General features: G+C 60.0%; 46 protein-coding genes (2 of these 46 running past the window's edge). 18 read left to right on the plus strand and 28 right to left on the minus strand.

All coding sequences use genetic code 11. The annotated features are described in order from the left end of the window. Together CFII64_RS24495 and CFII64_RS24500 are read left to right on the plus strand one after the other, a co-directional pair. Positions 1-1,925, plus strand: partial view of a patatin-like phospholipase family protein gene (locus CFII64_RS24495; RefSeq protein ID WP_256208171.1) — the 3' portion only. It extends 97 nt beyond the left edge of the window; 1,925 of the gene's 2,022 nt are visible here — the last part of the coding sequence; its start codon lies off the left edge, out of view; it ends in the stop codon at positions 1,923-1,925. 100 nt (positions 1,926-2,025) lie between these two features. After that, entirely contained in the window at positions 2,026-2,430 is a 405-nt protein-coding gene (locus CFII64_RS24500; RefSeq protein WP_020293556.1) for an acyl-CoA thioesterase, read from the plus strand. Between the two features lie 118 nt (positions 2,431-2,548). Here CFII64_RS24500 and otnI read toward each other — a convergent pair whose 3' ends face one another. The 3 genes from otnI to CFII64_RS24515 form a co-directional block, all read right to left on the minus strand. After that, positions 2,549-3,337, minus strand: coding sequence for a 2-oxo-tetronate isomerase (otnI, locus tag CFII64_RS24505; RefSeq protein ID WP_020293557.1), 789 nt, complete (start codon positions 3,335-3,337; stop codon positions 2,549-2,551). 104 nt (positions 3,338-3,441) lie between these two features. Next, positions 3,442-3,795 carry a DUF2845 domain-containing protein gene (locus CFII64_RS24510; RefSeq protein WP_020293558.1) on the minus strand — a complete coding sequence of 118 codons (354 nt, stop codon included), beginning with the start codon at positions 3,793-3,795 and terminating at the stop codon, positions 3,442-3,444. 92 nt (positions 3,796-3,887) lie between these two features. Further along, a complete protein-coding gene (locus tag CFII64_RS24515; protein WP_020293559.1) occupies positions 3,888-5,147 on the minus strand; it encodes a sodium:proton antiporter in 1,260 nt (419 codons plus the stop codon). A 334-nt stretch (positions 5,148-5,481) separates the two neighbouring features. Here CFII64_RS24515 and CFII64_RS24520 point away from each other — a divergent pair, with 334 nt between their 5' ends. After that, on the plus strand, positions 5,482-6,237 hold the full coding sequence (locus tag CFII64_RS24520) for a response regulator (protein ID WP_020293560.1): 756 nt from the start codon (positions 5,482-5,484) through the stop codon (positions 6,235-6,237). 29 nt (positions 6,238-6,266) lie between these two features. After that, a complete protein-coding gene (locus CFII64_RS24525) occupies positions 6,267-7,613 on the plus strand; it encodes an ATP-binding protein (protein ID WP_020293561.1) in 1,347 nt (448 codons plus the stop codon). Between the two features lie 173 nt (positions 7,614-7,786). On the opposite strand, the gene CFII64_RS24530 is transcribed toward CFII64_RS24525, so the two are convergent. After that, entirely contained in the window at positions 7,787-9,757 is a 1,971-nt protein-coding gene (locus CFII64_RS24530; RefSeq protein WP_020293562.1) for a TonB-dependent receptor domain-containing protein, read from the minus strand. A 232-nt stretch (positions 9,758-9,989) separates the two neighbouring features. On the opposite strand from CFII64_RS24530, the gene CFII64_RS24535 reads away from it, so the two are divergent. Together CFII64_RS24535 and CFII64_RS24540 are read left to right on the plus strand one after the other, a co-directional pair. Next, complete coding sequence (locus CFII64_RS24535) at positions 9,990-10,391, plus strand: MAPEG family protein (RefSeq protein ID WP_020293563.1); 402 nt, start codon at positions 9,990-9,992, stop codon at positions 10,389-10,391. 89 nt (positions 10,392-10,480) lie between these two features. After that, positions 10,481-10,930 carry a cytochrome c gene (locus tag CFII64_RS24540; protein WP_044901675.1) on the plus strand — a complete coding sequence of 150 codons (450 nt, stop codon included), beginning with the start codon at positions 10,481-10,483 and terminating at the stop codon, positions 10,928-10,930. A 179-nt stretch (positions 10,931-11,109) separates the two neighbouring features. Here CFII64_RS24540 and CFII64_RS24545 read toward each other — a convergent pair whose 3' ends face one another. Both CFII64_RS24545 and ligB read right to left on the minus strand, forming a co-directional pair. Further along, entirely contained in the window at positions 11,110-11,520 is a 411-nt protein-coding gene (locus CFII64_RS24545; protein ID WP_020293565.1) for a DUF1090 domain-containing protein, read from the minus strand. A gap of 82 nt (positions 11,521-11,602) precedes the next feature. Then, positions 11,603-13,288 (minus strand): NAD-dependent DNA ligase LigB, encoded by a 1,686-nt coding sequence (gene ligB / locus CFII64_RS24550; RefSeq protein WP_020293566.1) that lies wholly within the window; start codon positions 13,286-13,288, stop codon positions 11,603-11,605. 188 nt (positions 13,289-13,476) lie between these two features. Between ligB and CFII64_RS24555 the strand changes: the two genes are divergently transcribed. Continuing rightward, on the plus strand, positions 13,477-14,097 hold the full coding sequence (locus tag CFII64_RS24555) for a LysE family translocator (protein ID WP_020293567.1): 621 nt from the start codon (positions 13,477-13,479) through the stop codon (positions 14,095-14,097). Between the two features lie 112 nt (positions 14,098-14,209). Here CFII64_RS24555 and metK read toward each other — a convergent pair whose 3' ends face one another. Both metK and CFII64_RS24565 read right to left on the minus strand, forming a co-directional pair. After that, positions 14,210-15,400 carry a methionine adenosyltransferase gene (gene metK, locus CFII64_RS24560; protein ID WP_020293568.1) on the minus strand — a complete coding sequence of 397 codons (1,191 nt, stop codon included), beginning with the start codon at positions 15,398-15,400 and terminating at the stop codon, positions 14,210-14,212. A gap of 20 nt (positions 15,401-15,420) precedes the next feature. Further along, positions 15,421-16,416 carry a metalloregulator ArsR/SmtB family transcription factor gene (locus tag CFII64_RS24565; protein ID WP_020293569.1) on the minus strand — a complete coding sequence of 332 codons (996 nt, stop codon included), beginning with the start codon at positions 16,414-16,416 and terminating at the stop codon, positions 15,421-15,423. Positions 16,417-16,676: 260 nt separating this feature from the next. Here CFII64_RS24565 and tkt point away from each other — a divergent pair, with 260 nt between their 5' ends. The 7 genes from tkt (at position 16,677) to fba (ending at position 23,166) form a co-directional block, all read left to right on the plus strand. After that, positions 16,677-18,674, plus strand: a complete 1,998-nt coding sequence (tkt, locus tag CFII64_RS24570; protein WP_020293571.1) for a transketolase — start codon at positions 16,677-16,679, stop codon at positions 18,672-18,674. 155 nt (positions 18,675-18,829) lie between these two features. After that, a complete protein-coding gene (epd, locus tag CFII64_RS24575; protein ID WP_020293572.1) occupies positions 18,830-19,879 on the plus strand; it encodes an erythrose-4-phosphate dehydrogenase in 1,050 nt (349 codons plus the stop codon). 17 nt (positions 19,880-19,896) lie between these two features. Then, positions 19,897-21,060 carry a phosphoglycerate kinase gene (locus CFII64_RS24580; protein WP_020293573.1) on the plus strand — a complete coding sequence of 388 codons (1,164 nt, stop codon included), beginning with the start codon at positions 19,897-19,899 and terminating at the stop codon, positions 21,058-21,060. A 28-nt stretch (positions 21,061-21,088) separates the two neighbouring features. Continuing rightward, positions 21,089-21,313, plus strand: a complete 225-nt coding sequence (locus CFII64_RS24585) for a hypothetical protein (protein ID WP_020293574.1) — start codon at positions 21,089-21,091, stop codon at positions 21,311-21,313. An 88-nt stretch (positions 21,314-21,401) separates the two neighbouring features. Continuing rightward, the gene (locus tag CFII64_RS24590; RefSeq protein WP_020293575.1) at positions 21,402-21,599 is read left to right on the plus strand and encodes a hypothetical protein; all 198 of its coding nucleotides are present in this window, start codon (positions 21,402-21,404) and stop codon (positions 21,597-21,599) included. A gap of 54 nt (positions 21,600-21,653) precedes the next feature. Next, positions 21,654-21,974, plus strand: a complete 321-nt coding sequence (locus tag CFII64_RS24595; RefSeq protein WP_020293576.1) for an MliC family protein — start codon at positions 21,654-21,656, stop codon at positions 21,972-21,974. Between the two features lie 127 nt (positions 21,975-22,101). Next, positions 22,102-23,166 carry a class II fructose-bisphosphate aldolase gene (fba, locus tag CFII64_RS24600; RefSeq protein WP_020293577.1) on the plus strand — a complete coding sequence of 355 codons (1,065 nt, stop codon included), beginning with the start codon at positions 22,102-22,104 and terminating at the stop codon, positions 23,164-23,166. A gap of 155 nt (positions 23,167-23,321) precedes the next feature. On the opposite strand, the gene CFII64_RS24605 is transcribed toward fba, so the two are convergent. From CFII64_RS24605 to CFII64_RS24615, 3 genes are all read right to left on the minus strand, one after another. Further along, positions 23,322-23,798 carry a thioesterase family protein gene (locus CFII64_RS24605; protein WP_020293578.1) on the minus strand — a complete coding sequence of 159 codons (477 nt, stop codon included), beginning with the start codon at positions 23,796-23,798 and terminating at the stop codon, positions 23,322-23,324. Between the two features lie 133 nt (positions 23,799-23,931). Continuing rightward, the gene (locus CFII64_RS24610; protein WP_020293579.1) at positions 23,932-24,897 is read right to left on the minus strand and encodes an L-carnitine dehydrogenase; all 966 of its coding nucleotides are present in this window, start codon (positions 24,895-24,897) and stop codon (positions 23,932-23,934) included. A gap of 123 nt (positions 24,898-25,020) precedes the next feature. Next, positions 25,021-25,908, minus strand: coding sequence for a 3-keto-5-aminohexanoate cleavage protein (locus tag CFII64_RS24615; protein WP_020293580.1), 888 nt, complete (start codon positions 25,906-25,908; stop codon positions 25,021-25,023). A 254-nt stretch (positions 25,909-26,162) separates the two neighbouring features. Between CFII64_RS24615 and CFII64_RS24620 the strand changes: the two genes are divergently transcribed. Beyond that, complete coding sequence (locus CFII64_RS24620) at positions 26,163-27,110, plus strand: GlxA family transcriptional regulator (protein ID WP_020293581.1); 948 nt, start codon at positions 26,163-26,165, stop codon at positions 27,108-27,110. A 13-nt stretch (positions 27,111-27,123) separates the two neighbouring features. On the opposite strand, the gene CFII64_RS24625 is transcribed toward CFII64_RS24620, so the two are convergent. The 12 genes from CFII64_RS24625 to CFII64_RS24680 form a co-directional block, all read right to left on the minus strand. Next, positions 27,124-28,302 (minus strand): NAD(P)/FAD-dependent oxidoreductase, encoded by a 1,179-nt coding sequence (locus tag CFII64_RS24625; protein WP_020293582.1) that lies wholly within the window; start codon positions 28,300-28,302, stop codon positions 27,124-27,126. Positions 28,303-28,409: 107 nt separating this feature from the next. Continuing rightward, positions 28,410-29,789 carry an ATP-dependent RNA helicase DbpA gene (gene dbpA, locus CFII64_RS24630; RefSeq protein WP_020293583.1) on the minus strand — a complete coding sequence of 460 codons (1,380 nt, stop codon included), beginning with the start codon at positions 29,787-29,789 and terminating at the stop codon, positions 28,410-28,412. Between the two features lie 181 nt (positions 29,790-29,970). Beyond that, the gene (mdtD, locus tag CFII64_RS24635; protein WP_020293584.1) at positions 29,971-31,380 is read right to left on the minus strand and encodes a multidrug transporter subunit MdtD; all 1,410 of its coding nucleotides are present in this window, start codon (positions 31,378-31,380) and stop codon (positions 29,971-29,973) included. Positions 31,381-31,526: 146 nt separating this feature from the next. After that, a complete protein-coding gene (locus tag CFII64_RS24640) occupies positions 31,527-32,852 on the minus strand; it encodes a TldD/PmbA family protein (RefSeq protein WP_020293585.1) in 1,326 nt (441 codons plus the stop codon). Next, positions 32,852-34,294: a TldD/PmbA family protein gene (locus CFII64_RS24645; RefSeq protein WP_020293586.1), complete on the minus strand. Its 1,443-nt coding sequence runs from the start codon at positions 34,292-34,294 to the stop codon at positions 32,852-32,854. The genes CFII64_RS24640 and CFII64_RS24645 overlap by 1 nt, the downstream gene beginning before the upstream one ends. A 355-nt stretch (positions 34,295-34,649) precedes the next feature. Further along, the gene (betA, locus tag CFII64_RS24650) at positions 34,650-36,353 is read right to left on the minus strand and encodes a choline dehydrogenase (protein WP_020293587.1); all 1,704 of its coding nucleotides are present in this window, start codon (positions 36,351-36,353) and stop codon (positions 34,650-34,652) included. 173 nt (positions 36,354-36,526) lie between these two features. Beyond that, a complete protein-coding gene (gene betB, locus CFII64_RS24655) occupies positions 36,527-37,999 on the minus strand; it encodes a betaine-aldehyde dehydrogenase (protein WP_020293588.1) in 1,473 nt (490 codons plus the stop codon). A 69-nt stretch (positions 38,000-38,068) separates the two neighbouring features. Further along, positions 38,069-38,662 (minus strand): transcriptional regulator BetI, encoded by a 594-nt coding sequence (gene betI, locus CFII64_RS24660; RefSeq protein WP_020293589.1) that lies wholly within the window; start codon positions 38,660-38,662, stop codon positions 38,069-38,071. Between the two features lie 301 nt (positions 38,663-38,963). Continuing rightward, positions 38,964-40,142 carry a choline ABC transporter ATP-binding protein gene (choV, locus tag CFII64_RS24665; RefSeq protein ID WP_020293590.1) on the minus strand — a complete coding sequence of 393 codons (1,179 nt, stop codon included), beginning with the start codon at positions 40,140-40,142 and terminating at the stop codon, positions 38,964-38,966. Continuing rightward, on the minus strand, positions 40,139-40,984 hold the full coding sequence (gene choW, locus CFII64_RS24670; RefSeq protein ID WP_020293591.1) for a choline ABC transporter permease subunit: 846 nt from the start codon (positions 40,982-40,984) through the stop codon (positions 40,139-40,141). Before choW ends, choV begins: the two co-directional genes overlap by 4 nt. Positions 40,985-41,051: 67 nt before the next feature. Next, on the minus strand, positions 41,052-41,999 hold the full coding sequence (locus CFII64_RS24675; protein WP_020293592.1) for a choline ABC transporter substrate-binding protein: 948 nt from the start codon (positions 41,997-41,999) through the stop codon (positions 41,052-41,054). Between the two features lie 215 nt (positions 42,000-42,214). Further along, on the minus strand, positions 42,215-42,679 hold the full coding sequence (locus CFII64_RS24680) for a hypothetical protein (RefSeq protein ID WP_020293593.1): 465 nt from the start codon (positions 42,677-42,679) through the stop codon (positions 42,215-42,217). A 271-nt stretch (positions 42,680-42,950) separates the two neighbouring features. Here CFII64_RS24680 and CFII64_RS24685 point away from each other — a divergent pair, with 271 nt between their 5' ends. Next, complete coding sequence (locus tag CFII64_RS24685) at positions 42,951-44,054, plus strand: GlxA family transcriptional regulator (RefSeq protein WP_020293594.1); 1,104 nt, start codon at positions 42,951-42,953, stop codon at positions 44,052-44,054. 250 nt (positions 44,055-44,304) lie between these two features. On the opposite strand, the gene CFII64_RS24690 is transcribed toward CFII64_RS24685, so the two are convergent. Beyond that, positions 44,305-44,565: a hypothetical protein gene (locus CFII64_RS24690; protein WP_044901650.1), complete on the minus strand. Its 261-nt coding sequence runs from the start codon at positions 44,563-44,565 to the stop codon at positions 44,305-44,307. Positions 44,566-44,897: 332 nt separating this feature from the next. Here CFII64_RS24690 and CFII64_RS24695 point away from each other — a divergent pair, with 332 nt between their 5' ends. Further along, positions 44,898-45,734, plus strand: coding sequence for a 23S rRNA (adenine(2030)-N(6))-methyltransferase RlmJ (locus tag CFII64_RS24695; protein WP_020293595.1), 837 nt, complete (start codon positions 44,898-44,900; stop codon positions 45,732-45,734). A gap of 286 nt (positions 45,735-46,020) precedes the next feature. Here the strand turns inward: CFII64_RS24695 and msrA are convergent, their stop codons facing one another. From msrA to aceE, 4 genes are all read right to left on the minus strand, one after another. Continuing rightward, positions 46,021-46,686, minus strand: coding sequence for a peptide-methionine (S)-S-oxide reductase MsrA (msrA, locus tag CFII64_RS24700; RefSeq protein ID WP_020293596.1), 666 nt, complete (start codon positions 46,684-46,686; stop codon positions 46,021-46,023). Between the two features lie 214 nt (positions 46,687-46,900). Beyond that, the gene (locus CFII64_RS24705) at positions 46,901-49,594 is read right to left on the minus strand and encodes a bifunctional diguanylate cyclase/phosphodiesterase (protein WP_020293597.1); all 2,694 of its coding nucleotides are present in this window, start codon (positions 49,592-49,594) and stop codon (positions 46,901-46,903) included. A gap of 459 nt (positions 49,595-50,053) precedes the next feature. Continuing rightward, a complete protein-coding gene (aceF, locus tag CFII64_RS24710; protein WP_020293598.1) occupies positions 50,054-51,691 on the minus strand; it encodes a dihydrolipoyllysine-residue acetyltransferase in 1,638 nt (545 codons plus the stop codon). A 153-nt stretch (positions 51,692-51,844) separates the two neighbouring features. After that, positions 51,845-54,490, minus strand: coding sequence for a pyruvate dehydrogenase (acetyl-transferring), homodimeric type (gene aceE / locus CFII64_RS24715; RefSeq protein WP_020293599.1), 2,646 nt, complete (start codon positions 54,488-54,490; stop codon positions 51,845-51,847). Between the two features lie 382 nt (positions 54,491-54,872). Here aceE and glnE point away from each other — a divergent pair, with 382 nt between their 5' ends. After that, positions 54,873-57,671, plus strand: the 5' portion of a protein-coding gene (gene glnE / locus CFII64_RS24720; RefSeq protein WP_020293600.1) for a bifunctional [glutamate--ammonia ligase]-adenylyl-L-tyrosine phosphorylase/[glutamate--ammonia-ligase] adenylyltransferase. Its footprint extends 159 nt past the window's final position; the window shows 2,799 of its 2,958 coding nt (coding positions 1-2,799); the start codon lies at positions 54,873-54,875; the stop codon falls past the right edge of the window.

The raw sequence follows: 57,671 nt of genomic DNA on the forward strand, positions 1-57,671 counted from the left end.
GCGTCCGGCCCGCCTCGATAAGCGGGCTTGAAGAATGGAGTCACGCAATGAGTAACCCATCGAATGGATTCGATCGCCCGACCCTGCAACCACAAGGTCACAGCCAAACCCTTGTCGAGCGTGCGGGAGCCCGCCAGATAACACTCAAGCAATACCAGAACGGCATCGTCGAGCTTGAGCTTGCCTTGCCGCCTGTCCGACGAATGATCCTCAGCGGTGGCGGCGCGAAAGGCGTTGCTTACTCCGGGGCGGTAGCCGCACTGGAAAACGAGGGCGCTTTGGCGGGTATCGAGATGCTGTACGGATCGTCTGTTGGCGCGATCATGGCCGCGATGATTGCATCCGGCATGAACGCCACTGAATTCGACAGGCTGTGCGACGAAACCAACCTGCTCGCGCTTCTGCAAAGTCCGAACGACAGCGTCAACTGGTTGCAACAGCTGTTTTCCCGCGTGGGAGAAATGGCGCCCGAGGTACTGCCCGGCAAAGCTGGCAGCTACACCCAACTGCTGTTGAGCGTATTGCCGCTTGTTCAGTCGGGTGCGGTGCCGCTACTGAATCTGGTCCGTGAGCAAGCCCGTGCAGCGGTGCTGGCCCGGATCGAGTCCGCGCGCGCTGATTCGCTATCCCCGCAAGCGCTTGCGATCAAACACAAGCTGGATGCCGGTGGTGTTGTTACTTTTGCAGACCTTGCCTTGCTCGGCACCTTGATCCCCCACATCAAAAGACTCAGCGTGACCGGCACCGCCATGTTCGAAGGCCGACCGCAACTGGTGGTGTTCAACGCGGATCTCTGCCCGGATATGGACATCGCGGTTGCGACCCATGTCTCTGCGGCTTTGCCGGTGGTTTTCCAGCAGCCCGGCAGTCAAGGGCTCAGCTTTCAGGAAGATTCCGAACTGACCTTTTTCCAGGACGGCGGCGTGCTGCTCAATACGCCGGTGCCGCAGCTGATCGATCCGGGTTCGCCTGTGGATCTGCTGTCCGGATCGGACATGCTGATCTTCAAGTTTGAAAAGTCAGATACGTCTGACAAACGCGGCAGCTGGACTCAGGTCATTACCGACTGGGCCGTTGGGGCACCGGTTTCCGCCAGTCGTGAATATCAGAAGAGGCTCCTCGAAGCCTTCGCCGACCAGTTCGTCATCGTCCCGCTTAAGACTGAAAAAGGTGATTTCACGACGGCGCTGAATGGCACGCTGAACTTCGTCATGACAGTGGAGATTAAAAACCACCTGCAGGCACGCTTGAAGCAGACGGTTGAAGCACATTTGGCGGCGCGGGCGAAAAAACGGCAGTGCTTTTATTTTGCATCCATTGATGACGCGCTGCTGAATCTGACTGACGTCATGCTTGCAGAGGTGCTGACGCAAGGCACGGCGTTGCCAGTCCGGGATATTCAGGCGTGGCGCATGCAGGCGAGCGAGCTGCTGCGGGCGCTGGAGGAGGGGATTACCCTTGCCAATTCCCGGTCGGGTCTCACATTCGACGCGTTGCGTGCGCTCATTGCGCGTCTGAGCGAACTTGCCTTCGATGACGCCCGTATCAGTTGGTTGGCGCAGGCGCTCAATCAGCCAGAAAAAGCCAATTTTCAGCAGCTTCTTCAGATCGCCGGGCGCGAGGAGTCGGGCTCCGTCGTTCTCAGCGCTGCGGTTGCGGAAATGCGCAGGCGCGACAGCCGTGTGATCGCTGGCAATATCCGGCGAACAGTGATCTATCCATCCCTGCACTTGTTGGGGCAGACCTCGAAAAATATCGAACTTCTGTTGCGTGCCGATCAAGTTCTGGTGCGGGCCGAGACCGCTGAGCAGATTAATCAGGCGCTGGATCTCGTCATCGACGGCTATGGATCACGTAACCCGATTCTCAGCAAACCTTGGAGATCTACAACCATTGCCGACGCCAAAGCCTGGCGAGTCAGATAAGGCAGATAAGCCAGGTAACCACCCGCAGCGCACATACCTTGCTTGCCCCGATATGTCTGCCATTATGGGCGGCATCAATCGCAGACGGTCAGGAGTGAACATGAATTTCCACACCCGCAAGTGGGTTAAACCCGAAGACCTGAATCCAAACGGCACCTTGTTCGGCGGCAGCCTGCTGCGCTGGATCGATGAAGAAGCGGCGATCTACGCCATCGTGCAGCTGGGCAATCAGCGTGTGGTGACCAAGTACATTTCCGAGATCAACTTCGTCAGCGCCTCGCGACAGGGCGACATTATTGAGCTGGGCATCACCGCCACCGAGTTCGGCCGTACCTCCATCACCCTGACCTGCGAAGTGCGCAACAAAATCACCCGCAAGAGCATTCTGACCGTGGAGAAGATGGTGTTCGTCAACCTGGGCGAAGACGGCTTACCCGCGCCCCACGGCCGCACCGAGATTCTGTACGTGAAGGATCAGTTCAAGGACGAAGCGGTTAACGGGTAGCCAAAACCGATAAACGTCGTTGGAGCGAGGCTTGCCCGCGAAGAAGTCAGTACATCCAACATAGCTTTGGAGGTCTGAAAATAGCCTTCGCGGGCAAGCCTCGCTCCAACTATTCCATTTACGCCTTGGCCGCCCGCCAATCCCGCAACCACTGCAAACCTTCGCTGGTATCGCCCTTGGGCCGGTATTCGCAGCCGATCCAGCCGGTGTAGCCCAGCCGATCGATTTCCTCGAACAGCCACGCATAATTGAGCTCGCCCAGGTCCGGTTCATGGCGATCCGGCACGCCTGCGATCTGGATATGACCGACCTCGGCGAAGTCCCGGCGTAGTTTGGAGATCACGTCACCTTCGACAATCTGGCAGTGATAGAAGTCGAATTGCACCTTGAGGTTGGCCGCGCCGACTTGCTTGCGGATGGCTTGCGCCTGATCCTGACGATTGAGGAAGAAGCCCGGCATGTCCCGAGTGTTGATCGGCTCGATCAACACCGTGATTCCGGCCTTGGCCGCCTGTTCTGCGGCGTAACCGAGATTTTCCAGATACACCGCCTGATGCCGTTCACGCAGCGCTTCGCTTGGCAGCAGGCCGGCCATGACGTGAATCCGGTCGTTGCCCAGCACGCTGGCATAGTCCAGAGCGCGCTCGAAGCCGCTGCGGAATTCGCTCTCCCGACCCGGCAATGAAGCAGTGCCGCGTTCGCCCGCCGCCCAGTCACCCGGCGGCGCATTGAACAGCGCCTGGACCAGGCCGTTGTCGCTCAGTTGTTGCTTGAGTTCCTGCGGGCTGAAGTCATAAGGAAACGAATACTCGACCGCTTCGAAACCATCGGCGGCAGCCGCAGCGAAACGTGCGAGAAAATCGTGTTGCGGGTAAAGCATGCTGAGGTTGGCAGCGAAACGAGGCATGTGAACTCCAGTCTTTTCAGAGAGCGGTTGAGAGTACTGACACTTTGCGAACAAGTACGCTGCAACACACTGCGCCGAGCCGCGTCTGATCTAGCGGACCAGCGTTATTTCTTGCTTCTGATCTCGACGAGCTTGCCGTCGATGAAGCGTAGCTGTCGGTACATGCCGTTGTCTGGGCCGTAGGTCCAATGCTCGACAGTGACTGCGCCGCGTATGACGCGCCCGCTCTGGTCCAGCTCAGGGCTGACGATTTGGCGTTCGGCTGGCGGGCCACACTTGCGGAGTACCTCCAGTGTCAAATCCCCCTCGTCAATGAGTGCTCCGCTGCAGCGCATCGATGCGTGGGCGCTGCCAACCACAAGCGCGAGCAGCGCTGAGCAGCAGCGTAGATAACGACTCATTTTCACTGCTCGACTCCAACCGTCGCGGACAAAAGCGATCATGTCTTCGCGGGACATGGGAGCTCCTGAAAATCAAAAAAAACCGCCAGCGCGGGCTGGCGGTCGTGGCATCTTAGCCAATCGCGCAGGTCATGACAGCAATCGCAGAATCAGTGCCCGACATTCTGCTCTTGCGGCTGATCGCGGGTCACGGCCTTGACCAGTTTGCCAATCGTCAAACCCTGTAACAGGATCGACGACAGCACCACGATATACGTGATGCTCAGCAGCAGGTCGCGCTCCGGGCCCAGCGGCAAGGCCAGGGCCAGCGCCACGGAAACCCCGCCGCGCAGGCCGCCCCAGGTCAGGATGCGGATGGTGCCTTTGGGCACGCTTTTCCAGTGGCGCAACAACAGGATCGCGGGCGCCACGGTGACGAAGCGCGACAGCAGAATCGCCACCGCCAGCAGCCCGGCCGCCAGCAAGTGCGACCAGGAGAACGGCAATAGCAGCAGCTCCATGCCGATCAGGGCGAACAGCAGGGCGTTGAGCATGTCATCGAGCAATTCCCAGAAGCCGTCCATGTAGCGGCGGGTCATGTCGTTCATCGCCAGATTGCGGCCGAGGTTGCCGATGATCAACCCGGCGACCACCATCGCGATGGGGCCGGATACATGCAGCTCAGTGGACATTGCCGAACCGCCGATCACCAGCGCCAGGGTCAGCATGACTTCGATCTGGTACTGCTCGATGCTCTTGATCATCAAGTACACGGCGTAACCGATCAGGCCGCCGAACAGCACGCCGCCCACCGCTTCGTGAACGAACAGCATCGCGGTTTCGCCGACGGTCGGGGTTTCGCCCAGTTGTGCGATGCCCAGCAAAACCGTGAACACCACCACAGCGGTGCCGTCATTGAACAGCGATTCGCCGACGATGGTGGTTTTCAGCGGCTTGGACGCATTGGCGGTACGCAGCACGCCGAGCACCGCGATAGGGTCAGTCGGGGAAATCAGTGCGCCGAACAACAGGCAATACAGGAAGCTGACGTGCCAGCCGAACCAGCCAAAAATCCAGTACGCCAGCGTGCCGATCACAGTGGTGGCAATCAAGACGCCGAAGGTCGCCAGCAGGCCGATGGGCCAGCGGTAGTGTTTCAAGTCGCCAAGATTGACGTGCAGCGCGCCTGCGAACAGCAGGAACGACAGCATCCAGTTCATCAGCAGATCGCCAAAATCAATCTGGCCGATCAGCTGTTGCACGCGATCTTCCAGGCCCGGATAGCCCATGAAACTCAGGCCTTGCAGGATCAGCGAGAAGAGTAGCGCGGTGACCATGACGCCAATGGTGGGCGGCAGGCCGATAAATCGAAAGTTCACGTAGGTGAGCAGCGAGGTGAGGCAGATAAAGCCAGCAGCGAGTTCAAGCATTGGTATTCCCGTCATTACGATTCAAAGCGTGCCCGGCTGACGTTGCAAGTCAGCAGGCAAAGGTTTGATGGCCCTGCGGCGGATGCAGGCACATTGCTTTCCCGGTAAAACCCGTCAGGCATTGACCGCGTCAGGGCCGGGACGTTGCAAAAGGTGCCTTGTGCGGGAGCATCGGCTATGATCGCCGCTGTTAATGGGAATCATCCGCAGATGTGATCCGGCCTGACTCTGTGGGAGCGAGCTTGCCCGCGAAGGCAATGGTCGGGTTGTGGAATGTGGCGGATGCAATGACCTCTTCGCGAGCAAGCTCGCTCCCACAAGTCGCTGAATATCAATGTCCGATCCCACCGCAAATCCCGCGCCGCGCATCCTCATCGTCGACGACCATCGCAAGATCCGTGATCCGCTGGCGGTGTATCTGCGGCGCCACGGGTTTGATGTGCGTACGGCCGAGGATGCGGCGGGGATGTGGCAGGTGCTCAAGCAGCAGACGTTCGATGTGGTGGTGCTTGACGTGATGCTGCCCGACGGCGACGGTTTCGACCTGTGCGGCATGTTGCATCGGCGGGCCAATCTGCCGGTCATTCTGCTCACGGCGCGGGATGCGTCGGCGGACCGGGTGCGCGGGCTGGATCTGGGCGCCGACGATTACGTGACCAAACCCTTCGAGCCTCGGGAACTGGTGGCGCGGCTCAACAGCGTGCTGCGCCGCCGGGGCAGTCCCATGCGGGTCGATCAGCCGGTGATGGCCAGCGCGGCGGCGATGCAGCGCTATGATTTCGCCGGCCTGAGTTTCATTGGTGCCACCGAAACCCTGATTCGCGCCGACCGCTCCCAGGTGCGGCTCAGCACTGCCGAAAGCCGTTTGTTGCACGTGTTTCTCAAGCACCCGAATGTCACGCTGGACCGCCAGCGCTTGCTCGACTTGACCGCGCGCCCCGGCAGCGACGTGTTTGATCGCGCCATCGACCGGCAGATCAGCCGCCTGCGCCGCAAGCTTGCCGACGATCCATTGCAGCCGGAGCTGTTGCGTACCGTCTGGGGCGGCGGTTATGTCCTGGCCGCCGACGTCAGCGTGCAGCTGCCTTGAAGTGGCTGCGCCATTGCTGGCCGCGCCGCATGACCCATCAACTCGGTCTGCAATTATTGCTGGCATTGCTGGCGTCCAACGCCATCGCCATGTTGTACCTGCAACGTTCCGGGGCGCTGATCCATCCGCTGTCACGCACGCTGACCCTCGAACGGTTGGCCACCGCTTACCACATCGCCCACGAACTGAATGCCGCCGATGCGTCACGGGTTCTGGCGACCATGAATACCGACGAGGCGCGCTTCTGGATTGATCGCCAGCCGGAAGTCGACCCGTTCGAGATGCGCAGCGAAGAGCGGCGCCTGACCCACGAACTGCGCCAGCGGCTCGGACTTTCGCCCAACCTGTCGGTGGATATGCAGCTGGAACGCACCAGCGGCGGCCCGGCTCGGGAACAGGTGTTCTTCGCGGCGGGCTGGGCGCCGTTGCGCCTGCGCAGCAGCATCGAATTGCCCGACGGGCTGCGTCTGAATGCCATGCAACATCCGGCCGGTGCCTACGAATGGAGCCGACTGCTGGCGTACACCTTGCCGGTGACGACGATTCCGGTGCTGCTGATCGTGATTTTCTTCATGCGCCGCGTGGTGCAACCGGTCAAAACCCTGGCGCTGGCCACCGAACGGGTCAGTCGTGGCGAATGGATCGCGCCGCTGCCGCTGTCCGGCCCGCAGGAAGCCCGGGAACTGACCACCGCCTTCAACGTGATGCAGGAACGGATCGCCCGTCATGTGGAAGGCCGCACGCGCATGCTCGCGGCCATCAGTCACGACCTGAATACGCCGATCACCGAACTGCGCCTGCAACTGGAATTGCTCGAAGACGGCCCGGCGCGTGACGACATGCTGGATAGCCTCGACGAGCTGCGTGCCATGGTTCGTGAGACGCTGGATTTCGTACGCGGTGATGCGCTTCAGGAAGCTACCGTGCGGGTGTCGCTGAACGCCATGCTCGACGATCTGGCCCGACGCTATCAAATCCTCGGGCAGCCGGTGACATGGGCGGGCAGCGAACCGATCCGTTGTGATTGCCGACCGCTGGCGCTCAAGCGCGCGCTGACCAACCTTATCGACAACGCTTTGCGGCATGCGGGTGATGCCACGCTCAGTTTAAGTCGCGAAGAAGGCGGGATGATTCGTCTGGAAGTGCTTGATCATGGTCCGGGCATTGAACCGGCCTGGTTGAGCCAAGTGTTCGAGCCTTTTGTGCAATTAGGGAGTGGCGGCGCGGATCTCAGTCAAGGTGGCGGGCTAGGCCTGGGGTTGGCGATAGCCCGCGCGTGTATCCAGGCGCACGGTGGGGAACTGGCCCTGGAAAATCGGTCTCCCGCCGGATTGTGCGCTGTGGTGCGTCTGCCCGCAGCGCACAACCCGACGTGAGATTCCGAAGGCGTAAATCCGTGGCACACACAATTCGGTAGGAGGGGACTTGTCCCCGAAGACGCCGGTGCAAACGCTGAAGATCTTCCTCGGTAAACCCGACGCTTTCCCGGATAAGTCCGGTCCTACCGAACCATACACAATCCGGTGGGAGGGGACTTGTCCCCGAAAGGTTAAAACCGCACGGTAGTCGACGCCCACAACGTGCGGCCGTAATTGACCGTGCCGTAGGTTTCGTCGTCCAGGCGTTTGTCGGTCACGTTGTACATCGCGGCGTTGAACGAGACATTTTTGGTCAGCTCATACGAGCCGCCGAAATCCGCCGTGGTATACCCCGGTGACGCCTCGTCGTTGATGGTGTTGCCGTACTCTTCGCCGTAGTAATTCACCGATGCCCAGAGTTGGGTCTTGTCGTTCAGGGTCCAGTCGGTGCGGATGTTGGCCTTCTGCTCCGGCGTCAGCGCCAGAGGCGCGCCCGCGTTGGTACCGGTTTTCTGTTCCGAGTCGGTGTAGGTGTAATTGCCTTTGACGGCCAGGGTCGGTGTCAGGTCCCAGCGACCATTCAACTCGACGCCCTGAATCACTGCCTGATCGACATTGACCCGATCCATGATGATGTAGCCGTTCCAGCGCTCAGTGGTGGTGATGGTCGATAACTTGTCCTTGAAGTCGTTGTAGAACACCGTTGCGCCCGCCGACAGGTTATTGCGGTTGGACCACAGCGCCGACAGCTCGTAGTTGGTGCTCGACTCGGGCTTGAGGTCCGGGTTGCCGAACATCACGTACGTGTTGCGGCGCAGGTAAGCGTAATCCTCGACCACGGCGCGCAGTTCCGGGGCCTTGAAGCCACGGGCGATGCCGCCTTTGAGCGTCCAGTCATCGGTTGCGTGCCAGACGCCGTAGATGCGCGGGTTGAAATGCGTGCCGTACTCCTCGTGATGATCCATGCGCAGGCCGGTGGTCAACGAGAACGTGTCGGTCATCGCCCACTCGTTCTCGGCGAACAGTGCCTTTTGCACCACGGAGAATTCGTAGTCGATCTTGTCGCCCAGGCCCTGGTTCCAGTCGGTGATCGTGGTTTCGTTCCATTGCAGGCCGGTGGTGGTGATGTTGTGCTCGGTGGGCATCACCAGCTTGGCGTCGAAAACGGTGTTCTTCACTTCCGGCTTACGGCCCAGCACGTCAGTCTGGGCGGCGCTGGCCAGGCCTTTGCGGCTGGATTTTTCCTGGGACAGCGCGATGTCCGACGTCGCCCAGCCCCAGCGGCCTTGATGCGACAACGACCAGTGATCGCGATTGTTTTCCTGCTCGCGGGTCGCCCAGTTGGCGCTCAGGCCATCGCCATTCTTCAAGCGCGTGGCGCCCGCTTCGAGCAGGATGTCGTGATCGATGGTCGGCGTGAAAACCAGCCGCGCGGTGAGGTCTTTGTGATCGGCCTTGCTGAACCCGTTGGTGGTTTCGATATCGTCGTCGGCCTGGCGATCCAGGTAACGACCCCAGACCTGCAGGCCGAGCAGATCGGTCATGATCGGGCCGTTGAGGTAGAACTGGGTCTGGCGCGCGTTGCCCTGATCGCTGTGCTGGCGCGCGGAATAATCGTAAGTGACCGAACCGCCCCACTGCGGCGAGACTTTGCGGGTAATCACGTTGATCACGCCGCCAATGGCATCGGAACCGTACAGCGACGACATCGGGCCGCGTACCACCTCGATACGCTCGATGGCCTCGGCGGGCGGAATGAAGCTTTGTTCATAACCCGAGTTGCCATTGACTCGCGATTCCCGGGCGCTCTGGCGTTTGCCGTCGACCAGGATCAGCGTGTAGTCGGCGGGCATGCCGCGAATGGAAATGTCTGTCTCATTGGCGCCGCCATTGACCGTGACGCCTTCGACGTCACGCAATGCGTCGGTCAGGTCGCGGAACGAGCGTTTACGTAGCTCATCGCCGGTAATGATGGTGACGGAAGCGGGGGCATCTTCCACGTTCTGCTCATAGCCGGAGGCCGTGACGGTCACTTCTTCAAGCAGGGTGACCGCAGCGGCTGCGCTGTCCTGAGCCTGAACGCTCGCGCTTTGGGCAATCAGGCAGGCCAGCGCGAGCTTCGTCATGGCGACTGCGGGCCGCAACCGAAATAGAGAATGCATGGAACTTCCTTACGATTCGGGGTTAAACGCGAATCGTAGGGATTCTCATTGGTGAAGGTTGGACAAGGTGTGACAGGTTTCAAGGCTAGGCGCATTGTCTGGCGAAAGCCTGTCGGAGCCTGCGGCATGGATGAGCTATCTTGAAGAACCTTTCTGTCCGCCCCGGCTCTTAGCTTGTGGGCGGCTCTTGCCCGGCATGCTTCTGATGAAGCTCAAACTCTAAGGATTTGTTATGACGGTTGCTTTCTGGTGTGTGTTGATCGCGATTTTCCTGCCAGTGGTGTGTGCAGGTATCGCCAAGTTTTCCAGTGGCAAGTTCAACGGCAAGCACAATCACAATCCGCGTAATTTCCTGAATAACCTTGAAGGACTGCCCGCTCGTGCTCATGCGGCGCAGCTCAACAGTTTCGAGGCGCTGCCGGGTTTCATCGCTGCAGTGGTCATTGCGCACATTGCGGGCAACGCCCAATTGGTGACCATCGATGTGGTCGCGGTGCTGTTCATCACCAGTCGCCTGCTCTACATCATTTTCTACCTGGCTGACTGGCCTGCCTTGCGCTCGCTGGCCTGGCTCATTGGCATGGGCCTGATCGTCGGGCTATTCGTGGCTTCGGCGACGCCAATGCCGGCTTAAGCTGGCGCCGTCACTGCGGCAATACAGCGCTTGGTCTTTGCCGGATGGCCGAGGATACTGGCCGCCGTTTCTCTCGGCCTGTGTTGATCATGACTTTGAAAAGACTGTGCGTTGTAGTGCTGGCCTGCGCGACCTTGAGCGCCTGCGGTGGTGTGGACCCGAATTCACCCTTGGGTCAGCGCAAGGCGATCTTCAAGCAGATGCTCAAGACCAGTGAAGACCTGGGCGGCATGTTGCGGGGTCGCGTGGCGTTTGACGGGCAGCGCTTCAGCGAGGGAGCGGTCAAGCTCGATAGCTTGTCCCACGAACCCTGGAAACATTTCCCACAAGTCAAAGAAGAAGATCACACCAGCGCCAAGGATGATGTCTGGCAGAAACAGGCACGTTTTCAGGAGCTGGCCCGCTCGCTGGAATCAGCCACCGGCGCACTGGTGATCGCCAGCAATGAACGACCGTTCAAGTCCAGCAACCTGACGCCTGCGATGAGCAAGGTGGAAGGCGCTTGCGAGGCTTGTCATAAAGAGTTTCGTGACCATTGATATAAACCTGACCCCGTAGGAGGGGACTTGTCCCTGAATAGGCCGATGCAAGCGCTGAAGATTTCCTCTGCAGGCCCGACGCCTTCCCGGACAAGTCCGGTCCTGCCGGGCCAAATTGGCGCCTTCGCGACTAAAGTCGCTCCTGCGGCCGATTCGCGGGCAGTTGGAACGCTCCCGCCTCAATCCTCCGGCTGCACCGTCTCCAGCTCGGTCTGGGCGTCTTGCAGTTCCTTGCGGGACTCGGCGAGTTTGTCTTTGCGTTTGTTGATCTTCTCCGGATCGCCCTTGGTCATGGCCTTGTTCAGGTCGGCCTGACGACGACTGACTTCGCGCTTGGCATCCAGCACTTTCTGTTCTTGCTGCTTGACCAGCGTGGCCTCGCTGCAGTTGGCGTTCACTTCGCTCAGGGCTTTTTCCAGTCCAGCCTGCTGCTCTTTGTTGCCGTCGGCCTTGGCCTCTTCGAGTCTGGTGCTGATTTCCTGACTTTTGGCCACACATCCAGAGGCTTGCGGCGGCAGTTCAGCGGCAAAAACCGGCGTGGCGAACAGACCGATCAACGCCAGCAGGGCCCGGGGGGAAAAAAATGTCATATGAACTCCTTTTGAAAAAATAATGGCGCCGGGAGTGACGATAAAATTCCCGGCGCTGCAGTAACCACTTGGATCAGTAAATCTAAAAGCCTTCGACGCCATAGGCCCGGAGCTGTTCGCTCAGCGCCAGCACCTCTGGATGCTGAAAAAATGCCACCAGTTGCTGCGCGCGTCCCGGACCTATGCCTGGCTCCGCTTGCCAGCGCTCAGCGCTGCGCGTCGCCAGCGCCTGCCAGTCAGGCCCTAATTGCGCGCTACCGGCGGGCGGCAGACCAATGGCTGTGAGCCATGTTGCGAACGGTCTTTGCTTCGCGCTGCGCAAACTGTCGAGCAGTTTAGCGCTGCTGCGCTCACCGAGGCCGGGAATGTTAACAAGCTGATCACGATCCAGGGCCATCCAGTCGATCAGGCTGTTGATCCGACCGGCATTTACCAGCTTGTCCCAGCTGCCGGGACCGACGCCATTCAGCGCCAGGCCTTTTTTGCCGCTGAGCCAGACCAACCGAGCCCGGAACTGGCTTTCGCAGCCTGAAGTGGGCTGAAAGCAACTGAGGCCGTGAAACGCCTTGGGATCGGGAATTTCCAGATCAGCACGTTCCAGATTGCGCGAGACGACGCTGTCCAGGCGTGGAATGGTCAGGCCGGCAAGGCTCACCGCGATCTGATCACCGGGATGAATATCCAGCTCCTGCCAACGTTGCAGGGAACCGACGCTGACCCGGCTTATCTTTCGATCGTCCAGCTGCACTGGCTTCAACTCCAGCACCGGGGTGATTCGACCGCTGCGACCAATGTTGAAATTGACCTTGCGCACCTCAGCCAGCACCTGGGCATAAGGATATTTCCATGCCGCGATCCAGTACGGAGCCTTGGCCTGCCAGCGCTGAGCTGGCGGCCGTTCACCCTGGCGGATGACCACGCCGTCGGTGGCGAACGGCAGCGGTTGGCGATACCAGTGATCGCGCCATTGTTGCGCCTGAGCGAAGTTCGCCAGCGGCTCGCTGTAATGCGCGCTGGACTCGAACCCCAACGCTTTGAGGCCGGCCATGCGCTCGGTCATGCCTGCCGGGCCATCTGGCCAGTCCCAGACGAACAGGCCAATCGACCCGGCTTCTTCGGCGCTGACGACATTGCGCGCCAGCAGCCCGGCGACTTTGCTGCGGGCGTTGAGGCTGCCTTGTGTCGCCTGCACATGATTCTCCAGTCGCCAATACAACTCGCCCTGCAACACCAGGGTTTCTTCCCACGGCAAATGTTCCGGAATCGCTGCAATGAGTCGCCCATGAGCCGTCCAGTCCTGGCCGCTAACGCCATCGCCGCGACTGATCACCCGGGCCAGTGCGCCTCGCTCATACACCAGGGTCACCGCCACGCCGTCGACTTTCGGCTGAATCCACAGATCGCCGCGCCCGTTGAGCCAGGCACGCACGGCGTTTTCGTCCGCCAGCTTATTCAGGCCGGTGTGCGGTATTGGATGGAGGATCGGGCCGCCGGCGGTTTTGAGCGGGTTGTCGTTGACCGGCGCCGGTTGCGCAAAACAGGTCCGCAGGAAGTCCAGCCGCTGACGGGATTGGTCGTACAGCTCGTCCTTGATCAGCGCAACGCCCTGGCGATGGTAACTGTCGTCCCATTGCGCAATCTGGCCTTGCAACTCAGTGATCTCGCTGCGCGTCTTGGCGGGCGTCCAGTCGGGGCATTTGACGGCTTGAGCGTTGCTGGCGAACAGGGCAAAAACCACGCACGTGGAGGCACGCAGGAAAGGCAGCATCGAAGCATCCTTGCTTGAAGAGGTAACTGACAGGCTAGCTGCTGCGCTTGAAGGCTGGCGGGTGGCGTAGTTACCGGGTTTTTCCGCCAGTACAGTTCGCCGGGTTTTGCTCGGCGACTGTGTCTTTGAAGCTTGACGAGGGGCATGCAAGATTGCCCTTCAATAGCCACGCGCTCAGGGGATCAATCATGGATATTTCGACCTTGGCGGTTTTCGTCCCGGCCTGTTTCGCGCTGAACATGGCGCCCGGTCCGAACAACCTGCTGTCCATCAGCAACGCCACCCGCTACGGTTTTGCCAAGTCGTGCCTGGGCGGGCTGGGACGCCTGGTGGCGTTCGCGATCATGATTGCGCTGGCGGCGGTGGGGCTTACCGCAGTGCTGCACACGTCTGAATGGTTGTTTCATGCGATCAAGATTGTCGGTGCGGCCTACCTGTTTTATCTCGCCATCCAGCTATGGCGAGCCCGCGCAGACGAGGCCGGCGAATCGGGGGTGCCCGCCAAAGGCACGGGCAGCCTTGCGCGTCAGGAGTTTCTGGTGGCCATCGGCAATCCCAAGGCGATCCTGCTGTTTACCGCTTTCCTGCCGCAATTCATCGATCAGACAGGCGTGGTAACCGATCAATTCGCCGTGTTGGGCGGGCTGTTCCTCGCCATGGAATGCATCGCCATCGCGCTTTACGCGTGCATGGGCATTCATGCCCGACGCCTGTTCGCCCGGCCGAGCGGCAAAAGGTTGTTCAACCGGATCTGCGCCGGTTTGCTGGCCAGCGCAGCTTCAGTGTTGTTAGTGGCGAGAAGGGCGTAAGGACGCCAGGAACATGCGTTGCCTTGGTGGAAGAGGATGGGGCACGCAAACAAAAAAGCCCCTGACGACACAGTCGCCAAGGGCTTTTCTTACGCCTGAAGCTTAAGGCGTATTACAGACCGGCAGCGGCGCGCAGGGCGTCGGCGCGGTCGGTTTTTTCCCAGGTGAAGGCGGTGAAGGTGTCATCGCCCACTGTCATTTCAACCGGGGTGCGACCGAAGTGGCCGTAGGCCGCAGTGGCCTGGTACATCGGGTGCAGCAGGTCGAGCATGGTGGTGATCGCGTATGGACGCAGGTCGAAGTTGTCGCGAACCAGCTTGATGATCTTGTCATCGGACAGCTTGCCGGTGCCGAAGGTGTTCAACGAAATCGAAGTCGGTTGCGCGACGCCGATTGCGTAGGAAACCTGGATCTCGCAACGCTCGGCCAGGCCGGCAGCGACGATGTTCTTGGCAACGTAACGACCGGCGTAAGCCGCCGAACGGTCAACCTTGGATGGGTCCTTGCCGGAGAACGCGCCGCCGCCGTGACGAGCCATGCCGCCGTAGGTGTCGACGATGATCTTGCGACCGGTCAGGCCGCAGTCGCCAACCGGGCCACCGATGATGAAGTTGCCGGTCGGGTTGATGTGGAACTGGGTGTCTTTGTGCAGCAGTTCAGCTGGCAGTACGTGCTTGACGATCAGTTCCATCACGCCTTCGCGCAGATCTTTGTAGGACACTTCCGGGTTGTGCTGGGTCGACAGAACGATGGCGTCGATGCCGACAACCTTGCCGTTTTCGTAACGGCAAGTGACCTGGGATTTAGCGTCCGGACGCAACCACGGCAGCAGGCCGGATTTACGGGCTTCAGCCTGGCGATGCACCAGTTGGTGTGCGAACGTGATCGGTGCAGGCATCAGCACGTCGGTTTCGTTGCTGGCATAGCCGAACATCAGGCCCTGGTCTCCAGCGCCCTGATCTTCAGGCTTGCTGCGGTCAACGCCCTGGGCGATGTCCACGGACTGCTTGCCGATGATGTTCATCACGCCGCAGGTCGCGCCGTCGAAGCCGACGTCGGAGCTGTTGTAGCCGATGTCGAGAATGACTTTACGAACGATGTCTTCCAGATCGACCCAAGCCGATGTGGACACTTCGCCAGCAATGATCGCCACGCCGGTCTTGACCAGCGTTTCGCACGCTACACGGGCGAATTTGTCTTCAGCGATGATGGCGTCCAGAACCGCGTCGGAAATCTGGTCGGCGATTTTGTCTGGATGCCCTTCGGACACGGACTCGGAGGTGAAAAGGGAGTATTCGCTCATCTCTACGGGTTTCCTGAATTTTACCGATGGTGAGTGTTGCCAGCCGGTCGCTGAAAGTGGCGAACCTGGATCTGGAAACCATTACGTAAGCCTACATAAAGGCTTTCCCCGGGAACTAGCCCCGCAGCGATGGCCCAACGGGCCAGATCATCCTGTTCAAAACCCAACCAGAGATCGCCACAGGCTTCCTTTGCCCAGCTCTGGTCGTGGCTACATAACTCTGTCACCAACAGGCTACCGCCTGGTTGCACCAGGTTGGCCAGTTGTTTGAGTGCTTCGGCCGGTGCGGCGAAGTGGTGAAGCACCATGTTCAAGACCACGCAATCGGCGCACACGTTGGCGGCACCCAATGCATCGGCCAGTTTCAGCTCGACGTTAGCCAGCTGCTCACGCGTACAGACCTGACGGGCCAGTTCGAGCATTGCCGGGCTGTTGTCCAGCGCCGTCACATGCTTGAAGCGGCGCGCCAGTTCCGGCAGAAAACCGCCATCGCCGGGGCCGACTTCCAGTGCCGTGGCCTCAGGCCCGAAGCTCAGTTTGTCGAGCAGCGACAGCAAGCTGTCACGGTACTGCGCCAGACTGGCGATCAAATCCTGCTGGGCGCGAAATTTCTCGGCGGTGCGTGCGAAAAAATCCTGGCTGGCGCTGGCCCGTTGCCGATGCACCAATCCGATTCGGGCTTGCACATCGTCCGGCAGCACCAGCGAGTCCACTTCATCGAGCAATGCCGCGTGCAAGCGGCCGCCGGTTTGCCCGGTGTGGGGCAGCGCGCGACGATAGAAAATCGCATTGCCTTCGCGACGAGTCGCTACCAGATCCGCCTGGGCCAGCACCTTGAGGTGATGACTCATGCCGGATTGGCCGATGGCGAAAATCTGCGCCAGCTCCAGCACGCCGAACGAATCGTTGGCCAGGGCACGCAAGACATTCAGCCGCAGTGGATCGCCGCCGGCCTTGCACAAGGCAGAAAGGTCGTCGCAATCGTCGTGGCGAATGGCAGGTACACGAAGGTTCATAGGGCTGGCAGTCTAGTTAGCGACCTCGGTTGTCGCAAGAGCAATATCAAAAAGTTTTGATATTGGGTGATGGGTGGCAGTTCTCAGGCGTCATGATTCCGCGATTGGCACTAGCACAAAGCCATAGATGAACAAATAACGAACAGCCAGCAGGAAAAACCACCACAAGCCGTTATCTTCCATTGCCCCCAGCCAGTGCCTGAGGGAAAATGCTCGCCTTTTTCAGATCCATTCTTTTCCCAGTTCCCAGGAGATCAGCGATGCCCAGCCGTCGTGAGCGTGCCAACGCCATTCGTGCACTCAGCATGGATGCCGTGCAAAAAGCCAACAGCGGCCATCCCGGTGCCCCTATGGGCATGGCGGATATCGCCGAAGTACTTTGGCGCGACTATCTGAAACACAACCCTGCCAATCCGGCATTCGCCGACCGCGACCGCTTCATCATGTCCAACGGTCATGGCTCGATGCTGGTTTACTCGTTGTTGCACCTGACCGGCTACGACCTGTCCATCGACGACCTGAAAAACTTCCGCCAGCTGCACAGCCGCACGCCGGGTCACCCGGAATACGGCTACACCCCTGGCGTCGAGACCACTACCGGCCCACTGGGCCAAGGCCTGGCCAACGCTGTTGGTTTTGCCATCGCCGAAAAAACCCTGGCGGCGCAGTTCAACCGTCCCGGTCACAACATCGTCGATCACCACACCTACGTTTTCCTGGGTGATGGCTGCATGATGGAAGGCATTTCCCATGAAGTCGGCTCTTTGGCCGGCACGTTGAACCTCAACAAGCTGATCGCCTTCTACGACGATAACGGCATCTCCATCGATGGCGAAGTCGAAGGCTGGTTCACCGATGACACCCCTAAGCGCTTCGAAGCTTACGGCTGGCTGGTGATCCGCAATGTCGACGGCCATGACGCCGACGAAATCAAGACCGCCATCGACACCGCGCGCAAGAGCGACCAGCCGACGCTGATCTGCTGCAAGACCACCATCGGTTTCGGTTCGCCGAACAAGCAAGGCAAGGAAGAATCCCACGGCGCGCCACTGGGTGCCGACGAAATCGCCTTGACCCGCGCCGCCCTGAAATGGACCCACGGTCCGTTTGAAATCCCGGCTGACATCTATGCCGAGTGGAACGCGAAAGAAAAAGGCCTGGCGGTTGAAGCCGAGTGGGATCAGCGTTTTGCTGCCTACTCTGCCGAACACCCGGAGCTGGCCAACGAGCTGATCCGGCGCATGAGCGGCGAGTTGCCAGCTGACTTCGCCGAGAAATCCGCAGCTTATGTGGCTGAAGTCAACGCCAAGGGCGAAACCATCGCCAGCCGCAAAGCCAGTCAGAACGCCTTGAGCGCTTTCGGCCCGCTGCTGCCGGAAATCCTCGGCGGTTCGGCTGACCTGGCCGGTTCCAACCTGACCATCTGGAAAGGCTGCAAGAGCATCACCGGCGAAGACGCCAGCGGCAACTACCTGCATTACGGTGTGCGTGAGTTCGGCATGGGCGCCATGATGAACGGCATCGCCCTGCACGGCGGCTTCGTGCCTTACGGCGCGACCTTCCTGATCTTCATGGAATACGCCCGTAATGCGGTGCGCATGTCCTCGCTGATGAAGAAGCGTGTGATCTACGTGTTCACCCACGACTCCATCGGTCTGGGCGAAGACGGCCCGACGCACCAGCCAATCGAGCAACTGACCAGCCTGCGCACCACGCCGAACCTTGATACCTGGCGTCCAGCGGATGCGGTGGAATCGGCGATTGCCTGGAAATACGCCCTTGAGCGTAACGACGGCCCATCGGCGCTGATCTTCTCCCGGCAGAACCTGACTCACCAGTCCCGCGACGCAACCCAACTGGCAGATGTTGCCCGTGGCGGTTATGTGCTGCGCGATTGCGTCGGCGAGCCTGAGCTGATCCTGATCGCTACCGGTTCGGAAGTCGGCCTGGCTGTGCAGGCGTTCGACGCCCTCAGCGCGCAAGGTCGCAACGTGCGCGTGGTTTCCATGCCATGCACCAGCGTGTTCGATGCCCAGGACGCGATGTACAAGCAGACCGTCCTGCCGTTGCAGGTCAGCGCGCGTATCGCCATCGAAGCTGCCCATGCGGACTTCTGGTACAAGTACGTCGGTCTGGAAGGTCGCGTCATCGGCATGACTACCTTCGGCGAGTCGGCCCCTGCGCCGGCCTTGTTCGAAGAGTTCGGCTTCACTCTGGAAAACATCCTGAGTACGGCTGAAGAGTTGCTGGAAGACTGATAGCGATTCAGCCTGCAGGAGCTCTGTTGGAGCGAGGTTTGCCCGCGAAGGTATTTACACGGTTTGTCTGACAGACCGTGTTGCCTTGATTCGCGGGCAAACCTCGCTTCAACAGTTGATTCCTGCGGGATTGGTGACTTGCCCACGAGAACCCCATGCCCCAACACCGCCCTTACAAAGTTGCACTCAACGGCTACGGCCGTATCGGTCGTTGCGTCGTTCGCGCGCTTTGCGAGCGGGGGGCGAAGGCCGGGTTCGAAGTGGTTGCCATCAACGATCTGGCCGACATGGCCAGTCTCGAATACCTCACGCGCTTTGACTCCACACATGGCCGGTTCCCCGGCGAAGTGCGGGTCGAAGGGCAATACCTGCACATCAATGATCACAAGATCAAGGTGCTGCGCAGCGCAACCCCCGAAGGCATTGACTGGGCCGCGCTGGATATCGATCTGGTGCTGGAGTGTTCCGGGGTCTACAACACCCGCGAAGACGGTCAGCGCTTTCTCGATGCCGGCGCGCCGCGCGTGCTGTTTTCCCAGCCCATGGCCAGTGAAGCCGATGTCGACGCCACCATCGTGTTCGGCATCAATCAGCAGAATCTGACCGGCAATGAGCTGCTGGTCTCGGCGGCGTCCTGCACCACCAATTGCAGCGTGCCGTTGCTGCGTTTGCTGGATCAGGCCATCGGTCTGGAATACGTGACCATCACCACGATCCACTCGGCGATGAACGACCAGCCGGTGATTGACGCCTATCATCATGAAGACCTGCGCCGCACGCGCTCGGCGTTTCAGTCGATCATTCCGGTGTCCACTGGTCTGGCGCGAGGCATCGAGCGGCTGCTTCCGGAACTTGCCGGCCGAATTCAGGCCAAAGCAGTGCGTGTGCCGACCGTCAATGTGTCGTGCCTGGATATCACGCTGCAAAGCGCGCGCGATACCGACGCCGTTGAAATCAACCGCATTCTTCGCGAGGCCGCCACAGGCGGACCGCTGAAAGGGTTGCTGGCCTACACCGAACTGCCGCACGCCAGTTGCGATTTCAACCATGACCCTCATTCGGCCATCGTCGATGCGAGTCAGACCCGCGTATCCGGCCCACGGCTGGTCAATCTGCTGGCCTGGTTCGACAACGAATGGGGTTTTGCCAATCGAATGCTTGACGTCGCTGATCATTTTTTGCGCGTCGCAGACCAACAACAGTAAAAAACAGGGATTCACTCATGACCGTGTTGAAGATGACCGACCTCGACCTGCAAGGTAAGCGCGTGTTGATCCGCGAAGACCTCAACGTCCCGATCAAGGACGGCACAGTCAGCAGTGATGCACGTATTCTCGCCTCGTTGCCGACCATCAAGCTGGCGCTGGAAAAAGGCGCGGCCGTGATGGTGTGTTCGCACCTGGGGCGTCCGACCGAAGGCGAATTCTCCGCTGAAAACAGCCTCAAGCCCGTTGCCGAATACCTGAGCAAGGCCCTGGGCCGCGACGTGCCGCTGGTGGCTGATTACCTGGACGGCGTTGACGTCAAGCCTGGCGACATCGTGCTGTTCGAGAACGTGCGCTTCAACAAGGGCGAGAAAAAGAACGCTGACGAGCTGGCGCAGAAATACGCGGCTTTGTGCGACGTGTTCGTGATGGACGCTTTCGGCACTGCGCACCGCGCCGAAGGTTCGACCCACGGCGTGGCCAAGTTTGCCAAGATCGCTGCGGCAGGCCCGCTGCTGGCTGCCGAGCTGGATGCACTGGGCAAAGCCCTCGGCGCTCCGGCCCAGCCAATGGCCGCCATCGTTGCCGGCTCCAAGGTTTCCACCAAGCTCGACGTACTCAACAGCCTGAGCGCCATCTGCAATCAGCTGATCGTCGGCGGCGGCATCGCCAATACGTTCCTCGCTGCAGCCGGTCACAACGTCGGCAAGTCGCTGTACGAACCTGATCTGCTGGACACCGCCCGGGAAATCGCCGCCAAGGTCAGCGTGCCGTTGCCGGTGGACGTCGTGGTTGCCAAGCAATTTGCCGAAAGCGCCGCCGCGACCGTCAAGCTGGTCGGCGACGTTGCCGATGACGACATGATTCTGGACATCGGCCCGCAAACTGCAGCGCACTTCGCCGAACTACTGAAATCTTCCAAGACTATTCTGTGGAACGGTCCGGTTGGCGTGTTCGAGTTCGACCAGTTTGGCGAAGGCACCAAGACGTTGGCCAAGGCTATCGCAGAAAGCTCGGCGTTCTCCATCGCGGGCGGCGGCGACACCCTGGCGGCAATCGACAAATATGGCATAGCCGATCAAATCTCCTACATTTCAACCGGTGGCGGTGCGTTTCTGGAGTTTGTCGAAGGCAAAGTCCTGCCAGCCGTGGAAATACTGGAACAACGCGCCAAGGCCTGAGAACCGGCTTTGGACAAAGGGAATTCACATGCTTAAGCCGTTACCGCTGTTGATTGTCGCGGGTTTGCTCAGCGGATGCGCCAGCGAGCCGGAAGCCGGCGAGGTGGATCGCGCGCCTGATGTGCTGCAAGTCAGCTGCTATCAGGCTCCGTGGCAGGCTGAAACCGTGCCGGTCCTCTACAAAAGGGGCGGCGAGGCGGCGCTGGATAAATACGAATTCATGCCGACCCTCGGGCCGGTGGGCTGTCGTTAAAAGCCCTTCAGGCAATTGCTTTGGCAACAATCGGGTACAAAAGTGGTCATTAACAGGTGGATAACTTTTCTGAATAAGGAACTTCACCATGAAAATCTCCGCTCTGGCCCTGATCAGTTGTGTGGTATTGGCCGGTTGCAGCGGCTCTGGAGCCCACTCCAAAGCCTGTGAAGTATTTACTCCGGCGGCCGTGAATGTGCCGACGACCCAGAACGAACAACGGGTCGAAGCGCAGGCAACGGGTGAGCCGGCCGATGATCGGAATCAGGAACAGAACTGCCCCTGATAGAAGGAAGCAACTGGCATCTGCCGTGCTTCATGGGGCAGGCCAGGAGAAGTAATGAAAGGCGTGATTGCTCTTGCGACACTTGCAGTGCTTGGTGGTTGCGCCAGCATGAAGGCACCGGAACAAGGCGACACCTGGACGCATTGGGTGTGTGACAGCAAAGCCCAGGTTCACTGGCGTTTTGTGGGTCAGGCCAGGGCCGAGGTTGATGTCCGGCTCAACGAGAGTGATCAGGTTTTCCGGCTCAAGGCTGAGCCGGGTACGCCGTCGCTGTACAGCAACGGCGTGCTGGCCTTCAACGACAAGGGTGACGAAGGCCTGGTTTACTGGGAAGCCACCAATGATTTGATCGGTCGCGGCTGCAAGGCCCGATAAACACCGGATTACACCTGCGCCGATGATCGAGCGCGCGACCCTTCGGGTCGATGCTCAGAACTTGAACAGCAGCCGCCGCTACGGCAGGCTTGCACGATTAACGACCCTACCGGGAGAGACATATACAATGGCACTTATCAGCATGCGCCAGATGTTGGACCACGCAGCCGAATTCGGTTACGGCGTTCCAGCTTTCAACGTCAACAACCTGGAACAAATGCGCGCCATTATGGAAGCGGCCGACAAGACCGATTCCCCGGTGATCGTTCAGGCTTCGGCCGGCGCTCGCAAATATGCCGGCGCCCCGTTCCTGCGTCACCTGATCCTCGCTGCGGTTGAAGAATTCCCGCACATCCCGGTGGTCATGCACCAGGATCACGGCACCAGCCCTGATATCTGCCAGCGCTCGATCCAGCTGGGCTTCAGCTCGGTGATGATGGACGGTTCGCTGGGTGTGGACGGCAAGACGCCAACCACCTATGAATACAACGTTGAAGTGACGCGTCGGGTTGTAGCCTTCGCTCACGCTTGCGGTGTTTCGGTTGAGGGTGAGCTGGGTGTTCTGGGCTCGCTGGAAACCGGCATGGCTGGCGAAGAAGACGGCGTTGGCGCTGAAGGCATGCTCGATCACAGCCAGATGCTGACCGATCCGGAAGAAGCCGCCGACTTCGTGAAAAAGACGCAGGTCGATGCCCTGGCCATCGCCATCGGCACCAGCCACGGCGCGTACAAGTTCACCAAGCCGCCTACCGGCGACATCCTGGCGATTGATCGCATCAAGGAAATCCACAAGCGCATCCCGAACACGCACCTGGTCATGCACGGTTCGTCTTCGGTGCCGCAAGAGTGGCTGAAAATCATCAATGAGTTCGGCGGTGACATCAAGGAAACCTACGGCGTACCGGTTGAAGAAATCGTCGAAGGCATCAAGCACGGCGTGCGCAAGATCAACATCGACACCGACCTGCGTCTGGCGTCCACTGGCGCAATCCGCGAGTTCATGGCGAAAAACCCAAGCGAATTCGATCCGCGTAAATACCTGGCCAAGACCGTAACGGCCATGCGTGACGTGTGTATCGCTCGCTACGAAGCATTCGGCACCGCCGGCAATGCATCGAAGATCAAACCAGTTTCTCTGGACGTGATGTTCGAGCGTTACGCCCGAGGCGAGCTGGATGCCAAGATCAACTGAGTCCGGTTGATCCAGTAATGCAAAAGCCCGCAGCGATGCGGGCTTTTTTGTGGGTGATCACAGCATTCCCCGTAGGACCGGCTTTAGCCGGGAGAGCTTTTCTTTGGCTACATAAATGCAGTGGCTATACGAGACCCTCCCGGCTAAAGCCGGTCCTACGGTTCACGGATGCCAATTACCCGCCCCACATACCTCGGCGCAGGCAAGTCTTTCTGGTCCTGCACTATCCCCAGCAGTTTATTCAACACCGCATCATCGAACGGCGCGGAGCGTGGCCCGGCTGCCAGGTCCACATGCAGCAGCATTTGCTCACTGGCCGCCAGCGGTTCGTCGATATCGACCTTGTGCAGGCTGTGGTAGAGATGCACGCGCTTGCGATCATGGGCGACGATTTGCGTGCGAACCTCGACCAGCTCGCGCAATTTCACCTCGTTCAGGTAATTGATATGCGCTTCCAGGGTGAACAGCGAATGGCCGCTGGCGTCGCGGTTATCACTGGTCAGGCCGATTCGGTCCATGAAGGCGTCCGTGGCGTAGCTGAAAATCAACATGTAAAAGGCATCGCGTAGATGCCCGTTGTAGTCGACCCAATCGGCGAGGATCGGGGTTTTGTAGGTGATGAGGTTGGGCATGTTCAACTCTTCAAATTGTTGGAGCGAGGCTTGCCCGCGAATTCAGCGGCACGTTAAATCAGGCACACCGCGTTATCGTTCTTCGCGAGCAAGCTCGCTCCCACAAGGTTTTGGTTTTGGTGCTGGTCGGGCGCTAGTCGTTGAACGCCATACCATGCTTGGCCTTGGTCACACGCACCGCTTCCAGCACCGCCAGCAGGCAATCATCGCGATAACGTTCCAGCGCGGCGATGCTGTGCTTGCCCAGTTGATCGCTGGTGCCATCGACCACATCGTCGATCAGCTTGTCGGTGAGTTCCGGCGCAGGCAGGTAAGTCCACGGCAGCTTCAAGGCCGGGCCGAACTGGTTCATGAAATGCCGCATCCCGGCGTCGCCGCCCGCCAGTGTGTAGGTCAGGAACGTGCCCATGAACGACCAGCGCAGTCCGGCGCCAAAACGAATCGCATCGTCGATCTCTCCGGTGGTTGCCACGCCGTCGTTGACCAGATGCAACGCCTCGCGCCACAGCGCTTCGAGCAAGCGGTCGGCAATGAAACCGGGGACTTCCTTGCGCACATGCAGCGGGCGCATGCCCAGCGATTCATATACCTCGATCGCCGCCTGCACCGCTTCCGGCGCGGTGTGTTGGCCGCCGACCACTTCCACCAGCGGCAGCAGATAAACCGGGTTGAACGGATGGCCGACGACGCAGCGTTCCGGATGGGTCGCGCCTTCGTAGAACTCGCTGGGCAGCAGGCCCGAAGTACTGGAGCCAATCAGCGCATTGGGTTTGGCCGCTGCGCTGATCTTGCCGTGCAGCTCAAGTTTCAGATCCAGCCGCTCCGGCGCGCTCTCCTGAATGAAGTCGGCATCGCGCACGCATTCTTCGATGGTCGCGACAAAGCGCAGGCGATCCTTGGATGCGCCCGATGCCAGGCCTTTCTGTTCAAGGGCGGGCCAGGCATTGGCGACGCGTTTGCGCAATGCAGCCTCGGCGCCGGGGGCCGGGTCCCAAGCGACAACATCCAGGCCGTGGGCCAGCGCGCGAGCCACCCAGCCGCTGCCGATGACGCCGCTGCCCAAGGCCGCGAAAGTTTTGATGTCGGTGATGAAGGTCATGGTTTGTTCCTGATTTGAATAGAATGCCGGGGGGCCGCTGCGCTGGCTCCGTAGGACCGGCTTCAGCCGGGAGAGCGCCCTCCCGGCTGAAGCCGGTCCTACGGAATCAAGACAGTCAGTGGCTTAACCGCGCTTGGTCAAACCCATCTTCACGCGGCCTTCTGCCGGGGTCATGACGCGGGCACCGAGGCGGCTGAGGATCTCGCTGGCGCGTTCCACCAGGGCGCCGTTGCTGGCCAGCACGCCACGGTCGAGCCAGATGTTGTCTTCCAGTCCGACCCGCACGTTGCCGCCCAACAGCACCGCTTGCGCCGCCATGGGCATTTGCATGCGACCGATGCCGAAGCCGGCCCACACCGCGTCGGCGGGCAGGTTGTCGACCATGGCTTTCATGGTGGTGGTATCTGCCGGAGCGCCCCACGGAATGCCCAGGCACAGCTGAAACAGCGGGTTGTCGAGCAAGCCTTCCTTGATCATCTGTTTGGCGAACCACAGATGACCGGTGTCGAAGATTTCCAGCTCGGCCTTCACGCCCAGCTCTTGAATGCGCTTGGCACCAGCGCGCAGCTGGGCGGGCGTGGACACATAAATGGTGTCGCCGTCGCCGAAGTTCAGCGTGCCGCAATCCAGGGTGCAGATTTCCGGCAGCAGCTCCTCGACATGCGCCAGGCGGGTCAGCGGGCCGACCAGATCGGTGTTCGGGCCAAACTCCAGCGGACGCTCGCCAGGCCCGATTTCCAGATCGCCGCCCATGCCGGCGGTGAGGTTGACGATGATGTCGATGTCCGCTTCGCGAATGCGCTCCATCACTTCGCGATACAGCGCAACGTCGCGGCTGAACTTGCCGGTTTGCGGGTCGCGAACGTGGCAGTGAACCACTGTCGCGCCGGCTTTGGCGGCTTCAACGGCTGCGGCTGCGATCTGTTTGGGCGTGACCGGAACAAGATGGCTTCTTCCGGTGGTGTCGCCAGCACCGGTGAGTGCGCAGGTGATGATGACGTCATGGTTCATTGATCAGGTTCCTTGCAGGCTTGGCGTGATTTGTTTTGATGGTGCAAAACTACGCAGCCAGCGCCCCGCAAAAGCGCACAGCGGCGACCCGCTCTTGCACAGCAGCGACCTGTGCTATTGCCATGCTCGTGCAACCGGCGTATCTCAATGCGCACTGCGCGGCGAATCCGTAGGAGCGGCTTTAGCCGCGAAAGCGTCCTCGCGGCTAAAGCCGGTCCTACGGTTTTGCGCTCTTGATCAAACGGAAACCATCGATGTCCCAGGATTTCTACTTTCTGCTCATGCCCGGCTTTTCGGTGATGGGTTTTGTGTCGGCGGTGGAGCCGTTGCGGGTCGCCAATCGGTTTGGTGGCGAGCTGTACCGCTGGCATGTGCTGAGCGTGGATGGTGGCGCGGTGATCGCCAGCAATGGCATGTCGGTCAATGCCGATGCAGCGCTGGAGCCGTTGAAAAAAGGCGCGACGGTGTGGGTCGTGGCCGGCTTCGAGCCGTTGAAGTCCTGCACGCCGGCACTTGAACACTGGCTGCGACGTCTGGACAACGAAGGCGTGACCTTGGGTGCAATCGATTCGGGGAGCTTTGTGCTGGCCCAGGCCGGGCTGCTGGATAACCATCGGCTGACCATGCATTGGGAAGCCATCGATGCGTTCAAGGAATCGTGGCCGAAGCTGCAGGTTACCCAGGAATTGTTCGAGATCGACCGGCGGCGCATCACCTGTGCAGGCGGCACCGCGTCCATCGACATGATGCTCGACCTGATCGGCCAGGCCCACGGCCCGGAGCTGGCGATCAAGGTGTCGGAGCAATTCGTGCTCGGGCGCATTCGTCCGCGCAAGGATCACCAGCGCATGCAGATCGCCACGCGTTATGGCATCAGCAGCAAAAAGCTGGTGCAGGTAATCGGCGAAATGGAACAACACACCGAGCCGCCGTTAAGCACGCTGCAACTGGCCGAAGGCATTCAGGTCACGCGACGCCAGTTGGAGCGCCTGTTCCGCCTGCACCTGAACGACACGCCGAGCAATTTCTATCTTGGCCTACGCCTGGAGAAAGCCCGGCAGTTACTGCGTCAAAGCGACATGAGCGTGCTGGAAGTCAGCATCGCCTGCGGTTTCGAATCGCCTTCGTATTTCACCCGCAGCTACCGGGCGCGTTTCGCCCGGTGTCCGCGGGAAGATCGGCGCTCACAGCTCAGTCATTGACGATCCGGCCGCTTCAGACAAACTGCGCCGCTGCATACGCCGACGCCCAGGCCCACTGGAAGTTGAAACCGCCCAGATGCCCGCTGACGTCCAGCACTTCGCCAATGAAATACAAGCCCGGCGACTTCAGCGATTCCATGGTTTTCGAGGACACTTCACGCGTGTCGATGCCGCCCAGGGTCACTTCCGCCGTGCGATAGCCTTCGGTGCCTGCCGGGACGACCTGCCAGCTCGCCAGTTTGCCAGCGATATCCGCCAGTTCAGCGTGGGTGTACTGCTTCATGGGCTTGGAGACGAACCAATGCTCGGCGATCAGGTTGGCCATCTTCTTGGTGAAGATTTCCCCCAGCAGGGTTTTCAGCTCGCTGTTGGGCCGTTCGGCTTGTTGCTCGTTGAGCCAGCTGGCGACGTCGTGATCCGGCAGCAGGTTGATTTCCACGGCATCGCCGGAATTCCAGAACGACGAGATTTGCAGGATCGCCGGACCGCTGAGGCCGCGATGGGTGAACAGGATGTTCTCGCGGAAGCTCGTGTCGTTGCAGCTGACCAGACAGTCCACCGAGGTGCCGGACAGCTCGGTGCAGATTTCCTTGAGCTGATCGGTGATGGTGAACGGCACAAGACCGGCGCGCGTCGGCAGCAATGTGTGGCCGAACTGCTTGCCGACCTGATAACCGAATCCGGTGGCGCCCAGCGTCGGGATCGACAGGCCGCCGGTGGCGATCACCAGCGATTCGCAGCTCAGATTGCCCAGCGTGGTAGCCAGCGTGTAGCCGCTCTCGGTTTTTTCGATCTGCTGCACGGACGTGTCCATATGCAGGCTGACGCCCGCTTGCCGGCATTCGTCCAGCAGCAGTTCGAGGATGTCGCTGGATTTGTTATCGCAGAACAACTGGCCGAGCTTTTTCTCGTGATACGGCACGCCGTGCTTGGCGACCAGCGCGATGAAATCCCACTGGGTATAACGCGCCAGCGCCGATTTGCAGAAGTGCGGATTCTGCGACAGGAAATTGGCCGGCTCGGTGTACAGGTTGGTGAAATTGCAGCGCCCGCCGCCGGACATGAGGATTTTCTTGCCGGGCTTGTTGGCGTGATCGATCAACATCACCTTGCATCCGCGACTGGCAGCGGTCAGCGCGCACATCAAACCTGCGGCGCCAGCGCCAATGATCACAACGTCAGTAACGGGCACAGCGGTTTCCTCGGGTGTCTGAATGACGCCCTCGCGGATAAATCCGCTCCTACAAGAAAAATCTGATCCGTAGGAGCGGCTTTAGCCGCGAGGGTTTCAGTGGGTTCTTACAAAATCCGCACGCGCAACGATTTGCCTTTGATCTTGCCGTTGTTCAAGCGCTCCAGCGCCTGTTTGGCGACGCTGCGCTCGACCGCGACGTACGCCTGGAAATCAAAGATCGCGATCTTGCCGACCTGGGTGCCTGGGATGCCGGCGTCGCCGGTCAATGCGCCGAGGATGTCGCCGGGACGCAGTTTGTCCTTGCGGCCGGAACCGATGCACAAGGTGCTCATGGTCGGAATCAGCTGCGAACCGCCGGCGTTTTTCAGGTTGTCCAGCTGATCCCAGCGCAACGAAGCTTTCTGGATTTCCTCGATGGCGCGGGCGCGCTGGCTTTCCGACGGCGCGACCAGACTGATCGCGATGCCTTTCTCGCCAGCACGACCGGTACGGCCAACGCGGTGAATGTGCATTTCCGAATCCCGGGCCAGCTCGACGTTGAGCACCATGTCCAGGGCATCGATGTCCAGGCCACGCGCGGCAACGTCAGTGGCGACCAATACCGACGTGCTGCGGTTGGCGAACATTGCCAGCACTTGATCGCGATCACGCTGCTCCAGATCGCCATGCAGGCCGACAGCGGAAATGCCCTTGGCGGTCAGGTGATCGACCACTTCCTGGCACTGCTGCTTGGTGAAACAGAACGCCACGCAGGATTGCGGACGGAAGTGACCGAGCACTTTGACCACGGCGTCGAGGCGATCTTCCGGGGAGATTTCGTAGAAAATCTGCTCGATCTGGCTGTCGGCGTGCAGCGCTTCGACCTTGACGGTCTGCGGATCGCGCATGAACTTGGACGACAGCTGCTTGATGCCCACCGGATAAGTGGCCGAGAACAACAGCGTCTGACGCTTTTTCGGGGTCTGCTCGATGATGTCGGCGATGGCGTCGTAGAAACCCATGTCCAGCATGCGGTCGGCTTCGTCGAGGATCAGCGTGTTCAGGCCGTCCAGCACCAGCGAACCTTTGCGCAAATGCTGCTGAATACGGCCCGGCGTACCGACGATGATGTGCGCGCCGTGCTCCAGGGAACCGATCTGCGGGCCGAAGGACACGCCGCCGCACAAGGTCAGCACCTTGATGTTGTCTTCGGAGCGCGCCAGACGACGAATTTCTTTCGCCACCTGGTCAGCCAGCTCGCGGGTCGGGCACAGCACAAGGGCCTGGCAACCGAAATAGCGCGGGTTGATCGGATTGATCAGGCCGATGCCGAATGCGGCGGTCTTGCCGCTACCGGTTTTAGCCTGGGCGATGAGGTCCATGCCCTTGAGAATCACCGGCAGGCTCTGCGCCTGAATCGGCGTCATTTCGGCGTAACCAAGCGACTCCAGGTTAGCCAGCATGGCGGCGGACAGGGGCAAAGTATTGAAAGCGGTGTTAGTCACGGGATGGGCCTGCAAAACAAAATGTCGCGCAGTGTATCAGGTCCCGAGCCAGCCTGGCTGACTCCCGCCGGGTGGCGATAGGCCTGGTTTTTACTGTAGGACCGGCTTCAGCCGGGAGGACAGGTCATCAGGCTCAGAAGATGTATCCCCTGCCAGAGCCTTCTCCCGGCTGAAGCCGGTCTTACGCAGCCTTGGGCTTCACCTCACGCGACGGTAACTGCAGGAAAATCCCCGCCGCGAACATCGCCATGATGCCCACCGTCAGGAACGTCAGCTGGAAGGCGCCCAGCACGCTGCTCACTTCGCCGGTCGCGACCTGATCGGTAAAGCCGCCGAGCAATGCCGCCGCGCACGCCACGCCGAAGCTCAGGGACAACTGCGCGACCACCGACAGCAGGCTGTTGCCGCTGGCGGCGCTGGCGTCGTCCAGGTCGATGAGCGTCACGGTGTTCATGGCGGTGAATTGCAGGGAGTTCACCGCGCCCAGCAAGCCCAGATGCACCAGCAACAGCCAATACGGCGTTTCGCTGCCGACCAGGGCAAGGCTCGACAGCAGAATGCCGAGCATCAAGGTGTTGCCGGTGAGAATAATGCGATAACCCAGGCGCTCAATCAGCCAGCGCGCCACGGACTTGGCGAACATCGCCGCAGCCGCCAGCGGCAGCATGCTCATCCCCGCTTGGGAAGGCGAATAACCCAGTGCGACTTGCAACAGCAGCGGCATCAGAAATGGCAGCGCACCACTGCCCAGTCGGGCGAACAGATTGCCGAGAATGCCCACCGCAAAGGTTCGCGTGCGAAACAGCGAAGGCGCGAACAGCGGCGCGTCCACATGCCCGGCGCGCAGCCAATAAGCGGCCAGGCAACCGAAGCCGCCGAACAGCAGCAAGACCACGCGCAGGTGCGGCAAGTGCAGTTCGCCGAGGCCCTCCAGCGCAATGGTAATCAGCACCATCGCCGCGCCAAACAGGGTGAAGCCGACACCGTCAAAACGCGTGCGGCCACCGCCAGCCAGGTCGGGAATGAAGTGCTTGACCGCGAAACAGCCGACAATGCCCACCGGAATATTGATCAGGAAGATCCAGTGCCAGCTCAGGTATTCCACCATCCAGCCGCCCAGGGTCGGGCCCATCAGCGGGCCGAGCAGGCCGGGCAGGGTGATGAAACTCATGATCCGCACCAGCTCCGAGCGCGGATAAGCCCGCAGCACGATCAGGCGCCCGATGGGCAGCATCAAGGCCCCGCCGAGGCCTTGCACCACTCGCGCGCCGATCAGCATGGTCAGCGAATTGGACAGCGCGCACAGCAGCGAGCCGAAGCTGAACAGCAGGATCGCGCTGAAGAAAATCTGCTTGATGCCAAAGCGGTCGGCGATCCAGCCCGAGGCCGGGATCAGCAAGGCGATGGTGAGCATGTAGGCAATCACCACCGACTGCATGCGCAACGGGTCTTCGGCCAGCGAACGCGCCATTGAAGGCAACGCCGTGTTGAGAATCGTGCCGTCCAGGCTCTGCATGAAGAACGCAATGGCAACTACCCAAGGCAACCAGCGTAGGGCTTTTTCATCCAGAAGCGGGGCGGTGATCGGCATGGGGGTCCTTGTTGTTGTGCGCAAAGAACGGGTTGATTTGTAGGACCGGCTTTAGCCGGGAGGGCGGCAACCTACCTGAGGCATCTTCATTGCCTGGAATAATGCTCTCCCGGCTGAAGCCGGTCCTACGGGGCATGCGCTGGCGGTCAAAGCGTCAACGTCAACCGGCTGATTAAAGCCCCCGGCAGCTGACTCGACGCTGTCTGGCGCTCACTATAGGTACTTGTCGAGAGAATCAGTTCCCGCTCTTGGGTCAAATCTTCCAATGCGCTGCCCAACAGGCTGTAGGCGCTGTCGTCGAAACGCATGGTGCTGACCGGCGCCTGGATCTTGCCGTCTTCGACCCAGAACGTCGCGAAACGGGTCATGCCGGTCAGGCGCGCGGCGGCTTGATCGGAGTAGTTCAGGTACCAGAGATTGCCGATGTACAGGCCGGTGCCGATTCTCTCCAGGATCTGCTCAAGCTCCAGCGAACCTCCCGCCATGCTCAGGGAATTCGGCGACTCGCCCGGATCAGCGCCGTTGGTTGCCAGGCCATACTCGGCCGCGCTGGCCGAATCCACCAGTTGCTCGCGAGCCTGCCCGTTGGCGACCAAGGCCAGATCCTTGCGTGGATAACCTTCGCCGGAAAACGCTGGAGACAGCGGGCCGCTGACCTGCTCGTCAAGGCTCACCAGCGGGCTCAAGTGGGCATCGCCGCTGTACAGACGCTGCAACGGGCTGGTCTTGTTCGCCAGTGATTGCGCGGAAAAACCGCCCCAGCACAGCATGCCGATGATTTCGTCCATGGCCGCTGGCGCCAGATAGGCGCGGTATTGCCCCGGCGCCAGGGTTTTCAGCGGACGGCCGATAAACTCCAGCTGCTCGCGCGCCAGTTCGAAGCGGCGGGCGAACGCGGCGTCGCTCCAGTCGTGCCCGGCATAGTTGGCTTTCACCGCCTGGCCGTTGTCGTGAAACAGACTCCAGTCGAAATTGAAACTGTTGGCCTGGTGCCAGCCCAGCGCGCCCCACGAACTGGCGAAACCGCGATACAGCGGACCTGCCGCATAGAAACCCACCAGATCCAGCCCTTGCGCCAGACGAGCGATCTGCTCCACCACGTCGGCGCTGTCCGGCAATGGCTGCGCCTGCACGTTGCTGGTTTGCCAGGCGTCGGTGTTGGGTTTCAGGTACGGGTCCTTGGGCAGCAAGGTCAGGGTTTCGCGCAGCTGATGCAACGCTTCGCTCAGGCGTTGCCGGTCGATGTCGGCCTCACCTGACAGCGTCAGGCGCAAGTTGGCGTGACGCTCGTCGTCGATCAGCTTGAAGGTCACGCTGGCCTGCTGCACATGGCCGAGCTGACGCACCTTGGCGTGATTGAAGCGAATGAAATCCGATTCCTCGGCGTTGTAGGCGAGGGTAAATTGCTCCTGCTGCGTGAGCGCGCCCTTGAGGGATTCGACCAGCGCCTGGAATTGCTGTTGATGCGCCATCAGGCATCGCCTCCGAATACGTCGACCTGACTGAATACGCAGGCCGGAGATGCGTGACCGACGCGGATCACTTGATTGGGTTCGCCCTTGCCGCAGTTTGGCGTGCCCAGCACTTTGAAGGTGCTGGCATCGCCCACCGCGCTGAGGTTCTTCCAGAATTGCGCGGAAATCGCCCGGTAATTGGGGTTCTTGACCACGCCTTTGAGTTCGCCGTTTTCGATCAGCTGGCCCCATTCGCAGCCGAACTGGAATTTATTGCGCGCATCGTCGATGGACCACGAGCGATTGGTGGACATCAGAATGCCGTGCTCGATATTACCGATCAGCTGTGCCAGCGGTTGATCGCCGGGCTCGATGTTCAGATTGGCCATGCGGTCGATGGGCGGGCGATTCCAGCCGCAGGCGCGACTGTTGGCGACGCCGTCCATGCCCGCACGATGCTGCGACAACGCACCGCCCAACGGACGCTCCAGCTTGCCTTCACGAATCAAAAACTGCTTGCTCGCGGCAGTGCCATCGTCGTCGTGGCTGTAGCTGGCCAGTTGCTCGGGGATTTCCGGGTCGAAGGTCACGTTGAGCAGCTTCGAACCATATTGCAGGCTGCCGAAGTCGCTGGCCTTGACGAAACTGGTGCCCGCGTAATTGCGCTCGTCGCCGAGAATGCGGTCCAGTTCCAGCGGATGGCCGATGGATTCGTGGATTTGCAGGATCATTTGGTCCGGCATCAACAGCAGGTCGCGCGGGCCTTGCGGCGTGTTGGGCGCCATGATCAGTTGCAGCGCTTGATCGGCGACGTTACCCGCTGCGCCGATCAGCCCGCAGCTGGCGATGACTTCTGCGCCGCCTTGCTGGCCAAAGTTGTCCCGACCCAGGCTGCGGGTCTGGCTGTCGCTGCCGTCGTAGGCGGTCACGGTCATGCCCGGATAAACGAAACGCTGCGCCCGGCGAATCTGCGCGCCAGCGTTGTTGAGGTAGATCTGCTCAACGTTTTCCAGGCCCAGGCTGACTTGCCAGTTCACCAGGCGATCATCCTGCGGCACGGCCGTGGACTCGCTCATCAACAGGTGCAGACAATCGCTTAATGGCGGGAAGGCATCGTTCAGGTGCGGCGATACGTAGTCGGCGCGGGCGGTGGCGACGGTCTGGTCCGTCAAGTCCAGCAGTGCGTGGGGCGCCAGACGGCGGGCAAGGGCTTCGGCGTGTTCCAGCGCAGCCTGCAGGCCGCGTTGCGAGATGTCCTGGGTTGCGGCGTAGGCTTCCACGCCATTGAGGCGCACGGTCAGCATCGCGCCTTCGTCACTGCTCAGATAGGGCGGTTCGGCAACGTTCTTGCGCACGCACAAATGCTGGCTGGTCTGGCGCACGTAACGCAGGGAATAGAATTGGGCGCGGCTCTGCAGGGCAGCAAACCGCTGCGAAAGCTGAGCGGAAAGATCGAACATGCAGGATGGCCTCTATCTGAATATTGCGGGGATTTCTCGCGGCTAAAGCCGCTCCTACGAGGCAGGCGTAATCCGTAGGAGCGGCTTTAGCCGCGAGCGGAGCAACACGATGTTTCTGACTTGAACCGGGCAACCCTTGCTGCACAGGATCGCGTCGAACCGATTCGGCCCAGCGGCTCGGCGTTGAGGTTGATCGTTTGCGTGGCGCTAGATTAGGCCGGTGGCGATGTCGGGATCAAGCGCGGCGGGTGTAGATGGGATTTGCGGTGTTCGAAATGAATCCCTCCCGGCTGAAGCCGGTCCTACGGGAACACGCATCGTAGGACCGGCTTTAGCCGGGAGGGGCTTGACGCGGTTACTGGGCCGTACGGCTCACTTCCCGGGCCGGCTTGCCACGCGCAGGCTTGTCGCCCGCGACGAAGTAAGCGGCAGTGCTGCGTGGCAGCGGGGCGCGGCCGCGGATCTTGTCGGCGATTTTCTCGGCGATCATGATCGTTGGCGCATTGAGGTTGCCGGTGGTGATCAGCGGCATGATCGACGCATCGACAACCCGCAGGCCTTGCAGGCCATGCACACGACCTTCGCCATCCACCACGGCCATCTCGTCGGTGCCCATCTTGCACGAGCACGATGGATGGAACGCAGTTTCGGCATGATCACGCACGAACTTGTCCAGATCCTCATCGGACTGCACTTCAATGCCGGGGCTGATTTCGCGGCCACGGTATGGATCCAGCGCCGGTTGCTGCATGATTTCCCGGGTCAGGCGGATGCCGTCGCGGAATTCCTGCCAGTCCTGCTCGGAAGCCATGTAGTTGAAAAGAATGCTCGGATATTCGCGAGGATTCTTCGACTTGATCTGCACGCGGCCACGGCTGGGCGAACGCATCGAACCCACGTGGGCCTGGAAGCCATGCTCTTTGACGCCATTGCTGCCGTTGTAGTTAATCGCGACCGGCAGGAAGTGGTATTGAATGTTTGGCCATTCGAAGGCTTCGCTGGAACGGATAAAACCGCCCGCTTCGAACTGATTGCTGGCACCGATGCCTGTGCCGAGGAACATCCATTCGGCGCCGATGGCTGGCTGATTCCACCACAGCAGCGATGGATACAGGGAAACCGGCTGGGTGCAGGCATATTGCAGGTACATTTCCAGGTGGTCTTGCAGGTTCTGACCAACGCCAGGCAGATCGTGAACCACTGGCACATCGAGCTTGTTCAGCACGTCAGCCGGGCCGACGCCGGAACGCTGCAGGATCTGCGGCGAAGCGATGGCACCGCCGCACAGCAGGACTTCCTTGCGCGCACGGGCTTCGACGTGGGCGTCGTTGTCGCCCACCAGATAAGCCACGCCAACCGCGCGCTTGTCTTCAAACAGAATGCGGTCGGTCAGGGCGTGAGTCACGATGGTCAGCGTCGAGCGCTTTTTCGCTTCGTCCAGATAACCGCGAGCGGTGCTGGCGCGACGACCATTGGGCGTCACGGTGCGATCCATCGGGCCGAAACCTTCCTGCTGATAACCGTTGAGGTCTTCAGTGCGTGGATAACCGGCTTGCACGCCCGCTTCGACCATGGCGTGGAACAGTGGATTGTTGCCGGCTTTGGGCGTGGTCACGCTGACCGGGCCATCGCCGCCGTGATAATCGTTGGCGCCGGTGTCGCGGCTTTCCGCCTTGCGGAAATACGGCAGACAGTCCAGATAGCTCCAGTCTTCCAGCCCCGGATTTTTCGCCCAGCCGTCGTAGTCCATCGCATTGCCACGGATGTAGCACATGCCGTTGATCAACGACGAACCACCCAAACCCTTGCCACGGCCACATTCCATGCGGCGGCCGTTCATGTGCGGTTCTGGATCGGTTTCGTAGGCCCAGTTGTAGCGGCGGCCTTGCAGCGGGAATGCCAGTGCCGCGGGCATTTGTGTGCGGAAGTCCAGACGATAGTCCGGGCCGCCTGCTTCCAGCAGCAGAACGGTGACGCCTGGGTCTTCGGTGAGACGGGCTGCCAGAGTATTACCGGCCGAACCTGCGCCGATGATGATGTAATCGAATTCCTGGGACATTACTGCACCCTCTTTGAAAATAATTGGAGCGGGGGAATGATTGGCTCACTCGACCCCTTGCACCCCATGCAAGTGCGCTAGCCTGGAGGCCTCCTCGCGGATAAATCCGCTCCTACGACGATGCGCCAGGTCCGTAGGAGCGGCTTCAGCCGCGAGGGCGTCAGTCGGGATGATCAAAACACCGACGCGTAATCCCCAAGCTCAACCTGCACCGATTTGATCCGCGTGTACTGCGCCAGGGAGCTGATGCCGTTTTCACGACCCACGCCCGATTGCTTGTAGCCGCCGACCGGCATTTCCGCCGCTGATTCGCCCCAGGCGTTGATCCAGCAGATGCCGGCTTCGAGCTGGTGAATCACGCGGTGGGCGCGGCTCAGGTCTTTGGTGACGATACCGGCGGCCAGGCCGAATTCGGTATCGTTGGCGCGGCGGATCACTTCTTCCTCGCTGTCATAGCCGAGAATACTCATCACCGGGCCGAAGATTTCTTCACGGACGATTTTCATCTCGTCGGTGCAATCGGTGAATACCGTGGGTGCCACGAAGGCGCCTTTGGCAAATTCACCTTCGGTCAGTCGCTCGCCGCCACACAGCAGGCGTGCGCCTTGCTCTTTGCCGGAGGCGATGTAACCCAGCACGCTTTCCATGTGGGCGAAGCTGACCAGCGGGCCGAAGTTGGTGTTGTCGTCTTCCGGATTGCCGACACGAACACGTTTCACACGCTCGACGATTTTAGCTTCGAACGCGGCTTTCAATGCGTTGGGCACGAAGACGCGGGTGCCGTTGGTGCAGACCTGGCCCGAGCTGTAGAAGTTGGCCATCATCGCGATGTCGGCGGCACGATCCAGATCGGCGTCGTCGAAGATGATCAGCGGCGACTTGCCGCCCAGTTCCATGGTCACTTCCTTGAGGGAAGAGCCCGAAGCGCTGGCCATGACTTTCTTGCCGGTGTTGACGCCACCGGTGAAGGAGATTTTCTCGATGCGCGGGTGTTCGGTGAGCCAGCTGCCGACCTCGCTACCGGCGCCGGTCAGCACGTTGAACACGCCATCCGGCACGCCTGCAGCGGTGTAGATTTCTGCCAGCTTCAAGGTGGTCAGCGAAGTGACTTCGCTGGGCTTGAAGATCATCGCGTTGCCCGCTGCCAGCGCCGGTGCGGATTTCCACAGGGCGATCTGGATCGGATAGTTCCACGCGCCGATACCGGCAACCACGCCCAGCGGCTCGCGGCGGGTGTAGACGAAGGAAGACGTGCGCAGCGGGATTTGCTCGCCTTCGATGGCAGGCACCAGGCCCGCGTAATATTCCAGCACGTCGGCGCCGGTCACGATGTCGACGTATTTGGTTTCGGAGATGGCCTTGCCGGTGTCGAGGGTTTCCAGCGCGGCGAGTTCATCGTTGCGTTCACGCAAGATGTCCACGGCGCGACGCAGGATGCGCGAACGCTCCATGGCGGTCATGGCGGCCCAGATTTTCTGGCCTTTCTCGGCGCTGACCACGGCGCGTTCGACGTCGTCTTTGGTGGCGCGCTGGACCTGTGCCAGGACTTCGCCGTTCGCCGGGTTGATGGCGTCGAAAGTCGCGTTGCTGCTGGCGTCCACGTAGCCGCCGTCGATGTAGAGTTTTTGCTGTTCGAAACGGGCCATAAAGTCCTCGCAAATTCTTGAGTGGTGGCGATGACTGATGTCAGGTGGGTGAGTGGCCGCTACAGGGCTTCAGCTCACCGATTTCGCCAGTTGAAAATCCATATATTCGTACGCGATCTGTTGCGCTTGTTCGGTGTCGAAGGCATCGCCCGACAGCGCGCCGCGCAACCATAAACCGTCGATCAGGGCCGCCAGGCCACGGGCTGCGCTACGCGCTTGCTCCAGCGGCAAGACGCGGCGGAACTGACAGCACAGGTTCGAATACAGGCGGTGATCGTTGATCCGCTGCAACCTGTGCAAGGACGGTTGGTGCATGCTGGTGGCCCAAAAGGCCAGCCAGGTTTTCATTGCCGGGCCGTTGACCTGGCTGGCGTCGAAGTTGCCTTCGATGATCACTTGCAGATGCGCCCGCGGGCTGTCATCGGTCAGCGCCTGTCGGCGGTCGCTGACATTGGCGATCAAGGCGTTCATCAGATGGCGCATGGTGGCCGCGATCAGGCCGTTCTTGTCCTGAAAATAATGGCTGATGATGCCGTTGGAGACACCCGCCAGACGGGCGATCAACGCGATGCTGGCGTCGCCCATTCCGACCTGATCGACCGCAGTGAGCGTGGCCTGGATCAGTTGTTGACGTCGAATGGGTTGCATACCGACCTTGGGCATATCGTTGAATCTCCTGGTTCGCCGGACTGATCGCAGTGCCTGAAATGGCTGGGCCAGTCTAAAGATTTTTTATTGAACGTTCAATCAATAAAAAAGCAGGGGCGCGCGGAAAGGGGTGAAACTCAGTGCGTCGCTCCCGGCTAAAGCCGGTCCTACGGGCCTTGTGCGATCCGTAGGAGCGGCTTCAGCCGCGAGGTATTCAGTCGCGTTTATCGTCTAGAACGCCCTTCCGGCTAAATCCGGTCCTACGGGCCTCGTGCAATCCGTAGGAGCGGCTTTAGCCGCGAGGGCGGTGCTGCGTTTAACCGAGGTTTTTACCCAAAAGCGCGTGATACAGCTCGCTGTCACCCAGAATACCGACCACTTGATTGCCGTCTTGCAGCACCAGCTTGTTGCCGGTCTGGTAGCGGATCTGCAACGCGTCGCGCATGCCGATGTTGGAGTCTACCAGGGTCGGGCGGCGGTTGAGGGTGTCCATTGGCTGGCCTGGTGCCCAGTTTTGCAGGTCAAGCTGACCCGCACCCTGGCGTGCACCTTTGATGGTGTTGCCTTCGGCCAGATCGAGCCATGAATCGACGCCCGGATCGAGGCAGACCGAGCCGTTGATCTTGGTGCAATTGTCCAGCGTGCGCATCAGGCTGCGGCCGCACAGAACATTGAGCGGATTGGTGTGGGCGACGAAAGTGCGTACATAGTCATCGGCCGGGTTGAGGACGATTTCTTCCGGCACGCTGTATTGCACGATGCGGCCGTCTTTCATGATCGCGATCCGGCTGCCCAGTTTCAGGGCTTCATCAAGGTCGTGACTCACGAACACGATGGTTTTGCTCAACTTGTTCTGCAGTTCCAGCAGTTCGTCCTGCAAGCCTTGGCGGATCAGTGGATCGAGGGCGGAGAAGGGTTCATCCATCAGCAGGATATCGGCGTCCATGGCCAGCGCCCGGGCCAGGCCGACACGTTGCTGCATGCCGCCGGACAGTTCGTCGGGTTTCTTGTTACGCCATTGGGTCAGGCCCACCAGTTCGAGTTTTTCATCGACCAGCTTGCGCCGTTCCTTTTCCGGGCGACCCTGCATTTCCAGGCCGAAGCTGATGTTCTCGCGCACCGTCAGCCACGGCATCAAGGCGAACTTCTGGAAGACCATGGCGATACGCTTGGTGCGCATCATTTTCAGTTCGGCGGGCGTGCAGGACGCAATGTTGATCTGCGAACCTTCATGCTCGACGTACAGCGCGCCACGGCTCACGGTGTTGAGGCCGTTGATACAGCGCAACAGGCTGGATTTGCCGGAACCGGACAAGCCCATAAGCACGCAGATTTCGCCCTTTTGAACCTCCAGGCTGGCTTTTTCCACCCCGACGATCTGGCCGGTTTTTTTCAGAATCTGGTCACGCGTCAGGCCTTCATCCAGCAACTTGAGGGCCTCACGCGGATCCTTGGAGAAGATAACGTCTACCTTGTCGAATTTGATGATGCTCATGCGTCAGCCCTCACCTTGGCGTCGGGTTGTTTGCAGATACGGTCGAGCATGATTGCCAGCAGTACGATCGCCAGGCCTGCTTCGAAGCCCAGGGCGATGTCAGCGGTGTTCAATGCGTTGACCACAGGTTTGCCCAGGCCGTCGGCACCTACCAGTGCGGCGATTACCACCATCGATAGCGAAAGCATGATGCATTGGGTAATGCCGGCAGCGATGCTCGGCATGGCGTAAGGCAGTTCGATGCGCGTCAGCAACTGGCGTCGCGATGAGCCAAAGGCTTTGCCGGCATCGAGCAATTCGTGGGGTACATCGCGGATACCCAGATACGTCAGGCGGATCGGCGCGGCAATGGCGAAGACCACCGTTGAAATCAGACCAGGCACAACGCCCAGGCCGAACAGCGTCAGGGTAGGGATCAGGTAAACGAAGGTCGGAACCGTCTGCATCAAGTCCAGAATCGGCCGCATGATGGTGTAGAACATCGGTTTGTGGGCGGCAATGATGCCCAGCGGCACGCCGATCAATACGCAGACGAAGGTGGCGAACAGCACCTGCGCCAGGGTTTCCATGGTCTGAACCCAGTAACCCAGGTTGAGGATCAGCAGAAACGAGATGATGACGAAAACCGTCAGGCCCCATTTGCGCTGGATGAAGTGCGCGAGCAAGGCAATCAAGCCGATCAACACAAGAGGATTGAACCAGGTCAACGAAGACGTCAGGCCGTGGATCATGGTCTCCAGCGTAGACGCGATCGCATCGAAAGTGCTGGCACCGTGTTGGGTCAGCCATTCGACGAAGGCCGCGATGTACTCGCCAAGAGGAATTTTATGATCTGTGAACATGGTTTCGGTTATCCGCTTGCGGGAGGAAATGGGGACAACAGGCGGGCAAGCCCGCCTGCCTGTCGGATTACTTCGTCAGCTTGGCTTTTGCAGCCTCCAGGCCTGGTTTTCCGTCAACAGTGGTGACGCCGGCAAGCCAGGTGTCGAGCACTTGCGGGTTGGCTTTGAGCCATGCCTTGGCGGCTACGTCAGGCTTCATCTTGTCATCCAGAACCTTGCCCATCAGCGAGCTTTCCATGTTCAGGGTGAACGACAGGTTTTTCAGCAACTGGCCCACGTTGCTGCATTCCTGCGCATAGCCTTTGCGGGTGTTGGTGTAGATCGTGGCCTGGCCGAAGTTCGGACCGAAAAAGTCGTCACCGCCAGTCAGGTACTGCATTTTGAAACGGGTGTTCATCGGATGCGGTTCCCAGCCCAGGAACACCACATCGGTGCCGCGACGTGAAGCGCGATCAACTTGCGACAACATGCCAGCTTCGCTGGACTCCACGACTTTGAAACCTGCGGCCTTGAGGCCGAAGGCGTCCTTGTCGATCATGCTCTGGATCAGGCGGTTGCCGTCGTTGCCTGGCTCGATGCCGTAAATCTTGCCGTCGAGCTCTTTCTTGAATTTGGCGATATCGGCGAAGTCATGCAGGCCTTTGTCGTACAGCGCTTGCGGGACAGCCAGGGTGTATTTGGCGTTTTCCAGATTGGCGCGCACGGTTTCGACAGTGCCGGCTTCACGATAAGCCTTGATGTCGTTTTCCATGGTCGGCATCCAGTTGCCGAGGAAAACGTCCATGTTCTTGCCGTCGGCCAGGGACTTGTAGGTCACCGGCACGGAAATCATCGTGGTTTTGGTCTTGTAGCCCAGGGACTCAAGCACAGCACTGGTCACAGCGGTGGTGACCGTGATGTCTGTCCAGCCGACATCGGAAAAGTTGACGGTATTGCACTGCGCCGGCTCGGCCGCCTGCGCCAGCATTGGCAATCCCAGCGCGACAGCCAGTAGCAGTGATTTTGAACCTTTCATGGGTGGACTCCTTTGGTTTTTCTTCCCGCTATCAGCTTGTGCAAGCCTGACGCGATTTATGTTTTTTCGGCTGAACGAAAAGGCGTAAAGCAAAAGCTCTTTCACTGCGGCTGGCGATCGAGTCGACACCGATCATGTAACAGCCCAAATCAAACGCCTACAGGGGGCGTCGTAACCAGTACATACAGGGTCGCATCCAGTGTCGGTGACGTCGCTTATGGATTTTTTCTCCGCTGTAAGCGCCCTTTTCCTACGGGAATAGGGCTAAAACCGGCATAAAGCAGGGCACAAAGGCGCTGTACGACATTCGCGACGTTGGTGAGCATGGATGGGTCGGTGTGAGACGCCGTCGTACCGGAAAAAAGCCTGATGATGCGATTTGATCGGCGGATCGCAATCAGCGTAGCAGCTGCAGCACGCAGTTTTTGGATGGCCGTTTGGGTATTCCGTTCAATGTGCAAGGCGTCTGGCATCAAACGTGTGGCAGCGAGCGGCGCATCTCCCCCGATCTGCAAACCTCGGATAACGTCTTCGCGAGCAAGCTCGCTCCCACGGTGAAGAGTGCTGACGCTGGTCACTGCTCGCTTATCGAACACCCCGCTCGATTGGCGCCACCTTTTGGCGCGCAGGCCCGGGAACATGGCGCTAAGCCATGTTCCCGTGCTTTGAGTGACACTCATATCCGGCCGCTCGTTTCTGTCTTCTCACAAGTGCTACCGAATTGCTCACCCGGTCAACGGTAGCAAGGCTTGTAAATCCCCCGCGTCGCGAATCGACAACTCAGGTCGCTGCTGAATAGACGCATCACGACGTCGTTTTCAGGGGTTATTGAATAGCCATCCAACTTTAGGCATGGCATTTGCGTTGTCATTACAAAGCCCTGCTGAACATGGGGCAATAACAAGAGCCTGTGCCTGGGCCAACAACTGCTTTGTGTGAGGAGATACCGTGATGAATTCGTCCAACTCCGGGGCCCAACCCCAGAATCGTGCACCACAATCCATCGGCTTCCTGCTGCTGGACAACTTCACGCTGATCTCCCTCGCATCAGCGGTTGAGCCGCTGCGCATGGCCAACCAGCTGTCTGGCCGCGAGCTGTATCGCTGGACCACGTTGACGGCCGATGGCGGCCAGGTCTGGGCCAGCGATGGTCTGCAGATCACCCCGGACGCTGCGATGGCCAAGGCACCAGCGCTGGACACCATCATCGTCTGCGGCGGCGTCGGCATTCAGCGCACCGTGAGCCGTGAGCATGTGAGCTGGCTGCAAAGCCAGGCGCGGCAGTCCAAGCGTCTGGGCGCGGTCTGCACCGGTAGCTGGGCATTGGCCTGTGCTGGCCTGCTCGATGGTTTCGATTGCAGCGTGCATTGGGAATGTCTGGCCTCGATGCAGGAAGCCTTCCCGCGCGTGGCGATGAGTACCCGCTTGTTCACCCTGGACCGCAACCGCTTCACCAGCTCCGGCGGCACCGCGCCACTGGACATGATGCTGCACCTGATCAGCCGCGATCATGGCCGTGAACTGTCGGCGGCAATCTCGGAGATGTTCGTCTACGAGCGCATTCGTAACGAGCAGGATCACCAGCGCGTGCCGCTCAAGCACATGCTCGGTACCAATCAGCCGAAACTGCAGGAAATCGTCGCGCTGATGGAAGCCAACCTCGAAGAGCCTATCGATCTGGACGAGCTGGCGGTTTACGTCGCGGTCTCCCGGCGTCAACTGGAGCGGCTGTTCCAGAAATACCTGCATTGCTCGCCATCGCGCTATTACTTGAAGCTGCGCCTGATCCGCGCCCGGCAACTGCTCAAGCAAACGCCGATGTCGATCATCGAAGTGGCGTCGGTCTGCGGCTTCGTGTCCACGCCGCACTTCTCCAAGTGCTACCGCGAATACTTCGGCATCCCGCCACGCGACGAACGCGTCGGCTCCAACACCACCCAGCAAGTGGCCATGATGCCAATCCCGCAAGCCCTCGTCCTGGCCCCGCTGTCAGGCCCGCTGTCAGCGTTGAGTCAGGCGAGGAATGAATCGACGTTTGCGAGTGTGAGGTTGTAACAAGCCTGATCGGTCAGGGATTGGGCAACACAGAATCAGGTAGGAGGGGACTTGTCCCCGAAGAGGCAGGCGCAAGCGCGGAAGATATTCCTGCTCAGCCCCGACGCCTTCCCGGACAAGTCCGGTCCTACCGGGCAATACAAAATCCGGTAGGAGGGGACTTGTCCCCGAAGAGGCCGGTGCAGGCGCTGAAGATATTCCTGCTCAGCCCCGACGCCTTCCCGGACAAGTCCGGACCCTAAGAAGTCATTTACCCGTGATTCTTCTTATAAGCTGCCAGCGCTGGCAGCAACTGTTGATCAATCGCCTGGCGCACTGCCGGCAAGATCGTTGCGCTGCCGGTGAGCATTTGTTCTACCAGACGACGCAGGGCGGTGGCGCGTTCGACGGTCAGGCCGCAGACGGCTTGGGAACAGGCCTGTTCGGCAGTCGCGCCGGAAGGCATTTCGAAACCGATCGCTCTGAGCTGGCTGATCAAGTCTTCCTGGTCAATCAAGTCTGCGTGCATCATCCCGTGCGCTCCTTTTTTGTGAGGTAGGGTCTGATTCTGGTGGTGCTCGCGGTTGTCGGCAAGGGGCGGGGCCAGCGATGTCTGGGGCGCCTACGAGCATGTCGTTTTCGGGCAACTCCGCTGGCGGGCGACAGGGCAAACTGGCCTGGCTGAATGCGCGGTCAATGGTTTGGTCACCCTCTTGGCTGCGCAGTATCTTCAGCCCCGGTTTTTGCGACGGCTTTACCGGGTATTTTTTTGCCCGAAAAATGACCGGCTGGCTCCTGCGGCGTGGCGGCGATCTGCTAATCCTCCCTCGATTTGCTAAACTCCGCTGCCTTCCAGGAGTTGCCATGAATTACCGTCACGCCTTCCACGCCGGCAACCACGCCGATGTATTCAAACACCTTGTCCTGACTCGTTTGTTCGCCCTGATGGCGCGCAAGGAGCAGCCGTTCGCCTATATCGACAGCCACGCCGGGCTGGGTTTGTATGACCTCAAAGGTGATCAGGCCAGTCGCACCGGCGAATACCTCGAAGGCATCGCCCGCCTGTGGGATGCACCGGATCTGCCTGCAATGGCTGCGGATTACATGCAGCTGCTGCACGACATGAACCCCAATGGCGAGCTGCGTTATTACCCCGGTTCCCCGGAAATCGCCCGTCGTTCGACCCGCGAGCGCGACCGTATTCTGCTCAACGAGAAACATCCCGAAGACGGGCGCCTGCTCAAGGAAAACATGCGCGGCGACCGTCGCGTGGCGGTGCATCTGGGTGAAGGCTGGCATGTGCCCCGCGCCTTGCTGCCGGTTGCGGAAAAACGCGCCGTGCTGCTGATCGATCCGCCGTTCGAGCAACTTGATGAGATGAAACGCTGTGCCGTGGCCTTGAAAGAGACCATCAGCCGCATGCGCCAGACCGTTGCGACGATCTGGTATCCGATCAAGGACCAGCGTTTGCTCAAGCGCTTCTATCAGGATCTGGCCGAAACCGGCGCGCCGAAGCTTTTGCGCGTTGAGTTGTACGTACACCCGCTGGACACGCCCGCGAGCCTCAACGGCTCAGGCCTGGTCATCGCCAACCCGCCTTGGGGCCTGGAAGAAGAACTGCGCGAATTGATGCCGTATCTGGCCAAAAAACTCGGGCAGACCCAGGGCGACTGGAAGATGGATTGGTTGATTGCGGAGTGACGGCACCCTGCATGCGGTGAACGTGGCTCGCGGCTAAAGCCGCTCCTACGCAGAGGTGGCATCTGGCGAAATCCGTAGGACCGGCTTTAGCCGGGAGGGCGTCATTTGCCTCCGTGCAAAACCTGGCGGCGAACGCTGCTCGCGGCTGAAGCCGCTCCTACGCAGAGGTGGTATCCGGCGAAATCCGTAGGACCGGCTTTAGCCGGGAGGGCGTCTTTCGCGCCAGCACATAACCTGGCGGTGAACGCTGCTCGCGGCTGAAGCCGCTCCTGCGGTGGTGGTGCCCTTACGAATTGTTCGCCAGACTCGGCGGCAAACACACCCCAGTGCCACCAATGCCGCAATAGCCCTCCGGGTTTTTCGCCAGGTATTGCTGGTGGTATGCCTCGGCGTAGAAGAAGGTCGGGGCTTCGTCGATTTTGGTGGTGATCGAACCCAGGCCGGCGTTGGTCAGTTCGGTCTGAAATTCGGCGGCGCTGGCTTTGGCGGCGGCGAGTTGGTCCGGTTTGGTGCAGTAGATAACCGAGCGGTATTGGGTGCCGATGTCGTTGCCTTGCCGCATGCCCTGAGTCGGGTTGTGCGCTTCCCAGAACACTTTGAGCAATTGCTCGTAGCTGATTTTTTCCGGTTCGTAGACCACCAGCACCACTTCGCTGTGCCCGGTCAGGCCGGAGCAGACTTCTTCGTAAGTCGGGTTCGGCGTAATGCCGCCCGCGTAACCAACCGCAGTGCTGAACACGCCTTCTTGATTCCACAGCAGCCGTTCAGCGCCCCAGAAGCAGCCGAGACCGAAAATCGCGAATTCCACGCTGCCCGGAAACGGCCCCAGCAATGGATTGCCGTTGACGAAGTGGAACTCAGGAACCGAAATCGGGGTTTCACGGCCAGGCAGTGCCTGATCGGCGGTTGGGAGTACGTTTTTGTTCACAAGAATTTCCGAGCGCAGAGCCATGAACCTGTTCCTCTTGGTAGGCACGGACGCGTGGTCCGTAAAGGTGGGTCAGGACGAATGAATGGTTGAACGTCTGAGGCTGTAGGAGCCAACTTGTTGGCGAGACATTGTCAGAGCTGCCGCTTCGCCAACAAGTTGGCTCCTACAGCAGCGGTGACGTGTCAGTTGAGGTTTGCTAGTGTGCCCGAAACATCCAGGAACAGGGAAGGGCTTGTCAGGCCAGCGGCCCGCGCGGGTAGCGGCGCAGTTTGGCGATCAGATCTTCGCCGGGAATCGGGCGGTCGAACAGGTAGCCTTGGCCCACGTCGCAGCGATGGCGGCGCAGGAAGGTCAGTTGCGCGGCGGTTTCGATGCCTTCGGCGACAACTTTCAGTTTGAGGTTGTGAGCCATGGCAATCACCGCCGAGGTGATTTCCATGTCGTCCTGATCATCCGGAATATCACGAATGAAGCTGCGGTCGATCTTGATCACATCGATGGGGAATTTCTTCAGGTAACTGAACGAAGAGTAGCCGGTGCCGAAGTCATCCATGGCCAGCGACAGACCCATTTTTTTCAGGGAGTCGAGCTGTTGGCGGGTGTCTTCGGTGGCCTCCAGCAGCAGGCCTTCGGTCAATTCCAGCTCCAGCAACGAAGCGTCGAGCTGTTCTTCCTTGAGGATCGCGGCAATCGAGCTGACCAGTTCCGGGTCGGCGAACTGCTTGGGCGAGACGTTGATCGCCACTTGCAGGTTGCCGAAACCGGCAGCGGTCAGGGCTTTGCTCATGCGGCACGACTGGCGGGCAACCCATTTGCCGATCGGGATGATCAGGCCGGTTTCTTCGGCAACGCTGATGAACTGGTCCGGGCGGATCATGCCTTTTTCCGGATGGTTCCAGCGCAGCAATGCTTCCATACCCAGCAGGCGACCGCTGCTCAGGCACAGCTTGGGTTGGTAAAACACTTCCAGCTCGTTCTGGGTCAGAGCGCGGCGCAGGTTGTTTTCGACGAACAGTTTGTAGCTGGCCTCGGCGTTCAACGCTTCGGTGAAGACCTGAACCTGATGTTTGCCATTGGCCTTGGCCTTGTGCAGCGCCAGCCCGGCGTTTTTCATCAGGGTTTGCGGGTCGCGGCCGTGCAGCGGCGCGCAGGCCAGGCCAACCGATCCCGTCACACTGATCAGCTGATTGTCGACGAACATGGGTTTATCCAGCGTCGCCAGGACTTGAGTGGCGACCAGTTGGCCAGCTTCCATGCTCGCATCATCAAGCAGTACGGCAAATTCGTTACTGGCGAAACGGGCCAGGATGTCGCTGGCGTTCAGCGTGTTGCGCAGGCGGCGCGCGAGGCTGATCAGCAACTTGTCGCCGGTCTGGTGGCCGAGGCTGTCGTTGATGCGTTTGAAGTTGTCGATGTCCACCAGCAGCAGGCTCATCGGCGTGTCGCTGTCCCGGGCGAAGCGTTCGTCCAGGTTGCGAATGAACGCCGGGCGGTTGCCCAGGTTGGTCAGGTTGTCGGTATAGGCCAGGCGCTCGATGCGCTGTTGGGCCAGTTTGTTCTGGGTGACGTCTTCGTAGATGCCGATGTAATGCGTCAGCTCGCGGTCGTCGCCGTACACCTTGGAAATCGACAGCTGGCCCCAATACGGTTCCAGGTTTTTGCGTCGGCTCTTGAATTCACCCTGCCAGCTGTTGCTTTTGGCCAGGCCCGAATTGGCGTCCTGGAGCAATCCGTTGAGGTTTTCCAGCGCTGGCAGTTCGGACAGTTTCTGTCCGTGAACCTCGTCAGTGGTGTATTGGGTGATGGCCGTGAAACTCGGGTTGACGTATTCCACCACGCCGTCGCAATTGACCAGCAGGAACGCACTGGCGCTTTGCTCGACCGCACGCTGGAACAGATGCAGCGCGCTGGTGGCGGTGCGCCGGTTATGGTTGTTGATCACCTGGGCGAACTGGTCGGCCAACTCCCCGGCAAAGGCGATTTCGTCGGACTGCCAGGGGCGCGGGGTGCCGATCTGCTCCAGGCACAGCACGCCCACCACTTGCCCGTCGATGCGAATACTGGCGTCGAGAATGGCGCTGATGTCGCGCGGCTTGAGGTTGGCCGCCATTTCCCGAGTGCGAGGGTCGTGCTGGACATCGTTGGCGTCGATGGCCCGGCTGTTATGCAAGGCTTCCAGATAACTCGGATACGGGCTGGCATCGATGACATCCGGCAGGCGGTATTCACCTGTGGCCTTGCGGAATTCGGCGATCGGCTCAAGGCACTTGTCGTTGAGATTCCAGATGCTCGCGCAAGCGATGTCGTAGATTTTGCAGGCGCTTTTGGTAATCAGCTGCGCCGCTTCCAGTAAGGAGTTGGCAGAGCTGTAACGGTGGCGTGCCAGGTGCAGGATCAAACCCTGCTGGGCGCGGACGCGCTCCAGGTGCTCGAGTTGTTCCTGTTGCGCATGCTGATTGAGTTGCAAGGCAATTTGCAGCTGGGAATTCTGGGTTTCCAGGTCGGGTGCCGAAACGGTGTCGATGTCCAGCGAAACGTCGCCCAGCACCATCAGGTAACCACGCAACAAATGGCGATTATGCTGCTTGTAGCCTTCGCCGATCTCGATCAGCCCCAACGGCCCGCGAGAGGTGTGCAGCGTGTAGCGCACCAGATAATGCGGCGTGTCGGACAGCTGTTGTTGAATAGCGTCGTGCAGTTGATAGCGAGCTTCGGGCTCCATCAGGCTGGCGTATGGCGATCCCACCAGGGCGCAGAGATCCATAGCTGCCAGACCGAGCTGTTTTTCGCAGTTCGGGTCCAGGTACAGCAACGCCCAATTGGCTTCGTTGAGCCTTTCGAAACGCAGCATTCCGAGCCGCGATGGCACAGGCAACTGCGTCACTACCTCGGCCACCGATCTACCGGCAGCATCAGGTTGGCTCTTCATGAAGAAACTCGCTTCCGTAATACTGATCGCGCACGGACCCTGGCCCTTTTTAAATTGTCGCGTATGGCAAGGTTGCATCATGCAGCGCGGGCTGACAAGCCGGCTGTATGGCTTAGTGCTATAAATGTTTCGGCTGATTAACACTCTTCTTAAATGCAGCTGGTCAGATTGTTCTAAATCAACGTATTTGTATTGTTTGAGACACAAATCCTTAATCGTTTTTATCGGAATCGTTACAAAGCTGTAGGCAAAAAAAGCCCCGCCAGTTGGCGGGGTTGAGGTACGAGCGTGGCAGCTCGAAAAACAGGTTGTTGCGCAAACGTTGGGATCTGACTCATTCAATTGATTGAAAAGCGTATCCGTAGGACCGGCTTCAGCCGGAAGGCGCCGGTTCATTCCATGCAAACGTGTCGCGTGGAATATTGCCCTCCCGGCTAAAGCCGGTCCTACGGTCGTGCCTTACAACAGAATCGTGCGGATATCGGCCAGCAGATCGCTCAGACGCTTGGTGAAGCGTGCAGCTGCGGCGCCGTTGATCACGCGGTGATCGTAGGACAACGACAGCGGCAGCATCAGTTTTGGCTGGAAGGCTTTGCCATCCCAGACCGGCTGCATGGTTGCCTTGGACACACCCAGGATCGCCACTTCAGGCGCGTTGACGATCGGCGTGAAGCCGGTGCCGCCAATGTGGCCGAGGCTGGAAATCGTGAAGCAGGCGCCTTGCATTTCGTTCGCCGAGAGTTTCTTGCTGCGGGCTTTTTCAGCCAGAACAGCGGCTTCGGCAGCAAGTTCCAGCAGGCTTTTCTTGTCGACGTCCTTGATAACCGGGACCAGCAGACCTTCCGGGGTGTCCACGGCGAAGCCGATGTTCACGTACTTCTTGCGGATGATCGCTTTGCCGCTTGGGGCCAGCGAGGCGTTGAAGTCTGGCAGTTCCTTGAGCAGGAAGGCGCAGGACTTGAGCAGCAGCGGCAGGATGGTCAGCTTGACGCCAGCCTTTTCGGCCACGGCTTTCTGCGCAACACGGAACGCTTCCAGGTCAGTGATATCGGCCTGATCGAATTGCGTGACGTGCGGGATGTTCAACCAGCTGCGATGCAGGCCGGTCGCGCCCAGTTGCATCAGGCGAGTCATCGGCACTTCTTCGATTTCACCGAAACGGCTGAAGTCGACTTCCGGAATCGGCTGGATGCCCATGCCGCCGCTTGCGCCGCCAGCTGGAGCTTCTTTGGCTTTCTGCATCATGGATTTGACGTAAACCTGCACGTCTTCCTTGAGCACGCGGCCATGCGGGCCGGTAGCGCTGACTGCGCCCAACTCGACGCCGAACTCGCGAGCCAGCTGGCGAACCGCTGGACCGGCGTGAACCTTGGCGCCGTCTTTGGCCGGTGCTTGTGCAGCAGGAGCCGCTTCGGCTTTTGGTGCAGGCGCGGCGGCCGGAGCAGCAGCTTCTGTCTTGGCCGGGGCGGCAGGCGCGGCCGCAGCTGGAGCAGGTGCGGCTGCGGGAGCAGCGCCTGCCACTTTCAATTTCAGGATCAGGTCGCCGGTGCCGACTTCGTCGTCCAGCTTGACGCTGATGGCTTCCACAACGCCTGCGGCTGGAGAGGGGATCTCCATGCTGGCCTTGTCGGATTCCAGGGTGATCAGCGATTGATCGGCGGCGATGGTGTCGCCGACCTTGACCATCAGTTCGATGATCTTGGCCTTGCCCGACGAACCGATATCCGGAACATGGATGTCCTGGACGGTTTCAGCAGCAGCGGCTGGCGCGGCAGCAGGTGCCGGAGCAGCAGCGGCTTCGGCGGGTTTTTCAGCAGGCGCGGCAGCGGCAGGAGCAGCTTCAGCCGGTGCAGCGGCAGCTTCGCCTTCGACTTCCAGCTCAAACAGTTCGTCGCCTTCTTTCAGGCGGTCGCCCAGCTTCACTTTCATGGCCTTGATGACGCCGGCCTTGGGAGCAGGGATTTCCATGCTCGCCTTGTCCGATTCCAGCGTCAGGATGCTCTGGTCGGCTTCGATGCGGTCGCCGACCTTGACCATCAACTCAATAACTTCACCTTCACCGTTGCCGATGTCGGGTACGCGAATTAGCTCACTCACAATGTCTCTCCTTCGGAGAACCTGTTCATTCGTGTGCGCTGTTGGCAGTTGCGACAAAACAGCGTCGAATGCTCATTTACCGTTCGTAAATTCCGCATCTTCGGCTGCCTTGTCGCTCCTTTTCAGCGCGCTATACGATCTCGAAGCAGACTCTTAACAATCCAGTGGGTTGCGTTTCTCAGGATCGATGCCGAACTTGGCGATGGCTTCAGCCACCACTTTAGGTTCGATATCGCCACGGTCAGCCAAGGCTTCCAGAGCGGCCAGCACTACGAAATGGCGGTCGACTTCGAAGAAGTTACGCAGTTTCTTGCGGCTGTCGCTGCGGCCGAAACCGTCAGTGCCCAGGACTTTGTATTCCTTGGTCGGAACCCACTGGCGAATCTGGTCGGCGAACAGTTTCATGTAGTCGGTCGACGCGATCACCGGACCTTTACGGCCGTTGAGGCATTCTTCCACATAGCTCAGCGCAGGTTTCTGGCCAGGATGCAGACGATTGCTGCGCTCTACGGCCAGGCCGTCGCGACGCAGTTCGTTGAAGCTGGTAACGCTCCAGACGTCAGCGCCAACATTGAACTCTTCGCGCAGGATCTTCGCTGCTTCGCGAACTTCACGCAGGATGGTGCCCGAGCCCAGCAACTGGACGTGGTGCGCCGCTTCCCGGGTGTCTTCTTCGAGCAGGTACATGCCCTTGACGATACCTTCCTCGACACCGGCCGGCATGGCTGGCTGGACGTAGGATTCGTTCATCACGGTCAGGTAGTAGAAAACATCCTGCTGTTCTTCGAACATCCGGCGCATGCCGTCCTGGATGATCACTGCCAGCTCGTAGCCGTAAGTCGGGTCGAAAGTGCGGCAGTTCGGGATGGTCGACGCCAGGATGTGGCTGTGACCGTCTTCGTGCTGCAGGCCTTCGCCGTTCAACGTGGTCCGGCCGGCGGTGCCGCCCACCAGGAAGCCACGGGTGCGGCTGTCGCCAGCGGCCCATGCCAGGTCGCCGATCCGCTGGAAACCGAACATCGAGTAGAAGATGTAGAACGGAATCATCGGCTGGTTGTGGCTGCTGTACGAAGTACCGGCAGCGATGAAGGAGGACATGGCGCCTGCTTCGTTGATGCCTTCTTCGAGAATCTGGCCTTTCTTGTCTTCGCGATAGAACATCACTTGTTCTTTATCGACTGGCTCGTAGAGCTGGCCGACGGAAGAGTAGATGCCCAGTTGGCGGAACATGCCTTCCATACCGAAGGTACGGGCTTCGTCCGGGATGATCGGCACGATGCGCGGGCCCACTTCCTTGTCCTTGACCAGTTGCGAAAGGATCCGCACGAAGGCCATGGTGGTGGAAATTTCGCGATCGCCGGAACCGTCGAGGATAGCCTTGAGGGTTTCCAGTGGCGGAGTCGGCAGGTTGAAGCTCTTGGCGCGACGCTGCGGCACGAAACCGCCCAGTGCGGCGCGACGCTCGCTCAGGTAGCGGGCTTCGGCGCTGCCTTCTTCAGGTTTGAAGAACGGCAGGCTGTCGAGCTGGTCGTCTTTGACCGGAATGTCGAAACGGTCGCGGAAGCTTTTGAGGCTGTCCACATCGACTTTCTTGGTGTTGTGCGCAGTGTTTTTCGCTTCGCCGGCGCCGGTGCCATAACCTTTGATGGTCTTGGCCAGAACCACGGTCGGTTGACCCTTGTGGTTAACGGCTTCGTGGTACGCCGCGTACATTTTGTACGGGTCGTGGCCACCACGGTTGAGCTTCCAGATTTCGTCGTCGGACAGATCAGCAACCATGGCCTTGAGTTCAGGCGAGTTGAAGAAGTGTTCACGCACGAACGCGCCGTCTTTGGCTTTGTAGTTCTGATACTCGCCGTCGATGACTTCGTCCATGCGACGTTGCAGGATACCGTCGACGTCCTTGGCCAGCAGCGGGTCCCAGAAACGGCCCCAGACCACTTTGGTCACGTTCCACTGAGCGCCACGGAACACGCCTTCGAGTTCCTGGATGATCTTGCCGTTGCCGCGTACCGGACCGTCGAGACGCTGCAGGTTGCAGTTGACGACGAAGATCAGGTTGTCGAGCTTTTCGCGGCCGGCCAGGGAAATCGCGCCCAGGGATTCTGGTTCGTCGGTTTCGCCGTCGCCCAGGAAGCACCAGACTTTCTGTTTGCCTTCCGGGATGTAGCCGCGGTGTTCCAGGTACTTCATGAAGCGCGCCTGGTAAATCGCCTGGATCGGACCCAGACCCATGGAAACGGTCGGGAACTGCCAGAAATCTTTCATCAGCCACGGGTGTGGATAAGACGACAGGCCTTTGCCATCGACTTCCTGACGGAAGTTGTTCATCTGCTCTTCGGTAATCCGGCCTTCCATGAACGCACGGGCGTAAACGCCTGGCGATGCGTGACCCTGGAAGTAGATCAGGTCGCCGCCGTGTTCGTCGGTCGGAGCCTGGAAGAAGTAGTTGAAGCCGATGTCATACAGCGTGGCGCTGGACGCGAAACTGGAGATGTGACCGCCCAGGTCAGGGTCATTCAAGTTGGTTTTCACAACCATGGCCAACGCGTTCCAGCGAACCAGCGAGCGAATGCGGCGTTCCATGAACAGGTCGCCAGGCATGCGTGCTTCGTGGGTAACGGGAATCGTGTTGCGGTAAGGCGTGGTGATGGCGTATGGCAGTTGCGAACCGCTGCGAGTAGCGAGTTCACCCATACGGGTCATCAGGTAGTGAGCACGGTCTTCGCCTTCTTTGTCGAGAACCGATTCCAGGGCGTCCAGCCATTCCTGGGTTTCGACGGGATCGAGGTCTTGCATGGCTTGCTCCAGGGCGGAAAGGCTTCCAGAATCGGTTGCCTGAGTTTGCGACTGGCCTTGTGGGCAGACGACATAAATTCTTGGATGACCGGAGATTGTTCCGGTGGCGTGTAGTTTTACTACAAATCGTCGACCATTTCAGCCTTTCGAGTTGTAAGGGCAGTAGTAAAACTACAGGTAAGCGTCTAAAACGCTCCTGTCAGGTTGTGAGATAAATCGTTACCGTTGGTGGTAATCAAATATTTTCGGACTAAAAACTGATGCTGGCTGCTACAAAAATCACTATTCCAGCAATTTATGACTTTTGTTCGACAGTCCTGCAAGTGACGTGGAACTTGACCTCCCGGCACCCAGCCCCACGCACGCCGATCAAGGATAGACCATGAGCCTACCTTCGCTGGCCGATTTGCCGGCCATCCTGCTGCCTTTAGTCACCCGGGCGCAGCAGTCGTTTCGTACATCTATAGCAGCGCTGCCCGAAGGCAGTGCCGAGTCTTTCGCCGCCTGGCCCGAATCGCGTCGCGAAGCGTTCGATAGGGTTTGCGCAGCCAGCGATTTTGTTGCCGAGCAAATCTGTCGCGACCCGCAGATGCTGCTGGACCTGGCTGACTCCGGCGAACTGGAGCGTAGCTTTGTTCCTGGCGAACTGCGCGGGCAGATTGCCGCAGCGCTGAGCGAAGCCGCTGGCGAAGATGAGCTGGGGCGTAATCTACGTCGCCAACGCACGCGTCAGCAAGTGCGGATTATCTGGCGTGATCTGACCCGCCAGGCCGATCTGGTGGAAACCTGTCGCGACCTTTCCGAGATGGCCGACGCCAGCATTGACCTGGCCTGTCGCTGGTTATACACGCGTCATTGCGAGCAATTCGGCACGCCCACCGGGCGGCGCAGCGGCGAAGTGCAGCAGATGGTCATTCTCGGCATGGGCAAGCTGGGCGCGGTGGAGCTGAACCTGTCTTCGGACATCGATCTGATCTTCGCTTACCCCGAAGGTGGTGAAACGGTCGGCGTGAAACGCCCGCTCGATAATCAGGAGTTTTTCATTCGCCTGGGCCAGCGCTTGATCAAGGCACTGGACCCGATCACCGTCGACGGTTTTGTGTTTCGCGTGGACATGCGCCTGCGGCCTTACGGTTCATCCGGGGCGCTGGTGCTCAGCTTCAATGCGCTGGAACAGTATTACCAGGACCAAGGTCGCGACTGGGAACGCTACGCCATGATCAAGGCGCGAGTAGTGGGTGGCGATCAGGCAGCGGGCCAGCAATTGCTCGACCTGCTGCGGCCGTTCGTCTATCGGCGCTACCTGGATTTTTCCGCCATCGAAGCGCTGCGCACCATGAAGCAGCTGATCCAGCAGGAAGTGCGCCGCAAAGGCATGGCCGAGAACATCAAACTCGGCGCGGGCGGCATCCGCGAAGTGGAGTTCATTGCCCAGGCGTTCCAGCTGATCCACGGCGGGCGCGACTTGAGCCTGCAACAACGGCCGCTGCTCAAGGTATTGAAAACCCTCGAAGGCCAGGGTTATCTGCCGGCGGCGGTGACCGACGAGCTGCGCGAGGGCTATGAATTCCTGCGTTACACCGAGCATGCGATCCAGGCGATTGCCGACCGACAGACGCAGATGCTTCCTGATGGCGAGCAGGATCAGGCGCGTATCGCGTTCATGCTCGGTTTCGCTGACTGGCAGAGCTTTCATGCGCAGTTGATGTACTGGCGCTGGCGGGTTTCGTGGCATTTCCGGCAAGTGATCGCCGACCCGGATTCCGATCCCGACGATGAGCAAGAGGACGAAGGTGAAGTGGTTGTCGGCGGGGAATGGCTGCCGCTGTGGGAAGAATCTCAAGATGAAGACGCCGCTTGTCGTCAGCTATTGGCTGGCGGTTTCGTCGATGCCGGAAAAGCGCTGAAACATCTGGCCGACCTGCGCAACAGCTCGCAGCTGCGCTCCATGCAGCGCCTGGGTCGTGAGCGACTCGATGCGTTCATTCCCCGTTTGCTGGCTCAGGCAGTCGAGCACGACAATCCGGATCTGGTGCTGGAACGTGTGCTGCCATTGGTCGAAGCCGTGGCGCGGCGTTCCGCTTATCTGGTGCTGCTCACGGAAAACCCTGACGCGCTGCGTCGGCTGTTGACACTGTGCGCTGCGAGTCCGTGGATTGCCGAGCAAATCGCCCGTTTTCCGCTGTTGCTCGACGAACTGCTCAACGAAGGCCGGTTGTTCAGCCCGCCGCTGGCGCCGGAGCTGGCGGCCGAATTGCGCGAGCGCCTGACGCGCATTCCCGAGGATGATCTCGAACAGCAAATGGAAGCCCTGCGTCACTTCAAGCTGGCGCATCGCTTGCGGGTCGCCGCCTCGGAAATCAGCGGCAGCTTGCCGTTGATGAAAGTCAGCGATTACCTGACCTGGCTCGCCGAGGCGATTCTTGAACAAGTGCTGGCCCTGGCCTGGCGGCACACGGTTGCCCGTCACGGCACGCCTTCGCGTCCGGATGGCAGCTTGTGCGATCCCGGCTTTGTCATTGTCGGTTACGGCAAGGTCGGCGGAATCGAGCTGGGTCATGGTTCTGACCTGGATCTGGTGTTCATTCACGACGGTGATCCACAAGCCGAAACCGATGGCGCGAAACCCATCGACAGCGCGCAATTCTTTACGCGTCTGGGCCAGCGGATCATTCATTTGCTGACCACCCAGACCAACTCGGGCCAGCTCTACGAAGTCGACATGCGCCTGCGGCCGTCCGGCGCGTCGGGTCTTCTGGTCAGCTCGCTGGGCGCGTTTGCCCGCTATCAGGAAAGCGAAGCCTGGACCTGGGAACATCAGGCGCTGGTGCGCGCGCGGGTGTTGGTCGGCAGCCGCGAAGTCGGGCAAGCCTTCGAAAGTGTCCGCGCCTCGGTGCTGGGCCGCGAACGCGACTTGCCCAAGCTGCGCCAGGAGGTCAGCGAGATGCGCGCTAAGATGCGCGGTACGCTCGGCACGCGGATCAGCGCAGCCGGAACCGGCGCCAATGCCTTTCAGGCCGCTGTGCCGTTCGATCTCAAGCAGGACGCCGGAGGTATCGTCGATATCGAATTTATGGTGCAATACGCGGCCTTGGCGTGGTCTCGGGAACATCCGGCACTGCTGCGTTACACCGATAACATCAGGATTCTGGAAGGGCTTGAAGAGGCCGGGCTGCTGCCC

The sequence above is a fragment of the Pseudomonas sp. CFII64 genome, from assembly GCF_000416235.1.
Taxonomy (GTDB): Bacteria; Pseudomonadota; Gammaproteobacteria; order Pseudomonadales; family Pseudomonadaceae; genus Aquipseudomonas.

What these genes read in the sequence shown, in the direction of transcription:
- CFII64_RS24500 (WP_020293556.1), top strand. Translation starts at nt 2,026, where the DNA reads ATGAATTTCCACACCCGCAAGTGGGTTAAACCCGAAGACCTGAATCCA.
- otnI (WP_020293557.1), bottom strand. Translation starts at nt 3,337, where the DNA reads ATGCCTCGTTTCGCTGCCAACCTCAGCATGCTTTACCCGCAACACGAT.
- CFII64_RS24510 (WP_020293558.1), bottom strand. Translation starts at nt 3,795, where the DNA reads ATGTCCCGCGAAGACATGATCGCTTTTGTCCGCGACGGTTGGAGTCGA.
- CFII64_RS24515 (WP_020293559.1), bottom strand. Translation starts at nt 5,147, where the DNA reads ATGCTTGAACTCGCTGCTGGCTTTATCTGCCTCACCTCGCTGCTCACC.
- CFII64_RS24520 (WP_020293560.1), top strand. Translation starts at nt 5,482, where the DNA reads ATGTCCGATCCCACCGCAAATCCCGCGCCGCGCATCCTCATCGTCGAC.
- CFII64_RS24525 (WP_020293561.1), top strand. Translation starts at nt 6,267, where the DNA reads ATGACCCATCAACTCGGTCTGCAATTATTGCTGGCATTGCTGGCGTCC.
- CFII64_RS24530 (WP_020293562.1), bottom strand. Translation starts at nt 9,757, where the DNA reads ATGCATTCTCTATTTCGGTTGCGGCCCGCAGTCGCCATGACGAAGCTC.
- CFII64_RS24535 (WP_020293563.1), top strand. Translation starts at nt 9,990, where the DNA reads ATGACGGTTGCTTTCTGGTGTGTGTTGATCGCGATTTTCCTGCCAGTG.
- CFII64_RS24540 (WP_044901675.1), top strand. Translation starts at nt 10,481, where the DNA reads ATGACTTTGAAAAGACTGTGCGTTGTAGTGCTGGCCTGCGCGACCTTG.
- CFII64_RS24545 (WP_020293565.1), bottom strand. Translation starts at nt 11,520, where the DNA reads ATGACATTTTTTTCCCCCCGGGCCCTGCTGGCGTTGATCGGTCTGTTC.
- ligB (WP_020293566.1), bottom strand. Translation starts at nt 13,288, where the DNA reads ATGCTGCCTTTCCTGCGTGCCTCCACGTGCGTGGTTTTTGCCCTGTTC.
- CFII64_RS24555 (WP_020293567.1), top strand. Translation starts at nt 13,477, where the DNA reads ATGGATATTTCGACCTTGGCGGTTTTCGTCCCGGCCTGTTTCGCGCTG.
- metK (WP_020293568.1), bottom strand. Translation starts at nt 15,400, where the DNA reads ATGAGCGAATACTCCCTTTTCACCTCCGAGTCCGTGTCCGAAGGGCAT.
- CFII64_RS24565 (WP_020293569.1), bottom strand. Translation starts at nt 16,416, where the DNA reads ATGAACCTTCGTGTACCTGCCATTCGCCACGACGATTGCGACGACCTT.
- tkt (WP_020293571.1), top strand. Translation starts at nt 16,677, where the DNA reads ATGCCCAGCCGTCGTGAGCGTGCCAACGCCATTCGTGCACTCAGCATG.
- epd (WP_020293572.1), top strand. Translation starts at nt 18,830, where the DNA reads ATGCCCCAACACCGCCCTTACAAAGTTGCACTCAACGGCTACGGCCGT.
- CFII64_RS24580 (WP_020293573.1), top strand. Translation starts at nt 19,897, where the DNA reads ATGACCGTGTTGAAGATGACCGACCTCGACCTGCAAGGTAAGCGCGTG.
- CFII64_RS24585 (WP_020293574.1), top strand. Translation starts at nt 21,089, where the DNA reads ATGCTTAAGCCGTTACCGCTGTTGATTGTCGCGGGTTTGCTCAGCGGA.
- CFII64_RS24590 (WP_020293575.1), top strand. Translation starts at nt 21,402, where the DNA reads ATGAAAATCTCCGCTCTGGCCCTGATCAGTTGTGTGGTATTGGCCGGT.
- CFII64_RS24595 (WP_020293576.1), top strand. Translation starts at nt 21,654, where the DNA reads ATGAAAGGCGTGATTGCTCTTGCGACACTTGCAGTGCTTGGTGGTTGC.
- fba (WP_020293577.1), top strand. Translation starts at nt 22,102, where the DNA reads ATGGCACTTATCAGCATGCGCCAGATGTTGGACCACGCAGCCGAATTC.
- CFII64_RS24605 (WP_020293578.1), bottom strand. Translation starts at nt 23,798, where the DNA reads ATGCCCAACCTCATCACCTACAAAACCCCGATCCTCGCCGATTGGGTC.
- CFII64_RS24610 (WP_020293579.1), bottom strand. Translation starts at nt 24,897, where the DNA reads ATGACCTTCATCACCGACATCAAAACTTTCGCGGCCTTGGGCAGCGGC.
- CFII64_RS24615 (WP_020293580.1), bottom strand. Translation starts at nt 25,908, where the DNA reads ATGAACCATGACGTCATCATCACCTGCGCACTCACCGGTGCTGGCGAC.
- CFII64_RS24620 (WP_020293581.1), top strand. Translation starts at nt 26,163, where the DNA reads ATGTCCCAGGATTTCTACTTTCTGCTCATGCCCGGCTTTTCGGTGATG.
- mdtD (WP_020293584.1), bottom strand. Translation starts at nt 31,380, where the DNA reads ATGCCGATCACCGCCCCGCTTCTGGATGAAAAAGCCCTACGCTGGTTG.
- CFII64_RS24640 (WP_020293585.1), bottom strand. Translation starts at nt 32,852, where the DNA reads ATGGCGCATCAACAGCAATTCCAGGCGCTGGTCGAATCCCTCAAGGGC.
- CFII64_RS24645 (WP_020293586.1), bottom strand. Translation starts at nt 34,294, where the DNA reads ATGTTCGATCTTTCCGCTCAGCTTTCGCAGCGGTTTGCTGCCCTGCAG.
- betA (WP_020293587.1), bottom strand. Translation starts at nt 36,353, where the DNA reads ATGTCCCAGGAATTCGATTACATCATCATCGGCGCAGGTTCGGCCGGT.
- betB (WP_020293588.1), bottom strand. Translation starts at nt 37,999, where the DNA reads ATGGCCCGTTTCGAACAGCAAAAACTCTACATCGACGGCGGCTACGTG.
- betI (WP_020293589.1), bottom strand. Translation starts at nt 38,662, where the DNA reads ATGCCCAAGGTCGGTATGCAACCCATTCGACGTCAACAACTGATCCAG.
- choV (WP_020293590.1), bottom strand. Translation starts at nt 40,142, where the DNA reads ATGAGCATCATCAAATTCGACAAGGTAGACGTTATCTTCTCCAAGGAT.
- choW (WP_020293591.1), bottom strand. Translation starts at nt 40,984, where the DNA reads ATGTTCACAGATCATAAAATTCCTCTTGGCGAGTACATCGCGGCCTTC.
- CFII64_RS24675 (WP_020293592.1), bottom strand. Translation starts at nt 41,999, where the DNA reads ATGAAAGGTTCAAAATCACTGCTACTGGCTGTCGCGCTGGGATTGCCA.
- CFII64_RS24680 (WP_020293593.1), bottom strand. Translation starts at nt 42,679, where the DNA reads ATGAGTGTCACTCAAAGCACGGGAACATGGCTTAGCGCCATGTTCCCG.
- CFII64_RS24685 (WP_020293594.1), top strand. Translation starts at nt 42,951, where the DNA reads ATGAATTCGTCCAACTCCGGGGCCCAACCCCAGAATCGTGCACCACAA.
- CFII64_RS24690 (WP_044901650.1), bottom strand. Translation starts at nt 44,565, where the DNA reads ATGATGCACGCAGACTTGATTGACCAGGAAGACTTGATCAGCCAGCTC.
- CFII64_RS24695 (WP_020293595.1), top strand. Translation starts at nt 44,898, where the DNA reads ATGAATTACCGTCACGCCTTCCACGCCGGCAACCACGCCGATGTATTC.
- msrA (WP_020293596.1), bottom strand. Translation starts at nt 46,686, where the DNA reads ATGGCTCTGCGCTCGGAAATTCTTGTGAACAAAAACGTACTCCCAACC.
- CFII64_RS24705 (WP_020293597.1), bottom strand. Translation starts at nt 49,594, where the DNA reads ATGAAGAGCCAACCTGATGCTGCCGGTAGATCGGTGGCCGAGGTAGTG.
- aceE (WP_020293599.1), bottom strand. Translation starts at nt 54,490, where the DNA reads ATGCAAGACCTCGATCCCGTCGAAACCCAGGAATGGCTGGACGCCCTG.